This window comes from Tenacibaculum aestuarii (assembly GCF_964510395.1).
GTDB classification, from domain to species: domain Bacteria; phylum Bacteroidota; class Bacteroidia; order Flavobacteriales; family Flavobacteriaceae; genus Polaribacter; species Polaribacter aestuarii.
On record NZ_CAZEFY010000002.1, the window covers coordinates 115,343 to 168,580 of the forward strand.

Here is a 53,238-nt window from a genome sequence, read left to right on the forward strand (position 1 = left end):
AACGATATTACCGTAAAAACATTTTTGTGTTCAAGCAATAATGCAGTAATAAATGCGAATTGAGTAAGAACTAAAAAAATAATTGAAAAAAAGTGAAAATATTTTTGTCTCAAACCTGAGTAACGCTGTTTTTAAATAGAGTTACAAGTTTACGACATATACAGTGATTTCTTCAATTAATTTCCTTGAATTCTAATCCAAAGATCATTTACGAGTTCTTTGGCTTTTTCTCTGTTTCTAGGAACCTCATCTATAAGAACTTTATTATCTTCTTCAGTTATTTTAAAACTAAAAGCAAACTGTTGAAAATTCGGAGCTACACTAAGCAGTCCGAAGCGTAAATCATTTAAATAAAGAGCATTGTTTTTTTCTGAAAAAGTATACCAACCTTTGGTAATTTTTATAAGTCGTTTTACAGAAGCATCATCTTTATAATCACCCAGTAAATGGTGATTTTTAGGATAGGAGTAAAACTCAATAGGTTTTGTGTCAAAAAAAGAATAATAACCAATCAGATAAGCATCATCTGTCTCAACATTCGCAGACCATAAAACAGTGTTAAAAGGTGTAGGTTTGGTTTCTATTTCTTTATAAACTATTCCTTGTTCTTTTAAAGCATGCGCAAATTTAGTATAGGTAATTCCTTTGATAACAATAGTGATTGCCATATAAGAACTACTTACAATAAGTCCCAGGTTGTTATACTTTCTCCTTTTTGCTGCTCCTTTCCGTTGAAACATTGCCATTAACAAAAACACTAAGAAAGGCAGTGTGTATAAAGGATCAATAACAAAAATGTTTTTAAAAGCCAATCGAATATCGAGAGGCCAAAAAAGTTGAGTTCCCCAAGTGGTATGGGCATCTAGAATTGGATGCGTAATAAATCCCCAAAACATCAGTAGTGCCCATTCTTTTGTGGAGGCTTTTTTCTCATACAAGGAAATAAGCCAACCGAAAATCCACCCAAAAACAATAGCAAAAAAAACAGAGTGCGTAAAACCTCTGTGTATTTCTAGAGCAGTAACAGTATCGAAAAGTTTTCCAACATATACATCTAAATCAGGAATTGTACCAGCAATAGCACCGTAAAACATTGCTTTATTGCCAACTTTTTTTCCTAATACAGCCTCTCCAACTGCAGCACCCAAAACAATTTGCGTAAGTGAATCCATAAAGCAAAAATACTTATAAAACTACTAGTATTTAGAGTTAAAATATTTATCGATTCATTTTTGATGTAAGTTTTTAAGAAGCAGTTTAGTTTGTTAATATTTTTTTAAAACAAAAGAATAACAGTTTAAACCTGTTAAATTAATTTTATTAGATTTAGTTCCGTTATTTTGCTATAAACCAGTAGAAAAATTTTATGAAATTCATCAAGTATATTCTTACATTATCTGTTTCTATCATTTTTATTGTAAATGTTCAGGCTCAAAACAAAAAAATAGATAGCCTTAGAACTGGATTAGAAAATAATAAAGCAGAAGATTCTATAAGAGTTAATCTTTTAATACGTCTTTATTATGAGATTCAAGATTTAGAAAAAGAAAAAGCTAGACTATTATTGAATGAAGCCGAAACAATTTCAAAAAAAATAAATTACTCTACAGGTAAAGCAGATGTTATCTACTACAAGGGGCATATAGACGTTAAAAAATCTAATTACAAAGAAAGCATTCTGAAGTTTAAAGAAGCGATTAAATTATACAGATTTTTAAATAATAGGAAAGGAGAATCTTATGCAAACAATGGTATAGGAATGGCTTATTATTATCAAAGTGATTTTTCCAATGCTATAGTGTATTATAAAAAATCCGCAGAGATAGATGAATCACTAAATGACTTAAAAGGTGTTGCCGGAAGTTTAAATAATATAGGTAATATCTATGCTGACCAAGGAAATTATATAGAAGCTATTCGTAATTATACTAGGTCTAAAGAGTTAAAACTAAAAGTCAAAGATACTATGGGTGTTGCAAGAGCATACACTAACATTGGAAGCATATTTGGAGAACAAGGAAATTACCCTAGAGCACTAGAGAATTTTAACACAGCAGTGGGTATTTATGAAAAGTTAGGACTATCTAACTATACAGCAAGATTAATGTTGAATATGGGAATGGTTTATAATAACCTTGGCAATATTGAAAAAGCATTAACATATGTAAATAAAGCTTTAGAAGTGGCTAAAAAGCAAAATAGTCAAGTGACTATTGCTATGTGTTTAAGCCTTAAAGGAACTATTTATAAAACCCAATTAGACTATATAAATGCTTTAGAACAATTTCAAAAGGCTTTAGAAATACGTCAAACAATTAATGATAAAAGAGGAGTTGGTATAAGTTTGAATGATGTAGCAGATGTTCAAATTTTAGTACAACAAGAAGCAAAAGCTTTTAAGAATTTCAAAGAGGCTGGAATTGTGAATAAAGAAGTAGGTTCTCCAATCGGTTTATGTCGTTCCTACTTAGGATTAGCTAGGTGTTTCAACTCTCAGAAGCAATATCAGAAGGCGCTCAATTATGTATTGAAAAGTCAAGAAATAGCTGTTGAAATGAAATTACTAGAACTGCAAAAAGAAACCGCAGAGCTTCTTTCTATAATTTATAAAAATACAGGTGATTATAAAAAATCTCTTACAAACTATCAACAATACAAAATATTAAATGATAGTATTTTTAACAAAGAAAATATTGAAAAAATAACTCAAATAGAGTATGAGTATAAATACAAGCAAGCCTTGGATTCAGCCAGTATTCGAGAATTAAAACTAACAAAAACAGTACTTAATACTTCTCAAAACTTAAAAAAGTCACAACGAAATTTATTGTTCGGTATCGTTGCTTTTTTAATAACAACTTTGGTTTTAGGTATTATCATTTTACTCTTAAAACTGAGGAATCAAAAATCAAAAACACAAAATGTAATCATTGAGCAAAAACTACTACGCTCGCAAATGACTCCGCATTTTATTTTTAATTCACTTTCAGTTTTACAAGGAATGATTTTGGACAAAGAACAGAAAAAATCGGTTTCCTACCTGTCGAAATTTTCAAAATTGCTTCGAATAATTTTAGAAAACTCAAGAGATAGAACTGTATTACTTTCACAAGAATTAATGGCAGTAGAAAACTATTTAGCACTTCAAAACTTAGAAAATGAATTATATGTCTACACAATTTCTGTAGAAGATACTATTGACACATCGTTGTTTAAAATTCCACCAATGCTTATTCAGCCTTTTGTTGAAAATGCTATAGAACACGCTTTTGTAAATCTAACAGGTGACAGACTCATCAACATAGAACTCAGTTATTCAAACCAAGAATTACTTTGTATTATTACCGATAATGGTGTTGGTGTAGATTATTTAATGGAACGTAAAAATCAAGATAAAAAATCGCTATCAACCACTATTACTACTGAACGATTAAAAATACTATCAAAAGATGTTAAAATGAAAGGTTCGGTTACTATTGAGGATAGAAAAAAATATAATAAACAAGGAACTATAGTTACTTTGACAATCCCTTATATAAAAATAGAAAGTATTGAAAATATTAATAATAGAGGATAAAGAATATATTAGAAAAGGTTTACGAAATCTGTTGCAATTACTTGATAATGAAATAACTGTGTTAGGTGAATGTGAATCGGTAAAAGATGCCGTAGTAGTTGCTAATGCTTGTAAACCTGAATTAGTTTTTTTAGATATCAACCTTACCGACGGTACTGGATTTGAGTTTTTAGCACAAACCGAAAACCTCAATTTTAAAGTAATTTTTATTACTGCTTATGAAGAGCATGCCTTACGTGCGTTAAAAATTGGTGCAGTAGACTACTTGTTAAAACCTGTTGATATAGATGAATTACAAACAGCACTACAAAAAGTTGCTCAACTTCCAATATCTCAACAAAAACAACAAGTACAAGTAGCAAAACAGGCTTGGAATAATGAAGATTCAAAGCTAATTTTATCATTACATGATAGTTTTCAAGTAATTGATTTAAACGAATTGTTGTTTTGTGAATCAGATAAGGGATACACTACATTTTATTGCAGCGACAATAAAAAGTACATGGTTTCAAAAACCTTAAAAGAATTTGAAGAACGCCTTTCTATAGCTAATTTTACACGCCCGCACCAATCATTTATGGTTAACTTAAAATTCATTGACAAGTATGATAAATCAGGGGTTATCTACCTAAAGAATGGTAAAAAAATACCTGTCTCTTCCCGAAAAAAAGAACAGTTTCTATGTACTTTTTTAAACTGGACTAAGGGTTAAACCATTGTTTTTTACGGATATTTAGCAAAGCTTCGCACTTATTCATTCAAAAACCCCAGAAATAGATTTTCTATTTCCTACTTCACTTTAGCTATATACTTTTAGTCGTGTAATTATAAAAAAACACGAAAATGAAAGTATTAAAATTCATAGCAATCATAGCAGTATTTATTTCGTTGGTTTCTTGCGGAAATTCGACAAGTAAGCAAGCGGCTAATAAAGAAGGTTTTGCTGCTTTAGAACAAGAGATTAAAAACGAATTTGGTAATGACGCATATTACACAGATGTAACCATTACTTATAATAAATCTATAGGTAATATTTTAGGCGTAACTGTTACCTCAGCTCCTGAATCTTTAAAAATGGGACAATGGAATCATATGCAAGATAACTGGAAGCAAAACTCAGAAATTTCTTTAGAAGTACCTCAGGGAAGTAAAGCAGCAGATTTTATGTTTCAATTAAATAATAACATCAACTTATCTAAACTAGGTGAATTGGTTGAAAAATCGAGCACTCAATTAACTGCTGAAAAAGGTATAGATAACCCTGTTTTAAACATGGCGTATATTAAGTTTCCAAAAAATGGAAACACCACTAAAACTGAATACGTTGTGATGTTAAATCCTGAAAACGGAGGCACAACATTTACCTTCCGATATAAATTAAACGGAGATTTTATCGAGATGGATTATTAAAACACTATAAACTCAAAAAATTAAAATAATATGAAAAATGTAAAATTGACAATGAGCTTACTAGTGATAGCTATATTGTTTTTAGTAAGCTGTTCAAAAGATGAAAATAACCCTACTAAAGTTAGAACAACTTCTACAGAGTTTAAAGCACTTAAAACAGCATCTATAGAAAGTAAAATGCAAGATTTTCAGTTAGATGCAAACCAAACACAAGTACTTACAACAGAAAGAGGCGTACAATTTGTTATCAATGGAAATTGCCTTTCCAACAATGGAAATCCTATTACAGGAACTATCGATATAAAAGTTATTGAACTTTTTAAAAGTGGAGGCATGGTGATCACAAATAAACCTACTATGGGGAGAATGGAAAATGGAGATAAGGCACTCTTAATTTCAGGAGGAGAATTTTTTATCAATGCTACTCAAGGAGGAGTACAATTACAATTGGATTGTCCTATACAGGTTCTTGTGCCTACTAGCCTTACTGGGCAAGTAGATAATGAAATGATTTTATGGAAAGGAATAGGTATAGATGAAGATTGTGATTTACCCATAATCTGTGACAATATAGTTTGGGAAGAAATTGAGAACGAGGAAGTAGAAATTGCTAATGGAGATAATGGAGAAACGTTTTATGTTGCTGATTTTGGTGAATTTGGTTGGACGAATGTCGATAGATTTTTCCAAGACTCAAGACCTAAAACAACATTATTGGTAGATGTGCCCAACGGTTTTAATAACACAAACAGCAGTGTATATATATATTATAACGGAGAGCCAAATGCTTTAGGTGAGTTAGATACTTATATTGAAGAGCAAGGACTTTTCAGTGAACATTATGGTCAAATACCTATCGGTCTTGAGTGTCACATTGTGTTCGTTAGTGAAGATAAAGGGAACTGGCTCTTTGCAATAAAACCTGTAACCATCGCATCTGGTGATATCATAACTATTTCTGATGTCGATTTAAACACGGCAACGGCAAACGAGTTAGAAGCTTTAATAAATGACTTACCATAAAAAAAATAAAAAATAAACAAATGAAAAACGCAATCCAATTTACCAAAACATTATTTCTTACATTATTAATAATAACTTATAGTTGTAGTAAAGATGATGATCCAATCGTTATTAATCTTCAAAATTTAGAGGTTACAATAGATGAAAATCCAACAGTTGGACAAGTTATAGGGACGATTGAAAGCGATAATAATGCTTCCTTAATCTTTAGCATTACTTCACAAACACCAAACGGAGCACTCGAAATAAATGAAAATACAGGAGAGTTAACCGTTGCAGATGCTACCTTATTTGATTTTGAAACAAATCCTACAATTACAGCAACTATTGCTGCGGATAAAGCTCAAAACACAGCTACGGTAACCATTAGTGTAAACAATACAAATGAACTAAGTGTACAAGACTATACTACCACGGTTGATGAAAATCCAGTGAACGGACAATCTCTAGGTACTGTTCAGGCAAGTGGTGACGCAACACTAAGTTTTAGTATTGCTTCTCAAACACCAGCAGGAGCTTTAAGTGTTAATGCTTCTACAGGAGAATTGACCGTTGCAGATGCTACTTTATTCGATTATGAAACTAACCCAACTATTACAGCTAGTATTGCAGTTAGTAATTCAGGAGGAAGCGAAAATGGTACGGTTACAATCAATCTTAATGATGTTGATAATATAGGAGCATTGTTATCTACATCTCTGACGAATTATAATGCTGCAGCCAGTGGAGAATGGGTAATAATTACTGAAACAGAGTATGATAATTTAGCTAGTAATTTAAGTAGTATCACAAGAGCTGGAACAACTGTATCCGAGTACAGTATTCCTTATAGTAGTGCTATAAGTAATTTAAATGGGTCTATTACAGTCTCTAACTCTACAACCAATTTAATACCAATAAACGGTTATCTAATAGCTTTTAAATACAAGGTTTGGAATACTACAAATGCCTCTGGTGTTAAAGTAAAACTATCAAATAGCGCAAATAATAGTGGCTTTTCAGATATAGGAAGTTCGTTGCCTACACATTCGGGGAATTTTGAAGATGTTTTTTTTGTATTAAAAGGTAACAATACTCCAGTTGCTTCCAATAGTTATTTAGGCTTTTTTCAATCCACATCAACTTTGCTTCTTTTTAATCCATCAACTACTAATGGATCATATTATTGGGGATCATCAGATGCATCAACTTTAAATGGTCAAAACAATGGTAAAAAAGTATTTTATCAAGGCTTAAGTACTACTCAAGCACAGTGGTAAATAAATAGTTAAAATTAAAACTTAATGAACAGCCACTCAAAAAATTATTTTAGGTGGCTGTTTATCTAAAAAAATAATCATGATAGACTTTTTTAATCAATACCCACTGGTAAAATGGATCTTAGTAGGATTTGGAATCTTATACTTTTTAGATAAATATGGCATCTTTAGTCCTATAGATAATTTAATAAACCTCATAGGCAGGTATAAATTTAAAAGTCATGCGCATTTAAACGATCCAAAGCTTAAAGAAGTAATCACCTTTTTTAATAAAAAACAGTTTAGTAATGTAGAGCAAACTTTAAAAAGTATGAATTCTAGCCAACGCTCGTTTGCTTTTGAAAGTTTAGGACAATATGGAAACATTAAAATAAGTGACGAATGGATTACTAAAGATACTAATAATGATTTACCCAAAATAATTAAAGGATATCAATTAATTTATAAAGCTTGGCAAATCCGTGGTCGCGGAACTATTGACAGTGTATCAAACGAAAAGTTAGCATCTTTTAAAAAACACCTAAAAAAGGCCGAAGCTATTTTAATTGAAGTTAATAATAAAAATAGCAGTTTTAAAACCAATGCCGTTGCTTGTTTATTAACTATTTACAAAGCTATCGATGCAAATAGAGAATATGTGCATCAACTTTTCGAAAATGTGATAAATGAATTCCCAGATGATGCCGAATTGCATAAAAATTATTTAGCGTTTGTATCTCCCAAATGGGGAGCTAGTGTTGAAGAATATGAAAATTATTTAAATCGTATAAATGAATGGTCACCTTTTATTCAGCAATTAATATTAGCTCAATATTATTTTGATTTGATTTATTTTCATGACTATCAAGATGACGAAGGGAAAATAGAACAATTAATGACCGAGGTTAAAACAGCGTCTATTGAAAACATTAATTTACATCGATATGAACTGTATAAGTTATTATATTGGGCAGCAAGTAATTTAGGGCTAATTGAACATGAAACATATTATAAAGAAAAAGCATTACCTTATTTAGAAGATTAATCTGTTTGGAAAATTGAAAAAACTAAAACAATTTTTTGCTTATATGTTATGGACAATAGTTTCCATACTGTTAGGTATAACGTATATGCGGATTGTTTTAGGGGCTAATAATATACCTAAAGAAGGATTGGGGTATTTAGCTCATATGTTTTACAATTGGAGTTTATTTCATATCGGGTTGGTAATTGGGCTCGTAATTACGCTGTTATTTATTCTTTTGGATGTTTTTTACCTAAAAAAGAAGTTGAAAAATAATGGTAAATCAACAGCAGTTCGGTTTGGATGGCTTTTGATAATAACCATAACAGTTGGAGTAATTCACTATGTTTTAGAAAAAGTAATTGATATTATATAGATGGAAATACTGATCATTATTTTCTTACTCTCTCTCCTTGGCATAGGCATATTCCTACTCTATAAAGTATTAAAATGGGTTGTGGCTAAAAAAGCAAGAGCCATTGCTGTGTCATCAATACTGTTCATTACTATTATTAGTACTATCATGTACCAGTTATTCTTTGTGGAAATGGAATTTATCCAGTCAAAAGTATATCCCAATTTATACTTGGTGAAAAATGAAATTAAAGACCGTGACTCTTTAAACAACATCATTAAAAAATGGGTTATTGAACAAATAGATGACAATTTTATAGCTAATGGGAAAAAATACACAGAGAATACATACGAGGCTCCTTACGCAGCTTTAGCTTTTTATAGCTATTCTAAAAATTCTAGGCTATCTGTATTTCAAGATTACGGTACCGCATATTTTATAGATCATGAAGAAGATTTGGGTGGTTTCTCGGTAGAAGATTTGAGCATGTATCAGCATGAAAAACTAGCCACCTTCAATATCCATCCATACAAAAAAGACAGTACACAATATTATGGTGTATTGGAGTATTATAGAAACGGTAATGTAATGAAAACAGATACCATTGTATTACAACAAAAAAAAATAAAATGAAATATAGCTACTTACTAATAATATTTTTACTTTTCTCATGCTCAAAAAACAATAAAGAAAAAATACCAGCAAAAGGAGCAATAGAAAAACAAAAAATAGAAAAAGCTGTAGAAACAGTAGCAGACGAAATTGAAGCTGTAGCCAAACCATCAGAACATGTTACCACAACCTTCAAAGAAGAACTATTAAAACTGAAATTAAAAACGGTTCCTTTGGTAGATAGTACTTCATTTGATAGTTTTATAGATGAAAACGACTACAAAACAATAAATGCAGAAGCATTTCAGCTGCCTAAAGTCTATAAAAACTGGGATAACTCAAAATCCAATTACCGTGCAATTGATGCATATCGATTAAATTTATCCAGAGATTTTTATACAGTAGTGGTCACAGTATTACAAAACGAAGAGGTAATGGAATCTAAGTTAATTAACTACAATATAGAAGGGAATGTTATTGCATCGAAAATGATAGCTTATGATGAGATAGTAGAAAGTTGGGCTCGAACTAAATCAACAATAGAATCGAATAAAATTACAATTGATTATCAGTATACAGTAAATGAAAATGATGGAGATGGACCTATTTATAGTATTGTTAAAATTGAACCTGACGGAAATTTTAGAGACTTGGGTATTAGAGACATCTATTACGAATTGGTTATAAAAGAACTAAATTTGGATGAATCGAAACTAGTTCCAGCGTTACAAGCTTTTAAAATACTACCTAACAGTCCACATGAAGCTGTTGTGGTTATTCCAGAAATTGTAGAGGGTAGTGAAGAAGAACATTACTTTGCACTTAATGCACATGTAGCCTTTGTTAATATAGAAAATAAACAAGTTTTATATCATTATTTTGAAAGTGCTAAAACCAATGGTTGGATTTCGGATGCGATAATGCTAAAAGAAATAATTATAGACACGGCATCCTATACTATTACAGAAAAGGAGAGAGCTTTTGGTATTAAAACCCATTTTGTTGGTAGCTCACGTGTAAATCCTTACGAAAGCGACCGTCTTTCCTTGTTTATAATAGAGAATAATAGTTTACAGAAAGTCCTACATAATTTTGAAGTACTATACAGCGGAGGTGAATGGGATGGTAGTTGTAAAGGACAATTTTTTGACAAGAAAAAAACACTTATTATTTCTGAAGAAAAAACCAATAAGTATTTTGATATTGTGGTAAAGAATAAAATAACCGAATCTATCGCTTTTATAAATGTGAATGGTGATTGTGATAATAAAAATACCGTCACTACTAAAACATCGGTGTTAAAATTTGATGGAAAAACCTATAAATAAAAATATGAGATTAAGCGAATCATTTAGTGGAGCACTTAGAACCTTTGCCTATTTTATGGCAAGTGGTACTCACGACCAATTAAAAGGTATTGACTACCTAAAGCTTTATGGTGAAGAGCCTAGTGCTATTGAACAAGCCTTTGCCATTTTTGCTAATGTAATTGCATTAGACGAAAACGGAGAAGTACTCAATGCAAAACATGCCGAAAAACGTGCGGTAGATTATATCCGTTCGTATTGTGATCATACTTTTAAAGTAGAACAACCGTACGAAGATTGGGAATTAGAATTACATTAAATCAATAAAGTAGTATAATTTATCTCAAAAAAGAATGAAAAATAAAACCATTCCACTTTTACTAATAATCATTTCACTGGGTTTTTATTTTATTTCCTGCAAAAACAAATCTGAAAAACCTGTAAAAACAGAAATCAATACGATGGTTAAAGCTGTAGAAGATAATAAAGGTGCAATAAAGTCTCTAGTAAAAAAAGAAACAGAAGAAAATACAATTCTAGATAATCTTAAAAGCCATCTAAGACCTAATGAACAATTGAAATTTGGAACAATTTATACCGATACTGTTACTTATGTAGATTTCAACAATTATGACTATGACGAAATACTCTTTTCAGTAAAGAAGAATGATGATACTGTCGTATTAATTAGTGAAGATAGTTGGGAAGGGAAGTATTTTAAGGAACAAAAAATTATTATAAACTGGAAAATAGACAGTATTAGACCTGTTGGTGATCCTGAGTATTTAGATTTTAAAGAATTTTTAGTATCATCAACAAAAGTAAAGACTTCCCAACTTAACGATAAAAATATAAAAGTTCTATGGCGAGAAACACTATATGATGATGAGTTAAAAACAGATATTAATACAATTGTACTTAATAAAAACTATCAAAAAAATATGACAGAACCCGAAAGAGCCGCTTTAGGGTACATTGCAACTTTTGTAGGGAACGAATGTGAATGGGATGGAGGAAGTCCCAATGAAAACAGAAGTAACCTTGATTGTAAGCTACTGTCTTATTTAGATTTAGGTTATCAATGTTCTGATAAGCATTTAGACTTTTTAAATGGTTGGTTTTCAAAAGACAGTGTAGCCTTAAACAAACTTAAACGTTGCCCTACAATACCAAATGGTGCTACAAAACAATCAACATTTGATGAGATTTTACTGAAAACAAACACTCAAGACCAAACAATAACAATCAGTTATAAAGTTAAGGTTATAAATGTTCGAGAGAGTAGTGTAACCAGCTATACAAAAACTGACCAATTTAACTATGATTTGAATAGTATAATGTTGATTCGTTCAGAATAAAAATAAAAGAAAAAACAAAAATCTATTTTCACGATACAGAAAGTAATATTCATAATAAAATTAAAGCTTATAATTGGGTAGGGTAGTAAAGATACAAGTCTATGATTTCTATTAATAAGAAGAGTAGAATGTAGGTTCTATTTTTGCTCAAATTGTGAGCGTTTTTTTACCCAATTATGTTTTTATTGTATTTATTAGAGGTATGTTTCCAAAAAATATTAACGTATACTGCTTATGATTGCGAATATTTTTAAGGTATTCTTGTTTGGTGTATTTATTAAACGGTTTTTCTAATTTCATTTTTTAAAACTACGGGTTTTTGCAAAGTTTAATTTTCTACAGTTTTTCCATTTATGTCATATAATGTTCCATTAAAGAACAATCCATCTTTAAAACTTCCTTCGTATTTATTTCCGTTTACGTAATATAAGTTTCCTTGACCATTTCTTGTACCATCTTTATAGTATCCTTCATACTTGTCTCCATTAGCCCAGTAAAAGGTTCCATAGCCATAATACTTGTCATCTTTAAAATTTCCTTCATATTTACTTCCATTAGTATAATAAAAAGTACCATATCCATTATACTCACTATTTTTAAGGTTTCCTTCGTATAGTTTGCTTCCATCGGGATTATAAAAAGTGGCATAACCATTTACTTTACTATCTTTCCAGTAACCAACAATTTTTCCTCCACTTTTTACATAAAAAGTTCCTTCTCCATTATATTTTTTGTCTTTAATATTTCCTTCGTATAGTTTGCTTCCATCTGGCTTGTATATTGTAGCAAAACCATTTACTTCATCGTCTTTCCAGTAACCAACAATTTTCCCTCCGCTTTTTGTATAAAAAGTTCCTTCGCCATTTTTTTACCATCTTTAATATTTCCTTCGTATATCTTACTTCCATCTGATTTGTATATGGTAGTAAAACCATTTGAATTATCATCTTTCCAGTAGCCAACAATTTTTCTTCCACTTTTTGTATAAAAAGTTCCTTCACCATACCTTTTACCATCTTTCCAATTTCCTTCGTATTTATCTCCATTAGTATAAAAAAAAGTTCCTTCGCCATTTATACAGTTACCAGAAAAACACCCAGTTTCTTGAGCAAATGTTAAAGTAAACGTTGTAATATAGATTGTAAATGTTAAAATTGTTTTTTTCATAATGTTTTAATAAATAAAATAACCAGTAAGCTTTTTCATACTACTCTTCAACTTTAATACACATAGTTTGTCTACAAAAGAGGCATAACTTTTTTGTTTATAATTAAGTTAAACACAATAGTAACCAAACGTTTGAGGTGGGCAACATTGTATTTAGGTTGCGAAGATTTTAAAAGTACAAAATAATAGTTATAAACTGTATAATTAATTTTTTATAGTTGAGTAAAAATTATTTATGTTTTGTGTAAGTAAATTATTTTATAGAAAAGATCATAAATAAGAAGAAGTACTGATTTTAATATGTTTTTTTGAATATTTGTTTTTGTAGTAATTACTTTCCGATACAGAAAGTAATAATCCCAGTAAAATCAATGTATACAGACAATTGAGATGGAGTAAAGGTGGAAGACTTTGTTTTCTTTTGATTGATTTTTGAAGATATTTCTTATTCAAAAATTTGTATCTTAACCCTAAAAAAATAAAATGCTAAACCAGTTTCACTTCGAAGAATTTATAGAGAATAGAGAGATGCACATGGATTATTATACTGTAATGGAACAGTATAATGAAACAGAATTGTTAAATGAGATTTTACATTTTATGGATATAGCTTTTCCTGAATGGAAATCAAATAAAGGAATAGGAACTTGGGCAGGAGAATTCGTACTGTCAATTATTGAAAACAATGAATATTTAGATGATAGAGATGAATATACATTTAAAGAAATGTTGACTAATTTATATATAGAATTAGCTGATAGGTATTCGGATATGCAAGTAGAATATAGTTTTGCTTTTGATGACAGACTTATAAGTCAGTTTAATTTTGATAAAGAATTTGAATTAAAGGAAAATGAACATTTATCTTTTGAAGAGTATTCGGTTTTTTATGATATGCTATTTTTAGAATATAAAAATGAAAAGCTAGAAAAAGTTACTTACAATTTTAAAGATGATTTAATTTATTAATTACTATTTCTTTTTGGTAATTTATAAGTTAACAATTATAATATTAGTTTTCTCTTTTATTACATAATAGATAAATTATTTAATACTGTTGCACAAGCTTCATTTTCTTCACAATCATAGATAAACTCAATGAAACCAAGTGATTGTTGTGTTGTTTTTGTGCAAAGTTTGTGCAAGGTTTTACACAACTAACCAATTTTTAATAAGTTGATTCTATTTTATTGTATGCTTTTGCATATAATAATTCGTTTTTGTTTATTTTTATATGTTATTACATATAATTTAGTATATTTGGATATAATTATATTCAATTACATATAATGAACAGTTTGTCAGAGTTTGTTAAAGAACGCAGAAAAGAAGTCGATTTAACCCAAGAAGAGTTTGCTGAAAGAGCAGGAGTTGCGCTAACAGTTATTCGTAAAATAGAGCAAGGAAAAACAAATTTAAACCTTGAAAAAGTAAATCAAGTTTTAAAAATGTTTGGTCATGTTTTAATGCCAGTAAGTCTAAAAGAAATAAAAGATAATGAGGCAAGCTAAAATTTTTTATGATAGTATTTTTTGTGGAGTTTTAACCGAAACTAACGATGGAGATTTTACATTTCAATATCAAGAAGATTATGTAAAGAATTATCCTAATCAGTTTATAACGTTTACAATGCCAGTAACCAATAAAATATATAAAGAGAATCGATTGTTTCCTTTTTTTGAGGGGTTGATTCCTGAAGGATGGCTGTTAGATATTGCTTCTAAAAACTGGAAGATAAATAAAAATGATAGAATGGGGTTGTTATTGGCTTGCTGCCATAATTGTATAGGAGCTGTAAGTGTTGAACCAATAGAGAATGACAATGAGTAAATGTTTGTATTGTTATAAAGAAGTAAGTGAGGTAGAAGACTTTCATTTAAAATGTAGTAAAGAGTTTTTTGGTAGTGATCACCCCCCAAAAATAACTTATACTTTAGATGAAATGTCTGATTTAGCTAAAGCTGTAGTTGAAAGAAGTGTTTCTGTTCCTGGTGTTCAGCCTAAACTATCAATGTCAATTCTTAACGAAAATAGTGTTGATAAACGATTAACAGTTGTCGGTGCTTTAGGAGGAAACTATATTTTTAAACCACCTTCGTTAGATTATCCTGAAATGCCAGAAAATGAACACGTAACAATGAAAATGGCAACATTATTTAATATAGATGTTGTTCCGCATTCTTTGATACGATTAGCTTCAGGAGAATTATCATATATAACTAAAAGAATTGATAGAGGAGTAAGTGGCGATAAAATCCACATGATTGATATGTTTCAAATTACAGAAGCATTTGATAAGTATAAAGGCTCTATGGAACGTGTTGCTAAGGCAGTAAATAACTATGCAGAAAATACACTTTTAGATAAACTTCGTTTGTTTGAATTAACAATTTTTTCTTACATAACAGGAAATAATGATATGCACTTAAAAAACTTTTCAATGATTAAAATCGCCTATGGTTGGGCGTTATCTCCTGCGTATGATTTATTGAATGTTTCTATTGCAAATCCTGATGATACTGAAGAGCTAGCATTAACGATAGCAGGAAAAAAGAAAAAATTGTCAAAACAGCACTTTATAGATTTTGGGCTTAGTTTAGATCTTAATGAAAAACAAATTAAAGGTGTTTTTAAACGATTTAAAAAGTTATTACCAAAAGCAGTAGTGCTTATTAATAGCTCATTTTTATCTAAAGAAATGCAAGAGAAGTATAACAGTGTATTAAAAACTAAATCAGATATACTCTTAAGTTAAAAAGACAGATTGTATAATAAATGAAATATGTAGTTAAATAACTACAATTTCCCGATGCCTAATTAAATAATCGTCTTTTACTTTTTCAAAGTTTTTGTTTTGATAAGAAGTATTGACAAGTAATGGTTTTTCAGTAAATACAGAGGTTAATAGAGTAAAGGTTACGTTATCTATATCAAAACTACTAGAATCAAATTTATAGGTGCCGATGCATCCAGTAACTAGCTCTTTTAGGTAAATTCCTTTATCAAAAAAACTAATTGGAGTATTTAAATTTTCAACATTATATAAAGGGAAAAGAGTAGTAGAGTTTAGGAGTTCGTTAAACAGAATTTTCGCTATTTTTTTTCTTTCAAACCAAATTTCAATTTTCCAAGGCGAGAGAGGAAGTAGCCCTCCAAATGAATCTACTATAAGATCATCTATCGATTGTACATCCGAATGTAATTTATAAAAAAAGTATGCGTCTAATAAAGCTTCTTTTAGAGGAAGCTTCATTTTAGCAGCAATTAATTTATAGGTTTCTATTGAAGCTTTACTAGATTCTAAATAATGTACAAAACACCCTTCTCCAAATAATTTTAAAGTAATCATCTATTGAATTACATATATTTTTAACTGGATAAATTATAATGAAGTTATGTCGAAGTGTGTCGTAGTAAAAAAAGAAATAAATATTTTAATGTTTGCATAAAATAGGAAAACCGTTTTCGGCTCTCCAAGCATTTTCTATGGCGGTTCTACCAATGTTTTTAAGAATTAAATTTCTAATAACGCTTTTATCTATTTCAGGGATTTTTAGATTGTCAATCATTTCTGTAGTGAAATAACGAACTGTTATAGTGTGATTTTGTAGAATAGGGTAGGCGTTAATTCCTAAAGCACCAGTACCATCATTTTGTAAATAAAAATGATTTCGTAACCTACTTACTATTTTTTTGGCGTGCCCATTATAAAAGTATGTTTTATTGATTAACTCTTCATGGAAAATCTTTTTATTATTACCTGCTGTTTTATAGAATAAAGATCCTTTTTTTCTTTGGTTTTCAGGGTGTAGTTTTGATAAGTACTCAAAATCTAAATCAGTTTTTATCCAATACCAGCCTTCTACATTTTTTAAATTCCTTTCAGCCTCATCTATCAACCAATTTTGAGTGAATATTTCATCGGTGTAAATGTCTTTTTTAATAATAATTTCATTAACGTTATCATATATTGTTTTTGCAATTTTTGAAAGATTCATATTAGTTATAATTGTTAAGGGTTTTGGTTAAAACTTGTTTCATTTCATCTCTTAATGCTGTAGGTTTTAAAACTTCTACTTGGTCAATAAGCATTAAAAGGCGTTGTTTAAGTTCGTAGTTTATTTTTATCCAAAGTCTAATGGTTAACTCTTTATCATTATCAATGAGGATTTCTTGTGAGTGATGTAACGGTAGAGTTTTAATGTATTTACCTTGAAAAGGAGTAAATTTTAACACAACTTCTTGAATGTTTTCTTCAGGATAGATAACTCCAATTATTGAAGAAAATAAACTTTGAGGATGAAGTTCTTGATTTCTAACAAACACTTCAGTTGTTAGTGTTAGGTTAGATATTCTATCAATACCAAATGTTCTAAAGTTAGTGTTGTCTTTTTCTTGTAAACCTATAACGTACCAACGATTGAGGTATTCTTTGAGTAGGTAAGGATAGAGCTTTCTTTCCTTGTAGTTACCTTGATCGAAGTTATAGTGAGTAAACGTAACTACTTTTTGTTCTTTTATTGCTTGAAGTAATATTTTTAGGTTGCTAATTCCTTTTAGAGTACCATCATTATCAAAAGAGATATATTCAAGTGTTTTTTTACTGTCTTTAATACTTTCAGTAATTAATTCAGCAGTATTGGCAATTTCTAAGAAACGTAAAAAAGAATTGAATTGAATACTACTTTCTTTGTCAATAAAATATCCTTTTTTTTCTTGGTCATAAGTTATTTCAATACCAAACTCATCTCTTATTTGTTCTATATTACGTTGCAACGTTCTTGTAGATATTTCAAATCCATGATCAAACAAATAGGTTTCAATTTCTTTAAGAGTAGGGTATAAGCCTCTATTAATTCTTTCAATAATTAACGTATAGCGTTTTATCGTTCCTTGTCTAGACATTTTCTATAGGTTTTCATCTATTAATTTTTTTGATTTTTGAATGATAGAAAATATTTTGTTTGTGTCTGAAATCTTTAATTTTCTATCCATTTCCTGAGTAAGACAATAGGCATTTCTCGATTTTGAGTTTTTGAGTTCTACACCTAAATTTTCCGCGAGATGTGATATTTTTTCTCTAGGTTTCTTTGTTGTTTTATCAAAGCGGAATATTATCTTCACCACATCTCTTCTTATTGAAGCAGTAAAAATTTCTATAATAATTCCTTTATAGGGTATATTTAATTTAGGGAATCGAGGGCTGCTTAAATCTATTTTAGAAATATTTAGATCACTATTTAAAGTTAAAAGGTTATCCCTTAAATTATTTAGTTTTTCATTAATATTTGTTTCTTCATTTAGTTCAATAAAACGGTTAGTATAACTACCATCATTTTTACCTCTTTCTTTCTTTTCTTCTTTTATAGATTTAAAATTGTTATTAATGAATTGGATAAATGCTTTAATGGTATGTTTTGAATACTCATTTAAAGGATCAATTTCATAGTTAGCTTCTTTGATTAATATCTCTTGAAGTAATTTTTTTATAGAATTGTTTTCGTCATCATTATTATTCCAGTGTAAGTGAGTTTTATTTTGAATTTTAATTGTGTTAGTATCAAATTCATTATTGAATTTAATCGTTTCTGGGGTAATATAAATTGAATGTATATTGTCAATATTAAAATCAGGTTTAATTTCAGAAAATTGATCCTTAAAAGCCAAAAATTGATTAGAAAGTTGTCCTTTAGTAGGCTCTCCTTTAATTTTATTTTCTATTAAAAAGACTGATTTGATTTCTTTATTGTTAGAAATGAAGTCAGACATTACAGACATTGATTTACCCTCATTTTTAGTTTCATAGCACACTATACAAATATCAATAGCTTCTGATTTGTTATTGTTGGTTTCTTTAAATTTTTGTTCAAAAAAAACTTGATAATCATATTGATAAGGTTTGAAATCTGTCTCGTCTGAGGTGTTTTTTTCTGATAAAACTTCTTCTAAAAATAAATTTAAAAATTCATATCCAATACCATGGTCAGCGTTTGGATCTAATAAATACCCTAAAAAAGCAGATACATTTGTTTCACTAACTGTTCCATGACCGTTTGCTAAAATTTTAAATATATTCATTATTGATTAAGGTTATTACTTGTTGTATTTTCTTTTAAATGTTTTACTACTAAAGATATATCTTGAAATCGGTGATCTTGTTGTTCTTTGAAAATATTTAGCGGTTTTTGTAAAGATAATAAGTCGTTTGTAAATTCTTTATAATCTAAAACTTCATCATTAGTTCCGATATAGAAATTAATTACAGCTAAGGGTACATTTTTAATCTCAGGTTGTACCTCTTTTAACCCTTCTATAAATTCTTTATTCACTTTAAATTTTTCAGAGGTTTTAAAGTTTTCTAAAGTTTCACCTAGATGTTTTTTTAACGTGATATATGGCTTATACGATGGATTTATTAAATAGTAATCTTTCTGTTTGAAGAATTGCGAAAGTATTAGTCCGTAATATCCACCAAGAGAAGTTCCAATAATCGATAGTATGCTCTCTTCTTTAATTAAGTTTTCAAGCGTTAAAAGATCTTCTTTGACGTTGTTTTTTAACTGCGGACAAAATACTGTGTATCCTTCATTTTGAAGAGTTGTTACTTTTTTGCCCTTACCACTGTTAAATCCATGTATGTATAAAACATTATTTAAAGCCATCTTGAATGTTTTCTTTATTACATAAATAAGTAATTACATCTATCCAGTTTTCATGCTTGCTCTGTCCAAAATGGATGTGCTCACCTTTAAATTTATCAGCACCATTTGCAAGTCTATCATCTATTAAATAGTCTCCTGAATTTAAGTGTTTATTATGTGATAGAATAAGTCGTTTATATCCAACTTCAGGAAAATATTTTTGAATCCATAACAACTTATCACTCCAAGCAGAAGGGTTTTCCCATGGGGCTGTTGAAAGAAAAAAGACGTCAAAATGTAGAGCCAAAAAGTTCACCGATCTAACAGCATCCAATTTTGGATTCATTAATGAAAAAATTCCATGGATTTCATCTTCATTTCCTTGGTATTGTTCTAAAACCCCTTCCTCTATTTTAGGAAAAGCAGAAGGAAAGTCTACAACGACATTATCCATGTCTATAAAAATTATTTTTTTACTCATTCTTAAATGTTTTAGTAAAATATATTATGATGTAACGACAAAGCATGTCGTAGAGAAATGTTAATTTATAACTTCCATAAAATACTCGTAAATCATTACCATAGCCAAGGTGTCAAGTTCACAATATTTTAAAAGTCCTTTTTTAATCTCGTTACGCTCTTTACTGCTCATTTCTTGATACTGTAACTTAGCGTAGGCTACTAAAGCAGCACCACCGTTAGCAATTTCATCAAGTTCTGAAATAGTTTGCTCTAATTGTTCGTCTGTCCAATTATTAAACAGAGGAGGAAGTATTTTGTATGGATTGATTATTTGATTTTCTTCCATTTTTAAGAAGGTAAAATCATCTGGGAAATTTTTACTGGTTAAGTTAATGTCTTTAATAGGTTTACTGTACTTATTTTGTAAAAATGTACTAGAGTTTAAAGCAGCTGGTAAAACGCTTTTAATGGAGTTTGATCCTTTAGTATAAGGGTCGTAGTAATAGTCTTTTACCACTTTCCATAAATCAATCATATCTCTTTCACCAGACCATGTAGATGAACTGTTTCCTGTGTTATGAGATATTGATTTAATAAATTCAAGTAATTCTTCTGTATCAGGTTCATTGCTATTTAAAAGTTGTTTGTAAATAGCATTAACTATAGTGTTTTCATGATTGTGATATCTGAAAATACTTCCGTTATTACTTTCTAGAGATTTTTTTAAGGCTCTTATAAAATCAAAATTAGGAAACTCTCCAGGCGAGGTGTTTAGGTATTCTGAAGAATGTTCTATGCGACCATCTTCATACACTACATGATGTGAAAATTGAAAGGCTGTTTGCTCGTAAGGAGTTCTTCCTTTTGTGAATGGAATTGCCACAGCAGAAGTTTCGAAATCAATAAAGTTTAAAGGGTACACCCAAGAATTTATTTCATCTCTTAACCCTTCAATTTCTATGTATGGAGTAGTGTCATTATTGTTTTCTTTTTCTATTTGAATAAGTTGTCTTTCTGAAGTAGATATTTTTCCTGCTTCTAGCTTTAAACTCAAGTCATTTTCGGTAAGTTGATGCATAAAGAACTTCTCTTCTTCATTCATTAATTTTTTGCTACCTCTAAAATTATTTACTTCATAAGTTTTTGGGCTATCTATTTTAGTTTCAGAAAGGTTTAATTGATGTGTCCAGCACTCATGAAAACCACTTTTTTGTGATGGAGTAGGAGTAGTATGAAATTCACACCCTTTACAATGATGTCCAATGGGAGTGAAAATTTTTATATCCATTTTATAATGATGTAAATAAAAATTTACTAGCTCTTCAAAAGACTTATCTGGATTTAGTGGATTATTTGTATGAATGTGTTCAATCTCTTGATTAATATCTATATAAGCTAGTATAGGCTCACCTAAATCATCAATTGTTAAACTATCAGGTTTAATAATTCCTGTTCTTAAATCTGAGTTTTGAGTAATTCTAAAAAGTTGGTTTAATCCATTAACGGAAGCTACTGCATCTTTATTTGCTAGGTTTAGTTCACATGATATTTTCCAATCAGGATAGCAAAGTTGCATAACATATTTTTGAAATGCTACGTCGTATAAATAAGATGTCCAACCGCCCATCCCTCCACTTTTGTTAAGAAAAGAGTTGTGACTAGTAGCGTTTATAGATTTAGCTTTTACTTCAATTAATCGAATGTTGTTTCCTTGTTTGTGTAAAATATCTACCCTAATAAATAGATCGTTTATTAAAAATGCAGCTTCAAAAATGGTAATATTTTCTTGTAGAAGTAACTCTTGAGTTTTATCTGCTAAACTTTGATAGTTCCAATCTTCACCTAATATAGCAATTCCATCAGGAAAATACATTCTAGCTAGCTCTTCTACTTGAAATCCACCTTGTGCCAAACTTTCTAAGAAAGGATCACTGTCTTGGATGTTTTCATACTCACTTTTTTTTGTGTAATATAATTTTGTAGGACAATCTAAAGCCTGTTTAAATCTAGATTTTGTTAGTAGTCTTTGTTTTTTCATAACAAGTAAAATTTATGAGTACTAATTAAATTATTACTAACGACGATCTATGTCGTAGTTTCTTTATATTTAAATATGGAATTATATAATTCTATTTAAAAGAAAGTTTTTTCATAATGCATTTTTAATAGGTTAATCATTTCTGATTTATGTTCTTCAATTTCTTTAGGTGTCCATTGATTAGATTGAAAGATGTAGAAAGACTTTAATGTATCATAAGTATGTTTTTTCTCTCCAAACATAGATTTTTTAACACTCACAGATTTATTACTATACTCAGAATTTTGTGCAACGCTTAATAAAACTAAGTTACCAAAGCAATGTAGGTGCTTATTTTCAATTTCCGGGTGTTGTATCCTATTTTCAGGATTTTGTGGATAAATATGTTCAACAGAGTTTCTAGAAGTTATTCTATAATTTTTAAAATTTTTCTCTTCTCTATCTTTCCAGTTTTTCCATAGTATATATTCTAATTTTTGAAACCAATAATGTTTAAAGCCTGTTCCTAAATGCATGTTAAAGTATTCAATATCTAATCTTTGTTGTGTAAACTCATTAGTTTTTAAATACTCAAAAGAAAGCTCCTTTTCACTTTTTCCTCCTCTTGTAGAAATTATATTATCCATTTTTTCTAAATATTCTAAATGACTATTATTTGTAGGAGCTACATTGTCAAAATCTTGTAGTAAATAATTTAAATAGGGAGTTAGCCAATATTGTCTCAAATAATCACCAGTAAAATACAACATACTTTGTAGCATAAGATTACTAGAAGGTTCGTATTTAGTTCTAGAATAATATCCATCAGTATTTGAGTTAATATTCATAAGCTCAAGTTGCTCAGTCTTGTTTTCAATATTAGTAACCCATTTTATAATATAAATGTCAAAAACAAAACGAACCTTCCAAAGCAGTTTAAAAAAACGTTTTATTTCTTCTGTATTATTTCTTTTAATCATTTCGTTAAAAATGGCAATACAGTTTTTACTATGAAACTCTTCCGGAAAGTCTGTTTTTCCTTCTTTAAATAAATGAATACGGTAGGTGTGTAGTAGTAACTGACTAAAGTTAATAATTGAACGACAATAAACTTCATTTTCGTTAATTTCTTCAGTTTGGTTACTTTTTATGTCTGTATTAATATTTACAGTTTCATAATCATGTTCTAATAAATCATCAATACTAAATATATCTTTTGGATTTGTTACAATAACATCTTCATTATGTTGAAACAAATTATCATTAAAATCAAAAGGTTTTTTAAAATTAAACGATTTCCAATTCGGAAAAGCTTGTCGAACATTTCTTTCAAAATAGTTATTCATGTTTTCACAACTCTCCCATATTCTGCTAAATTTAATTTTTTCATCTTTTATAAGATTTAATAAACGAGCTTTAATAATGTCGGTTTGTTCTAATTGAATTCCAGCACTGTTAATAGTAGTAAATAGCTTGTTTAAATCTGTATTTGTAGGGGTGGTATTTTTTACCAGTTTTACATTCGTATATATGTAATTACCAAATTCATTTAAATTGTAGTCTTCTGATAATTGTAAAAAATACCCTTTTATTGTTGATAATGCTTCAGCTATATTTTCAAGATAAGGATGTTTTTTTATAAAGTGTTCATTTAAGAATTTACTAGTACTTTCTTTTTTAAGTAAAGCTTTGAGATAATTTTTAATTTCGTCTCGAATTTCAAAAGAAAGTCTCAATTCATCTCCTTTTTTTAAAAAAGTACTAATTTCTGAATTGTTTGAAGTCATTTCAGATAAAACTAAAGCTATCAACCAAAGAGTGGTAAAACGTTGCTGTCCATCAATTAGTTCAGCTTTATCACCAACTTCTTTTGTAAGAAAAGTACTGATGTAGTAAATACTTTCTTTATTTGTAGTGAAAGAAAGTAAAACATCGTCTAAAAGCTTTTTTATTTGTTCCTCGCCCCAAACATAAGGTCTTTGATAGGTAGGAATTATAAAACTATAATTATTTAAAGTACTTAGGCTTACAATTTTTGTAGTGAATTTATTAAGCATAGTTAGTCTTTATTTTAGAGTGAATTCCTTTTAATAAATCTTTGTCAAATTGATTTAAATTAGTGGTGTAATATGATATTGTATTTATGGTATTTTTACCAAAATAGGCTTTAATACAGTTAATATGACGTCCCTTAGCATAATTTTCCTCCATATTGTTAGGGTTCAACTCATACTTGTATTTAGTTAAATGATTAAATAATTGCTGTGGTGTATAAGATTCCACTATATGATTGATAATCATAGTTTCACGAGCATATTTAAAAATACTTTTTTCAACTACATTTCTATTCATTGTTAATCGCATTGAATATATTGCTCTGAATAACCATAAGCTAGCTTCAAATAGTTTGTAAAAACCAAATCGACTAACATAACACATAAGCACTATTTGGTAAAATTCCTTTAAAAACACGGAGCCACAATTTTTATCGATTAAAGCTTCACGAAGCTCATAAAATTCTTGAGAGGCTCTATGGTCATTTTGTTCAAATAAAATTTGATATAAATCAATGTACTCTGTAATATAGTCAAGTGTGTTGTTTCCGTCAGATAAAGGTTGTCTTATTTGTTTATAGTCGCTCTCTTGTAATTGATACTTTTTGTCTCCTTCATTTTTTATTACGCTATAGTGATACGATAGATTTTCATCATCGTTATGTGTAAGAAGCGTAAACTCTTCTATTAAGGATTGTTTTAGTTCTCTTTTATTTCTAAATGAAGGGAAATCTCTCCACAATTTGCTATCCCAATACCTTGCTTTGGTTAGTAATGCCGTTATGCTTTCTACTTTATTACTTGAGATTGCTTCCCATTTGCGAGCCTGAAAGTTTACTATGCGATTATCTTGTATGGCTCTTAAATGATGAGCTTTAATTATATGACTTCCTTTTAGACGAACTCCACCGGTGTTTTGCGTTTCAAAAAATGTATAGGCTAAGTCTTCTGTATTAGTTACGACAAGAGTGATGTTGATTTTAGTAAAATCTAAGTGTATTAAAGATTCTTCATCATTCAGTTGTTTTAGGTACTGATAATTTGCTTTAATATTGCGAATACTTATTCCAGAGGTATAGTTAATACCACTTTTTTTATGTGGAGCAATAATCTTTCTTAAAATTAAAGCGGTGGTAAGGCGTTGCTGACCATCAATAATATTAAGTTTTTGATCATTTTGATGTAAGATAATGCTTCCTAGATAATACATAGGTTTATCATCTTCTTGCTTATTTAGATGTTCTCTCCAGCCTCCTAAAATTTGATTGATTTGTTTTTGTTGCCAAACATAAGGTCTTTGATATTCTGGAATACTTAACTTGCCAGACAAACCTTTTACTTGGTCTGTAAATAAATCTTCGAGTGTGCAGCTATATACTCTTACATCTGCATTAACTATTATGTTTTTTTGTTCTTCTATAGCACTTTCAATTAACACGCTTTCCATCTATACATATTTTTTATTTTTCTATTACGACACTATTTATTAAACTACTTTTATATTCTTGCAGTGTTTTATTTATTATGTGGGTAGTAGTCTAAAAAATAAGAGAGCTTAATCGCTCCCATATATACTATCAAAATTCATAGACTCTTCGTCAAAATCGTCATCGTGCCTGTCAGGAAACATTATATCTAATTCTTTGTCATTGTTAATAGTTTCTTTGTTTCTAATAAAGTTTTCAATTTTTCTTTTAAATAATGTTAATTTTTCAATTTCAATAGAGGCAGGAATATCTTTATCGGGGCTATAATTGTAGTTAGGATGCCTTTCTGCTTGTTCTTCTAAATATTGAAGATCCCCATTTATTTGTTCAATTAAATCATAAAAATCTCTTGGTTCATAATCATTTTCATTTAAAGAGGCTTTTTCTTTTAGATTGTAGAAATCTTTTTTATAAGTATCTGTATAACCTTTCATTCTATTTTGTTTTGAAGTTAAAATAACCTGATAGTACGTCAATTAGTGACGTACTACTGCATATTAGCGTTTAAATTTTAAACAATTCTATTTTTCTTAAAATTCTCTGCTTGTTCAAAAATCTCTTTGTATACTTCATTTCGATCTACTGGTGGATAATCGTTTTCTCCTAGAAGTATGATCAAATCAACCTTTAATTCAGCTTTGATATCATCTCGTTTGCTCCAGTCTGTATATTTTGTTTTGTCATCAACAATTTTTTTTACTTCAGATGCTAAATAAAGCAATCTGTTTTCTGGATAGTCAAAATCATATTTGTGAGCCAGTGTTTTTAAGATGTCATAAAAAGCTTTTTCTTCAAAAGAAATCCCTAATTCATCTCCTGCATTAAATTCTCCTTTTACGTTTAAAATAAGATTTGTTAATTCCTCAGCTATAATTTCAAATTCTTCAGCATTAAAAACATCTTGTTCACTACGTTCATTGTAGCGTTCAACGATAGCTTGCATCTTTTTGGTAAAATCGACACCTTGCATTTTGTTGACTTTTTTCAATTCATCAATAGCCTTGGCTAGTAATTTTTGAAGGATTTGAATTTTTGTATTGGGTAGTTTGATCCGATTAATTCGATCTAAGTAGTCTTCATTAAAAATATCAATTTCTGACTCTTCTTCTTCGCCTAATTTGAAAATCTCTTCAACGCCGTCACTTGCAATAGCATCTTTAATCATTTCACGAACTTTAGTGTTCATTTGCGCTGTATCAGGAGCATTTGGTTTAGTTAGCTTAAATACAATTGAACGAACAGCCATGTAAAAGTGAATCCAATCTCTTTCTTTTTGTTTGAGCTTATCACTTCCCACACAAACATCATAAGCAGCTTTCATACGCTTTGTTAAGCTCATGAATCTCTTTTCTTGTTTTTCCGATTTAAGCACGAATTCAGATGCCAATTTTAAGGTTTCCAATTGCTCAACAGCCGAACCGTTAAAGTATAGACTACTATCAAATTTGTGCATCAACTTTGCTAAAAGATCCAGATGATCTTTAACAACGATTACGGATGCTTCTATGTCTTCAAAATTTTGACTTTCAGCCTTGTTATACATGGCTAAAGCCAAATTCATTTGCTTCTTAATTCCAATATAATCAACAACCAATCCTTTATTTTTACCTTGGAATTTTCGATTTACCCTTGAAATTGTTTGAATTAAGTTGTGTTTTTGAAGTGGTTTATCAATGTAAATGGTATCCAAGAATGGAACATCAAACCCTGTCAACCACATATCTACTACAATGGCAATTTTAAAGTTTGATTTTGCGTTTTTGAATTGCCTGTCTAATTCTTTTCTGTACTCTTTAGTGCCCAATGCATTATAAAGTTCTTCAGGATCATCTTGCCCTCTGGTCATGATCATTTTGATACGTTCCATTGGTTTGATTTCCTTCTTCTCTTTCTCCGTTAATTCAGCGCCTTCTTCAAAAGCTTTTATTTTTGCCCACTCTGGGCGTAAGTTAATTACTGCTTTGTAGAATTCGTAAGCAATTGGGCGACTACTACAAACAAACATTGCCTTTCCTTTTACTGTAGATCCTTCTTCAACTCTCGTTTCGTAATGATTCACGAAATCTTCAGCTACCGCTTGGATTCTATCTGGATCACCAATTATTGTATTCATATTAGCTGAAGCTTTTTTACTTGCTTCAACTTGATATTCTGTAGCTCCTTCGGCTACACATTGATCGTAGTATTCTTCAATTTTTTTAACTTCTGAATTATCTAAAACTACTTTTGCAGCTCTCCCTTCATAAACCAATCTTACAGTAATTTCATCCGTTACTGATTCCGTCATGGTGTAGGAATCAACTATGTCTCCGAAAACATCTAGTGTTGCATCAATTGGAGTTCCTGTAAAACCAACATAGGTAGCATTAGGTAAAGAATCGTGTAAGTACTTGGCAAAACCATAGGTTTTTTGAACGCCTTTTTCTGTGATTTTTAGTTTTTGTTCAAGATTGATTTGGCTTCTGTGGGCTTCATCAGATATACAAATGATGTTTGTTCGTTCTGACAATAGCTGAATATCTTCTGTGAATTTATGAATGGTAGTTAAGAACACACCGCCACTTTTTATTCCTTCCAATTTTTCCCTTAATTCGGCTCGGCTTTCAACGCTTACTATGTTGTTGTCTCCTATGTAGCCTTTTGCATTTGAAAACTGATTAGACAATTGATCATCTAAATCTGTTCTATCCGTAATAATGATGATGGTTGGACTCGCAAAATGAGTACTACGCATTAATTTACGAGCTAGAAACAACATGGTAAAACTCTTACCACATCCTGTAGCTCCAAAATAAGTTCCTCCTTTACCGTTTCCGTGTGGTTTTTGTTGTTTAACAATATTAGCGTATAATTTATTTACCGCATAGTACTGAGGGTAACGACAAACAATTTTTTCGTCTTTCTTTGAAGAATCAGGTAGATAAATGAAGTTATGAATGACATCTAATAAAGTAGCCTGATCAAATAAACCTTCAATCAATGAATACAAACTATCTATGCCGATTGATGGTTGCTGTTGCTTTTTTTGCCTGTCGGGCTCCGACCGCCAAGCATACCAGAATTCATAAGGAGCGAAAAAAGATCCTGCTTTTGTATTCACGCCATCACCAATTACACACAAAGCATTGTATTTGAATAATTCGGGAATATCTCTTTTATAACGTGTGGTTAGTTGAACATAAGCATCATGAATACTTACACTCTCATTAATAGCTGTTTTAAATTCAAAAACCACCAAAGGCAAACCATTGATATAAATAATGGCGTCTGGAATACGTAGGTGGTATTGTTCTATTTCCAGTTGGTTAACAACTTTAAAGATGTTGTTTTCAACCGTATTAAAATCCAGTAAGTGTATATATAGATCTTTTTGACTGCGATCTTCACGTTTTAGCGTAAAACCATCTGAAACCAACTTCATGATGGCTTTATTACTTTCATATAAATCAGAAGAAGAATAGTTTTCTAACTGTCTGATAATTGATTGAATTTCGGATGCCGTAATGTTATCAGATGCGTATCGTGTACTCAAGAATTCTTCAATATCTTCTTTGATGAGCACTTCCATTTTGTCACGTACAATTATTGTACCCAAAACGTGTGGGTAATTTTCTTTACCCAATAGCTCTATAATGGCTTGTTCTAATTGTGCTTCTGTGAATTTCATTTTTCAGGTTGATATTTAATTAAACCATCATACAATTTGTCTTTGTCATAGTCGTGTATAATCCCTACACTAAATCTAGCCCTTGTAATGGCTACATAAAACTTAGCTCTTGTCTCATTTGGTAGATCAATTGAATTTTCAATCCACTCAGTCATTTTCTCAGTTGGATAAATAAGAACTCTATCATGTGATGCACCCTTTGATTCACCAAAGTTTTGACTATCATAAAACGGGTTGATATGTACTTTTTTATTCCACTTTAACTGAACGGGTTCATAAGCATTCAGGTATTGCTTTACATCTTCTGGTTTAACTAGAAACACACCTTGATGCGTATCCGAATTAGTATTACAACAATCGCATGTTACAGTTGCAGGTAAGTCAGAGTATAGTTTAGAAGCATAATTACAAACTTCGGCACAACATCTGTGAGAGTTAACAAGCGTTGTTTTATCAATTCCATTATCGCCAATTGACCGTTTACATTTTTCTAAAAGAAATTGTTCAATATTACCTTCTCTGTATTTTTTATGTCTTGCTTCAAGATGGGTCAAATATGTCACTTGTCTTGGGTCGCCAACCATAGTTATATTTGAACAGTCTTTCATCAGTAGTTTTATTAAATCGAGATCGTATCCCGCTAAATCTTGAACTTCATCAATCATAATGTGGTCATAAATACGTGATATTCGAGATACTACTTTTCCTTCACTAGACGAATTGGTATTCACAACCATTTTTGCAAGCTTATCAGAATAAATATACCCTTTACCGAAATAGAATTTATTTGGATTATCCTCACCAAAATACACTGGACGTTTGAGTTTCTTGTCATAATACTTCATACCAGATTTCTTATTGACCAAGATCATTCCCTTTATATCGTGATCATAAAGAGGTTCCCAAAGAGAGCCTTGAAAAGGTTTTACCCCATGTTGAATAAGAAAAGAGAACCAAGTTTGAATCGTAACATTGTTCGGAACAAACCCACGCACGTCAATAAACTTATTTTTAATTTCCTTTTGATTGTTCTCGGTGTAAGTTGTTATTAATACCTTCTTTGAAGACGCTTCCAATGCTGTATTAACCAAATACGTCGTTTTACCCGACCCAGCAGACGATATAATTAATTTATGGTTACTCATTACACCAATTAATCGCTTTGTTTATATAATCAGGAAAATTTAAATCGACATCTGAATCGAATACTTTTAATGCCCATTCGGTTTTCATAGTTTTCATCTTTTCGGATATCTTCTCTGATGTGTCAAACTCGTTAAAATCAATTCCAATAACTTGGCACAACTTTTCAAGATCATCTTTGTTAGCATCCACAAATTGAGGTTCAAGCGTGTTTAGTTCATTTCTTGAATCAGCAAATATTGTTATTGAATTTATATCTTGAAATTCCGAATACTTATTCTCAACCTTTTTCTTGTAATCATGGTCATTGTCGGTAACTACCGCAACGGGGATATGTAATTGTTCAGCTATGTATAAAAATCTTTTAAATGTTAGCTTTACTGATATCACATCTATTTCTTTCTCGATAGGTAACATGCCATTATTGGACTTCATAAAAGCTTTTTGTACAATTAGTTCATCTGAATCACCTTCTACCAAGACTGCCTTTTTGGATAGTAACATTCTTAAGGTTTGATATCCTGGAAGTTTTTGAAAAAACCTTTGAGTATCCTCTTTTAAATCTTTAATCCCAATCACCCTCTGATTATGTAAAAGAATCAGGTTATTAAGTCCCAACTTATTTGCCACGAAATTATCATGAGTCGTAATGATAACTTGCTTATTTTCAGACTTATTTGTTATTCCTCTTACAAACTGATTCAGTTTGGTATGAGATAAGTGATTCTCAGGTTCTTCTATTAATATTACCCCAGCATTTTGAGTGGTTTTATTCCCGAGGGATAGATTTGTTTTAATAATGCATTGTTCCCCCTTTCCAATATTTTGAAATGGTATATTATCAAGGAAGGTGGTTAGACCAAACTCCCAAGCATCCTTGGTTGCTAAGTTTACACCAATTTTTACTTCTTTTTCTGATATGTCGGCAATTGAAGTTATCTTCTTATTTATTTCTTGAACAGAAGGTTCTTCTTTAAACTGTTCTTTTAAATTCCGATAAGCTTGTGAAATATCTACTTTTTGTTTTTCGTCTAATTCATTGCGTACAATTCTCGATATGTAGATGTCGGAACCATTTTGAAAACGGGTTGCAGTTGAATCTATTATTGCTGACTTAAAGGGTATAGACTGAGAAGTGACGCCATCTCTCGCGAATGAACGCCATGTTACTTTATAGTATTCAATGGGAATACTATTTAACTCTTTTTCAGCTTTTATTAGTTGTTCGTATTGAGCGCTATATTCTTGATCAAACTCGACCTTTAAAGATACTCCTGAGTATTTAGTCCGTTCAAGATTATTATTACCCTCAAACAATGCAGGACCTTCTTCGAGATATACTTCTATTGTAATTGAAGGAGGTGATAGTTTTTTGTCATTTTTTAAACTTTCTAAGTACTCTTCCTCAATTTCATTGTTAAATAAGTATTGAGAAAGTAAATTTCTGAGATGTCTTCCATTCAATAGACCTGTTAAACAAATATGAATTGCTTCAATTATTGTTGATTTCCCAGCTTCGTTATTACCAACAATAATATTAATGTCATTCGACAGGGTGAGTGTAAATCGTCCTTTAAAACATTTATAATTTTCTATTATAACCTTATTTATATGCATCTCTTAATTTTTTAATCGCAACTTCCCTGATATTAATTGAGGTAATAAAACTTCTCTTTGTTTCACCAATGAATCAGTCTCTTTTTGTAATTGAATGAATCTATGGTTCCACTTTTTAGTAATCAATTCATACTTGTCTAAAATTTCTTTTGGCGGATTCAATATTGTAAAATCCTTTATTGCTGTACCAGAAACTTCTTTGAATGTAGATCCGCTTGCAATTGCTTCAATAGCACTAACATTAGCTTTCAAAAGCTGAAATAGGAATTCAGAAGGCACACCAGATTTAGGGACTAAGGATTTAAAACCTTGATTGGTCGAAACCTCGTTTTCTGCTATTGCAACATAACCAATTGGTGCTCTAGAAGAAAACAACACAGTTCCTTTAGGCATTAGCTTTGCACTACTTTTTTTCAACCCTAGTTCAGTAATGTCTTTAGCTCCTTTTGAAATATATCTCCAATCGTAACCTGATAGGTCTTTTGGACTTAACCAAGGTATTCCATTCTCACAGTAGTATTCTTCAACTTTTGTAGATGGTGTGCCACCTCCTACAACATCTGCTAAATCAGATACAGTTGAAACGTCCCACCCCTCAGGAATCCATTTATCCAATTCATCATGATACTCAAATGAAGACGGAAACAACTCCATGAGTTCTTTTGGCAAAGCTTTATACTTGCCAGAGGATATCACTTCTTTTCGTTGTTCTACTTTGTGTTTTAGAACTTCTGGCATTTTGTTTCCTTTGGCTAGAGCATTGTCTAATACAGGATCAAAATTTACAAACCAACTTTTAAATAAAGCCTGAGCCATTTGCTCTAAGGTTTCATTCATCTTGCGGTTGAGTTCTATTTTGTCGTCTAGTGTACCTAAGATATAGGCAATGGCTTTTTGTTGTGATAATTCAGGGAAATTGAAGCGTAGTTTTTTTAGCTCATTTCCCGATATTTCTTTAAAAGTAGAGCCACTAGAGACAGACTCAAGCAATCGTACATTAGATTTTATTAAATAATATACATAATCAGAATCAAAACCATCTTTTAAAACGATACTCTTAAATCCTTGATTGGTGGTTACTTCATTGTCCGCAATTGCGACATATCCTATAGGAGCTCTACTAGTAATAAGTACAGTGTTTTTTGGAAGTAATTTTGCACTCGATTTGGTTAAACCCAGTTCAGTAATATTTCGCTCTCCTTTGGATATTCTCTTATATTTATAGCCAGATAGATCTTTTGGTGTTATCCAACTAATATCTCCCTCCCAATAATCTGGATTTTTGGTTGAAGGTGTACCACCTCCAATAACATCTCCAATCTCTTCAATTGTGAATTCTTTCCAACTATTACTCATATCCCAATAGTTTTAAGTTTTCACGAATAGTTTGATCTAATTCAGCAGCTTCATTCATTTGAGCAAATAAAGTTTGGCTTAATTCGGTCATTTTTTCTTCAAAAGGAATTCCGTCATCTTCTTCGGCTGCAATTCCCACATATCTACCCGGAGTAAGTATATAGTCATTCTTTTTAATTTCTTCCAAGGTTGCAGATTTACAGTAACCTGCTACATCTCGATACAATTCCTCGCTTTGCTCTGAATCACTCGATGTGACAGGTTTGTTACGCCAATTGTGATATGTATTGGTGATTTCAGCAATATCATCATCTGTTAGTTCTTTATGGGTTCTGTCTAACATGGTTCCCATATTTCGGGCATCTATAAAAAGCGTTTCTCCTTCACGATTTCTAAAATTACTGCCTGTGGCGTTGCCACCTTTTTTGTTTTTGGTCATAAACCATAGGCAAACAGGAATTTGCGTTGTATAAAACAATTGTCCTGGTAAAGCAATCATACAATCCACCAAATCATTTTCTATAAATTTCTTACGCAATTCACCCTCTCCAGAAGTATTACTACTCATAGATCCGTTGGCTAAAACAAAACCTGCTGTTCCATTTTCAGAAAGTTTACTAATCATGTTTAATATCCAAGCATAGTTGGCATTTCCAGTAGGAGGGACGTCATATCCTCGCCATCTTGGGTCATCGGTTAATTCATTATCAGCTCTCCAACCTTTTTGGTTAAAGGGTGGGTTTGCCATGATAAAATCGGCTTTTAAATCGGGGTGTTGATCTTTAAAAAACGTATCGGCAGGAACATCACCTAGATTGGCATTGATACCACGAATAGCCAAGTTCATTTTAGCTAGCTTGTAGGTTGTTGCTGTATATTCTTGTCCGTAAATAGATATATCCTTTTTATTTCCGTTATGGCTTTCAATAAACTTGATACTTTGCACAAACATACCACCAGAACCACAAGCAGGGTCATAAATTTTTCCTTTGTAGGGTTCGAGCATTTCGGCAATGAGTTTTACCACACTTTTAGGTGTATAGAATTCTCCACCACCTTTTCCTTCAGAAGCTGCAAACTTTCCGAGGAAATATTCATAAACGCGACCTACAATATCCTCTTCGTTATCGGCTATGGTGTCAATGTTGTTTACCGTATCTAAAAGGGCAGACAGCTTGCTTGCATCCATATTCAAGCGAGAGAAGTAATTATCGGGTAATGCACCTTTTAAAGAAGGGTTGTTTTTTTCAACTGTAAATAAGGCGGTGTCTATTTTTATGGCAATATCATCTTGTTTGGCGTTTTCCATGATGTAGCTCCAACGAGATTCAGGAGCTAAAAAGAATACATTGTTCATGGTGTAAAACTCTACCATGTCAACATACTTTTCTTTTCCTTCAGCAATTAATTCTTGTTTGCGTTTTTCAAATTTATCGCTAGTAAATTTTAAGAAAATTAATCCTAGTACAACATGTTTATATTCAGAACTTTCTACCTTTCCTCTAAGCTTATTGGCAGCATCCCATAAGCTTTCCTCTATTGATTTTTGTTTTGTGTTTTTTTTTGCCATGAAGCAAGTGTAGTATGTATATTAATTTTTAAGAAAACAATTTTTCAGAAGTCCTAAAAATACTAAAACTAGTTAATATATAATTATGGATTTCCTTAATTATATAATTGTAATAGTAAAAGGATACATGGGAAGAAAGAGGGAAATAGTTGTATTCTTAGTATTCAAGAATAAATGTGTTTTTTCTTCCTCTTTCTAATTCTGTTTCGGTAATTTTTGTAATTCTATTACTAGAATCATATTCAATACTGTAATCATATTCGGAAACTCCTATTCTTTTAGCTTTTTTTACAATTCTTTTACTTACCACATTGTTTTTTGAAGGAATTAAATGTAAGGTTACTATTTTCATAGGCTTATCTAAAATAGAATTAACAAAATGTTTGTCTCCATAAAAGCCTTTCATAACAGAATAGTTAATATTAGTAGTGTTATCGTATGTGAACTTCACTAAATATTGTTCTTTCTTGTTTTTTATATTAAAATGGTAGGATACTATGTTTCCATTTTCAAATGTAAACTCATCAATACGATCTCTACTCCTTATTTTTGATTTTTCTTCTGTTATTTTTAAGATATTGTTTTTCATCTCAAAGATTTCTTTGGTGAAATAATCTCCATTGTATCCAGTATGTTTAGTAATTTTAGTAATAAAAAAATCATTATCATTATTCTTTTGATACTCAAACTTAGCTTCTCGTAGTATTTTGTTGTCAACTTTACTTATTATACTAGTTATATAACCTTTCTCGTCATAAGAGAAGCTTTCTGAATACTTACTTTTATCATTTACATTTATATAATACCATGAAGAAAGAGTGCCTTTATTGTTGTACTCAAAAAACGTAGTGCTATAACCAATGTCTATTGATTTTAATTTACCATTTTCAAACCCGTAATTAGTCGTGGAGTGGGGGAGAATTTGTTTGATGTTTTTAAGTTTTACATAGGAATCTTCTTGACAATATATTTTGCCAAAAGCTAAAAAAATAATTATTAAAGGTAATTGTTTAAGCATAGTGTTGTTTTTATGAGGAGTTTAGATAACACCTTATTTATTGCGAAGTTTGTTTGAATTTAATTGTTTATTCACTTAAGAATTTTTTTATAGAAATTATTTTAAACCCTTTTCCAAAGTCAACATAGTCTCCAATTTGTTTACCTAACAAGTTTTGAGCAAATTTTTTTGTTTTATCCAAAGATGTAACCTCTTCATTATTTTTATTTAGAGCTTCAATACCTATTGAATACCATTTCTTGATACTTTCATAGTTCTCTATTTGAACTATACAGTTTTCTATAACAAAATCTATATCAATATCCATTAAAGATTCTAGTTCTTTTTGAGAAAGACTCTTATCTAATTTATTATGATAGAATTCTAGTTTATAAACTCCGTTTATATTAGATACAAACAAACCATGTTCAGTTTTCAGATGACTAATATGACCTTCAACTCCACTAAGTTCTCTTCCGCTTCTTTTTAACCAATTCTTCTTTAGTTGCTCCATTAAGTAATTCATAATCTATAATTCCACAATCTTTAGTGTGTCCTAGCCAACTTTCTCCACTGAATGTTGATTTTTTGTTTTTTAAAACTTCTTTATTTGTTTCTTTTCTATCGAGTTTTTTATCTCTATTAAATGTCATTTATATTTTTTTAATGAATGTAACGGTTTTGGTTATATCAAGCTATTTAGCTTAGGAGTTAATTTCGCAAGTAAACTCTATGTTGAAATACTTAATGGTTTATGTAAATTCTTGATGTCTAATATTTATTATTCTTGTTGGGTAGTTTATTCAATGATGTATTCTGCCAAGCTATCTAAAATGTTTTTGTTTGGGTTTGCAGAATGATACTTTCCTGTATCAAGCCAAGAAGAAGTATTTAGCCAATTAGAGTGGTTTTCTATTTTTTTAACTAACTCGTCGTGCAATATTAAACACCATTTGTCATTTTTAATAGGAAAAGTAATATAGAGGTCTTTTTTCATATATTTTTTTTCTATTGTTAATCTTGCTTTCAATTGTACCAAGAGTGTTTCATTTCCATCTTTATGGTAAGCTATAAAATCTGCACCTTGCCAATCATCTGCAAGTTTTATACAATTAAAACCATAATCAGCTAATAAGCCTGCAATCTTTTGGAAGTTAAATATTTCTTTTTGTTTAGGGTTTAACTTCGAGTAATTTATTTTGTTAAAATTCATAGTTTAACTTTTATATGTTTAATTGTGTAATTCTCTTTTTTTTCTTCTGACTTTAAGATGGATAATAAAAAGTAAAAACCCTTTTATTAACAGTGTTTTTCTTTATTAATTTTCAATATTTTTGGAAATAGGTTCTGAAAAATAAAAAATATGATTATTATTTTTAGAGAATTATTTAATAATTAAAGTATTGACAAAAGGTTGTCTATTTTAATTTGTATGGAGAAAAGCCATTTTTTTGATTACTTGTTATTAAGTATATATAAAAGTTTATTATTCTATACTTTTTATAAATTAGATATTGTTTTTAACACTGTTTTCTATTTCTGATTGGTTTTTAATATCTAAAGATTTACTTAATTTATTTAAAAATTCTCTTTCATTTGAATTAATATTATTATTAGCAAAAGCAACCATAAAAATAAATAAATAATACTCTTCTTTATTTATATCGTTTAGTTCAATTAAATTTATAATTTCAGATTTTTCTAGAGGCTTTTCTATATAGTTGTTTATTAAATCTTTTAATGTGTGTTTTTCTATTTTTGATTCTTCCAATATTTGTTTAGAAGCAAAACCTTCGTCTGAAAATATAAAGAACTCTATTATTTCATTTGTTGTTGTTTTTTCTATTTCGGAAAAGTCGGAATCAGAATTAGCGCAAAGTGAAATACCAGAAACTATAACTTTGATTTTTGAATATATAAACTCGGAATTAATTTTCTTTTTTTTTAAAAAGCCATCATAATTAGAGTTAATTCCTTGTTTTTCAATTAATCCTAGACTAGCAAATACAGCCATTACAGCTCCAACATCGTCTAAAAAGCCTAAAGCAGGGATTGCATCAGGTATAGCGTCAATAGTAGTTATTACATAAATCAATGCCCCTATAGCCATAGCTTTTTCTTTCCAATTCCTTTCTTCGGATTTACAAACATCCCACAATTGAAGAACCATATTCCAAACTTCTTTAAGAGGTCCTTTATTAAAGTTTCCTATTTTATCACCAACTGTTTTTATGTCTTCAATACTTACTTTTTTAGTAATTTTTTTTAATATATGTGAAGTTTTTTCTTCTATTTTTTTGTTGTTTTTGTTTTTTTTGAAAAAAGATAAAGGAAAATAAGATTTATTTAGCTTTATACTTGGCTTCCCTATTTCTTTTATTTTATTCAACATATTTTTATTTCAATTTTTTTTTAAGTTCTATTATTTTATCTCTTTCCATTTTAATTAACTTTCTAAAATGTTTTGCTTTTTCTCTATGCCCTTTGATTAAATAAGGGACTTTTGAACGTTGCGCATTTTTTATACTTATTTCAACGTTTCGTTGATGATTTTCTATTCTTTCTTTGCAACGTTTTATTTCTTCTTTTGGGTTTGAAGAAAATAGAAATGATAATATACCCATTATTATTGTTATTTAGAATGTGTTTTTTGTCTGTGAAATTATTTAATAACACCTAGTTTTAATAGAACTAAGGCAACTAAAAAAAAGAGACCAAGTCCTATGTAAACCATGTTTTTTTGAAAGAACCTTTTCTTTTTAAGATTTTTTATTTCTTTATTAATGAGATTAGCCTCTTCGGTATTATTGTATAGCTTTAGCTTCATTAAACATTGTTCAAGTTTTACTAAGCAAACATCAGAAAGAGAATTTATACCTTTTTCATTTTCATCAGATTTCCAACCATAAACTTTTACTACGGAAAAAAGAAAATAAGAAAAATCCATAATCTCATTTTTGTTGTTAGGTACTTTAGTTGTTATAATTTCTTCTTTTTTATACTCTAAAGATGTTTTATTCTCATTATTATTTAAGTATCTTATTTTTCTAGAAATTAAATTATTTTCTTTTTTCTGTTTTTTTAGCTCTAATTGTAGCTTCTCAACTTTTACATTTGTTCTATATGGTGTTGAGTGTCCATCACCAAAAAAAATGTTACTAACCCATTTTGCAGTATTTTTGCCTAGTTCGCTTTTAAAGGAGTCAGTCCCTTTTCCCATAATTACTTTAATTATATTATTAGAAATTATTTATACTGTAGTAAATAAGTGTTTTACAGGTTGTCTTAGCAGCTACATGTGAGCTGATAAGACCTTTCTGATTTTCAGAAGTAGAGGAGTATGAGCAATTACTTGTAACCATTGTTAGGTGTAGTTTTTATGTTTTTTCCTATTTATTTTTTTCCGCTACTTCCTCCGCTACTTCCTCCACTTAATAAAGCACCTATACCTAACATTAAGGCTCCTCCAAGAAACGTTAGTGTAGTTATCCAAATTTTATTATTACTCTTGTTCATTCTTTCTTGAATTTCAAGTATTTCTTTGTATTTATCAGCAAGTTTCTCTGAACTTTCAATTAACTTTATTGTTACTTCATCAGAATTGTCTTTTTGAGCAATAATTTTAATAATATCTGCTAAAGCATTAATACTAGTTTTAATATTATCATATGCTTTAATATGTTCTTCCTTAATATTGTTTACTGTATTAGTAAAAGCTTTAATTATTTCAACTTGATGTTTTACAAAATCAGGGTAAATTTTCACAAGTGCTTCAATATGCTTTTCTTGAAGTTGGTTGTTTGCTTGTAATTCTGTAATTTTCAAAATGTCATTTTTTGTTAGGTTATTAATGTCATTTATTTTTGCTTTTGAAATGATATCTGTTACTAATGTATTCATTGTTTATTTTTTTATTTTAAGTAAGGTCTAAGGTTATTTAAAAAGTCCCTTTATTTTTTAATTGAAGTTAACTATCTTGTATGTAGGTGGTTATGTGGTTTAACGCTTGACGTTACAAGTACACGCCAAACTGAAAATCCACGAGGATTTTCAGAAGTGGGCGAGACCAAGCAATTACTTATAGCCATTGTTGTGAGTAGTTTGTTTTAGTCCAAGATTTTGATAAATGTGGTCTTTCCAAACCCTATTATTAATCTCTTCTTTAGATTTAAGACGATTATGTTCCGCAATCCAATTGTCAATCGAATATTTAATTAAATGTCTGTTAAATTGAATATTTAAAACTAATTCATCTCTTAATATTGGCGGATATTTTTCATAAACTCTTGTATTACTATCAATAATATTGACTGCAATTATTGGAATTTCCAATCTTAAAGCAACTTCGATTTCCCAACGGACATATTTGTAATGATACCTGGTTTGACTACCAACTAAAACTATAAGCAATTTTGTATCACTAAATCTTTCACGTAATCTTCTTTTAATTGTTTCTTCGTTACTCGTTTCTCGAATATTATTTAAGTCGTGAGCATCGTGAAAATTAAAGTCAATATTGTCTGAAGCTTTCCAACTTTTCATTGCTTTGTAATACTCAATGTCACCATCAGCGTCAAAGCAAACGTATGTTTTATTTCTGTAAGCCATTTTCTTATTCTGTTGAAGTAGTTTGCGGTAGTGATTTTCCAAGGATAATTGTTAGAAAAACAAAACTTATTATTAATTGAGTTATAGTTAGGTTAATTCCAGTTTCGGTAATTGGTTTTACATATTCATAGTCTGCAGTTATTGAATTTGCATAACTAAACCATAAAGATTTAATATTTAATGGTATATCTTGACTCCACTTAAAGTCGGAAACATAAGGCAATCTAAATAGGTATGCAAAAGACAGATTTGAAAAGCCTATAGAAAGTAATAACGTTATAAATCTCCTTCTAGTTCTGTCAATGGAAAAGTTGTCAGGATTCAATGACTCTTCTTTCCAAATATGATAGTAGAAATATGTGTAAATGTTTGAAATGATTAAATACCATACCAAGAATGTCAAAAATGAATTATTAATTGAGTATTTGAGAAGTACAATCACCAAAGTCCATTTTAGAATTATAAAAATATCGACCGCCAGTCTTAAGTATTTAACTCGACTTAAAACATCATTTCTATCGGCAAAGAACTTTACAAATAAAAATTTAAATAATTCGACAATTGATAAGTACTTAAGATTATCAAAGACGAATTTTAAAACACTATAAATTATTCCATTTTGCATTTTATTCAAATTACTCACAACTTGTTGTATACAAACAAAAAGTTTGTTTATCTGGTTTGTATTTCGGGATAAGAGAAGTTTTATCTTGACTTATCCTTTTTAGTTATTCCTTGCTTAGTATATTCTTATAAAAAATAAAATGGACAAGACTACTACTTCATCAATACCTGATTTAATATACGTTTTTAGAGTCTAGCAATTTTTGTATATCAATAAAAGAAGTTAAACATAGCAAGTTAACTGCCATAAATATAAAAATATAATTCTATTTTTATATAAATAAGAAATAAAAAAACTCTTCTTTTGAAAGTAAGAAGAGCTTGGTATTTTTAGAAGTCTAAATTGCTTCCTGAATTTTTAAAAAATTCATGAATCCCTTGTCTTAAAATTTTAGGAACTTTTGAAATAGGTTTTTGTTCGGGGAATTTTTCAAATTCAGAGATTGGAATAAGAGTGAAATATAAATTGTTATTTGCTCTTTCCCATTGTGCGAAAATATATTCAATATCAGGATTGATAACAATTTGTTTTTTAAAGGTTATTGTTCCTGCATATAACGGACTGTCAGGGTGGAACTTTTCTTTATTAATAGTAAGTTTAAGCTTTAATTCGTTGGTTTCAGAATTAAAATAAGCTTTAGATTTAGAATGAACTTTATCAGTAATAATTTGATCTTTTATTTTTAATAGTTTTGGAATATAGTAATGATTCTCTATCTGACCTTTTGGATCTTTTTTTAGAATTAGTAGATTATGATTTTCTAAAGTTTCTAGAGCTCTAATGAATTTTAAGTAATGGCTTTGTCCGAGAATATTTTCATAGTGTTTTTTTAAATTGGGAAAAGGCATTGTTAAACTGTTTTTTAATAATGCTTTTTCAAAATTAGATAGGTTTTTCCAGTTTTTATTTTCAATAGCTTGTTCTAATTTATTAAGTAATTCTTCATGATTCTTGATTCTCTTTTCTTTAGTTTTTATCTCTGAGATGTTTTCACATTCTCTACATCTATATTGATTTCTTTTACTGTTTTTTAGTTTTTGAAGAAGTTGTAGGAAAACAGAATGATTATTAACTTCATAATGAGCGTATGAGTTACAGTTTTTGCAACATGCATAAAATGAGATTTTTGCAAGAGTATATAGTTTAGTTAATTCCGATTGTCTTAAATTATATTTATCTCTAATGAACTTAGGATTATTTACGAGTTCAGATTCGTTAAACTCCCAATAAGTTTGAAGAATTTCTTTTTCTAAGTCAGTACAGTTTTCTGATAAGTGTAATTGAATGTTGGCGATTTGTTTGTGTTGATTTTCCATGATATAAAATGAATAAAAAAAGCGTGGAACTGAATCTTACTAGTAACTAGGTATCGCCAAACACCCGCACACCAAATAAGAACAGCCCACGCAGAACGTGGGCGTCTTAGTTTTGAATTTAGTGTGCTTAAAATTTTGGCGATTTCAGTTACTAAATCAAAAGCTAAACGCTTTATAAATTAATATGTCTTTTTACATCCGTAAATCTTATGCAAGATACTACAGATATTTTAAATGTTAGATTGTTTTGTTATAGTTTTCCATAGCTTTATTGGTTATTTTTAATTTTTAAAGTATTATTTTCTGTTTCAGAATATCAATAAGGTCTTGAGAATAATACTTGTAATTATCAGGTATATTTAACACAGTGATTTTATTTCCATACTTTCCATTTGTATACTTTTTTATAAGGTTAAAATGTTTTGTTTCCATAACAAAAACTTTGTCAGACCAAATCAATAAATCTTCAGTTAGCTCATTAGTACCTTCTTTTCTACAAAGATTAATATTTGTTCCAGCAGATTGAAACTCAATGTTTGGGTACTTTTCAGAAAAATAATCATCAGCAGTTTTAGAACGCTCTTTGTTAGCCGAACATACAAATAGAATTTTCATTTTAGTTTTTCTTTTATAAAGGTAGTGAATAAAGTATCAATACTTACTTTTTATATAGTTCTCTAAGGCTTTGTTGATGATGTTTTTAATGCTCTTATCTTTGTTTAAAGCGTGTTGTTTAATCTTTTTAAGCAGGTTTTTATCTAGGTAAAAAGAAAACTGAACTTCTTCATTTTCTTTAGTAGGAATAGGAACTACCTTTTGAATTGTTTTCGCTTGATTATTAGCCTTAGCTTTATTGATTAGATCGTTAAAATTTTGTTTTTCCATAATGCTAGAATTGTAGTTTTATATAAATGTAGATGTATAGAATTATATGAGTTTTGTTAGTATTTCTTTTGTTAGATTGTCTAATTGCTTTTGAGCATTTTTATCATCCTGAACACCACCAACCAAAACTGAACGAGTAAAAGCAACTAAGTCAGATATGTGAGTTTTGGCAATAAGAATATTGTATTCTTCTAATCCAATCAAAATGTCTAAAGTCAAAGTAGTGTTAGCTTTTATCATGTTGAAAACAATTAACGTTTTATCAGCTTTATTTTCATTTTCAATGAGTTCTATGGTGCTTTTAATAGCTAACAGATCTAACACACCAGCTTTTGTAGGGATGATGATTAAATCAACTAATTGAATAAGCTCAGGTAATTGATTGGATAGGTAAGGGGGAGTGTCGATAAAAACGAAATCATACTCCAGGTTTTGAATTTCATTAATCTTTCCTTTGTAGGGAATAATGTCAAAACCAGAAGCTAATTCTTTAACTTGAGATAAACTACCTTGTAAATCTAAATCAAGAATAGCTACTGAGGCGTTTTCAGATATGTTTTGAGCTAGGTTAAAAGTAAGTGTCGATTTACCTACGCCACCCTTTTGATGTGTGATGAGTATTTTTTTGCTCATGGATGTTTTCTTTTGTGGTTAAAGTTTCTTTTAATTTGATATGCTCTTTTAGCTTTTTAATTTCTTTAGGAGAGCCATTTTTAAGTATGTATTGGTTTTGAAATTTTTCGAGTTCTTTTCTTTTATAATTAAAGAATGCGTCGAAAGTTGCTTCGTTTGTGTTAATCCATTGCATTCTATCAAAGCCAACACGATATTTGTTTCCTCCAATAGATCTGTCTGTTTTTCTTTCTTTTGTAGTAGGAGTAAGTTTTAACCGTTGATTTTTACATTTTCTACTGACAATAATGTGTACATGAGTGTTAATACCAGGTTTCAGGTCGCCTGCTTTGTAGTCCCCTTTTATAACTTCTTCGTCAGTTCCTTTAAACTTTCGGAAGTGTTCAACTTTTCCAAAATAAACTAAGTCATCACCAGAAATTAGTCCTTTTTCCTGTCTGTTAAAATTTACAGCATAGTTGGTCATTACTTTTCGAGCATATTCTATGATGATACGGTTATACTCTTTGTATTGAGTTGTATTTAATTGCCATATATCTTTTATTCCTTCATCTTTAGAAATTATACTAAGAATATGTTTTAGTTCTTCTTGACTAAAGTTAATAGTTGGAGCAAAATATTTAGCATCATTTTTGCTTAGCTTTTTTATGTTAGTGTCTATGGAATTAATAGCTTCATTGGTGCTAATATTTTGTTCATTGTGTGAAAAAAAGAATTGTTTTCTAGCTTCAATATTCCTTTTAGCTTCAGGAGAGTTTTGAGCTAGTAACAATTTATCTAAATCTTGATTTTCTTTTTCTAAATACAAAGCAAGGTCTGAACAACTACCTGTGTTAGTAGCTCCTAATGTGCTATGAGGTTTACTAATTGGCATTGTTAAAAATTGAGTTTAATTTACCTTTAAGACCAGATTTATTTTTTTGATCTATCAATTCACATATAGTATAAAAAGCTTCTTGCTGTTTTTCTATTTTGTTCTCAATGTTTTCTATTTTTTGGAATACACTTTTAAGCTCTTGATTGATTTTTTGTGTTCTTTCTTTGTCAAAATGATTCACTTTTATAATACTTTCTTGAATCCATTTTGATAAGCTTTCATACTGTTTTTTTTGCTCAGCAGAATATTCGAAAATTTCATTTCTTAGAGGTTTTAGAATGTCTCTTTCTTGTACTTTTAGGAAAGAAACAATTCGTTTGTCTAAGACCTTAATCATTGTAGCAGGATTATCATTTGTAGTTTCGAATGGGTTAATACCTGTCTTTTTAAAATATAGAATCATAGATTCGGTAAAGTCTCCATATTTAGCACCGAATACATTAGAAATCTTTACTAATTCTTTGTGGTAGAATTCATCAATAATGATACTTTTTTTCTTCATTTTATAATTTTTAGGGTTGGTTTTCAGTTGGTTAAGGGTTTGTTTATGATTGGGTTATAAAATTTTATAAATGGTTTGTAGTTGTAATGTTCACATTTACAGAAGTTAAGCCTCGCAGAGCAAGTTGAATAATAGGGGTTCTGCCCCTGTTCAACTTGCTAACTTCGCTAACTTCGTAACACTTAAAACCTTCTATCTCCTCCATTTAGTTCTATGAAATTGAACATTTCAAAAAAACGGCTATAAATTCTATCTCCATATTTAATTTCAATATCTTCAACTGTAAGATTTGATGTGATAAATGTTTTTATCCCGTTATTTTTAAAATCATTATAGCGCATTTCAAAAATTCTTATCATTAATTGTTCCTTTATCCCCCAACTGTTTGCTAATTTTTCTGCTCCTAAATCATCAAAATGAACTCTCCCTTTTGTGTATTTTTCTACCACATATTCACCTTCTGTATTGTAATTAGTAATAACATTATGAACAGATATGTTCTTGAACCATAAATACGGAAGCTTATATTTCTTACTGATAATCTGAATAACATCAAAAATTGATGATTTTCCTGTCCCACAGGTTCCATAAACAAACAGCCCTTTTCTAAGTTCTCCGCCATATTCATTTTCAAACCTTGGATTATTTGAAAAGTAAAGAGATATTAAGTGAAGAAAATCTTTGTTAAAACTATCTACTTGGAACTCTCTTCCTTGTTTTTTAAAATAATTTTTACTTTCTCGCCAAATCAAAGTTTTCAGAACTTCGGTTGGTATACTAGAAATAGGGAGTTGTTCTTTTACCTGAGAGATATTTTTGAAATAAGAATTATTCACCTCTATTTCTTTTTTTTCTCGCGCAACTCTTTTTTTTCTTTCATTTTCAGATTCCATTCTAAAATGCTGTTTTAATCTTTGACCTATTCTCATAACCTTATCTTTTTCGAGGATTTAATTTCTTAACTTTCTTTAAATTATTAGATTTAATATTTAAAATTTTATTATTTTCTTTAAGGATTTCTTGTATAGGTCTATTAAAGTTTACTTGTATGGGCTTTTCAAAAATTGTGATATACCTATTCAAAATTTCTTTACTACCCTTATTTCTGTATACATGCCTTTCTATATATCCATATTCTTCAAGCTGTTTTAACCAAAAGTTTATGGACTGTTTAGATACTTGATATAAATTTTCAAAATATCTATTGTTAGCATAGCAAAAACCAAGTTTGTTGGTTAATGAGGTTATTTCGGCATATAGAATTTTAGCGTTGGGGGTTAGTCTTTTGTCATACCTAACAGGTGCAGGAATAATTGAATAATATGCAGGCTCTTTAGTGTGCATATTATTGCCTTTTTTTGTTTTTTAAGACGTAGGAAAGAGCTTGCTTTTCAATATCATTTTTAGACTTACTTTCATTCTGAAGTAACCAGTTATCTAATTTTTCCTTGTTAAAGAAAATTTTACCACCATTTGGTTTACTAAAAGGAATTTGCTTAGTTGAAGTTTTTTTGTATAAATAGCTAGGTTTTAACCCTGTATATTCACAAGCTTCTTCAAATGTTAATACTTTTTTATTTACTAGTAATAGTCTTTCTATTTTGTCTAATTTTTGACTGATTTTTAAGATGTCCATTATTTTTGTTTTTAAAATTTATAATGAACAAAAGCTGCTTTTGTTTCCGTTGATTTAGAATTCTGAAGTAAAAGTATAAAGAAGGAAAAAGGTAAAGGTTAAGATTGTTTACATCTTAACCTTTTTTATTAAATCTGTTATTACATCTGAACTCTTAGGTAAAGAATGAGATTTAGAAACAGAAGTATATATTGATTTTGACTTAATAAAACCATTCTTGTTTCTTATATTTCTGGCCTTTTCTAGTGAAGTAATTTTAATATCTATGGATAAAAACTCATTTATAGTTTTGAATAAAAGATTTGTTTGAATATTATCCATATTCAAATAGATTAATGAATAATGAGTGTGCCAGTCGCCTTTTAATACTTTACAAAAATCTTCGTTAGAAGTTTTTTCGATGTCGATGAATTCGTGTTTTTCAAGTTGTGAGTATAACTTTTCCAAAATGGAATTTGAAACCTTAATATTATAGTTGTTGATGTTTTCAGTTTTACCACCAAAAGTAGCCTCTAATTTTTTTCTTTTGAATAAATTGTATTCAAGAGCTTTTATTAAAAATTCTATAACAGAAACCCTGTTAAATTCAGCAATAGGATTTTCATTAGTCCCATATATAGCGTCATTGAAGTATTCTAATTTAGTTTCAGTTTTTAACTTAAATCTTAATGTTTTTATTAACTGATCTAATTCTACTTGATATTTAGCATTGTATTGATCTTCAAAACAGAAAGTTTGCATACATCTAAATTCTAATTTACTTACACTAGGGTATGGTAAGGCACTATCGTGTCCAAAATAAAAAAAAACATCCAGATGTTTGATAGTTAAACTAATCTTATCTAATGTGGTTTTTTTAGAAAAGATAGGATAAATTATATTGTTTAAAATATGTAAAAACTGTACTTCCGAAGTTTCTGAAATTCTAAATTTAATATCTTCAATATAATCCCATTTGTTATCTCTTTCTAACAGATTTATAATATATCTAGTGTTAAAATCTGATGACGTATATTTTTCCATGCTGTTTTATAGTTCAATATTTAATTTAGGAATTAAAAGAGCAGCCTCTTTCATTTTTTTATCAATGATTTTAGCATAGATTTCAGTAGTTCTAATTTCTTTATGCCCTAAACGTTTAGAAACAGTATAAATATCAGCTCCATTTTCCAATAATAACACAGCATTAGAGTGTCGTGCAGAATGAAATGTAATGTGTTTTGTGATACCTGCACTCATGCACCATTTAATTAAGTTTATATTCATTTGAGCGCTATAATGAAGATTAACAAAAACTCTGTCGTCAGGTCTTCTTCTTTCTCCTAAAAAGTCTCTAGCTTGAGGCGATATATACAAATATTCAGCTCCTTTAGTTTTCTTTTGAGAAAAAACAATTCGGTGAATTGGTTTATCGTCATCATCAGTGCCTTCATCTCTTACTTCACTCCATTTCATTTTATTAATATCGGACCATCGAATACCTGTAAGACATGAGAATAAAAAAGCTTTTTTTAAAATGGTTTGTTTAATGGGTGTCTTTGAAAGTGCTTGGACTTCATCTATAGTTAAATATTCCCTATGTGTTTCGCCCATAGGAATAGCTCGAACTTTTTCAACAAAGTTTTCTTTTAAAAACCCTTCGTCAAATGCACTGCGTAAACAAGCTTTAAATTTATTGTAGTAAGTGTGTTTTGTGTTTTGAGCTAATGGTTGACCGGCTTTTGTTTTTGCTTCAGTATGTAAATACTTTTGAAAGTTTTTAATGAAATCTATATCAATATCATTAAAAGTAGTAGAGGAGGGGCAAAAAGCTTCTATATGCTTCTGAGCAGCTTCCCAGTTGTCGTAATTTGTTTCCGACTGATAACGCTCTTCCTTTTTTTGGTTGTAGTACTCAAGAAAATTAGTTTTTTCTTTAGAACCATGTTGAATTTTGTATTTGCCCTGGTAGTATTCAGCTTGTCGAATAGATAAAATCTTTTCAGCTAATTCAAGAGTTTTCTTATTCTTTTCTTTCTCTGGTTTTGTTTTTGGAGAAATGATTAAATACTCTTTTAAATATTCAAATTCTCTATCATGTTTCGTCTTTCCGTCTTTGTCTATGATGGTGCCTTTGTAATATTCTATAAATAGACTATATTTCCCTGTTTTTAACTTTTTCTTTTTTAATGATATTTTCATAAGAGGTGGAGTTAACTACACCTCTTGTTTGTTTTTATGTTAAGAGGTGGAATTTAGACTCCATAAATGTATTAAAAAAGTAAAACAAAAGAAAATAAAATTAAACGGAAATTACTGTAACTTATTTGTTTTTCAGGGTTTTGTTTCTTTTGGTTTCCTTTGTTTTCCTTTGTTACTTCCCGATACAGAAATTTCCAAAAATATGACCTAAGATATCTTTATCTACATCATATTCACCAGTAATATTTCCTAAATGACGTAAACACTCACGAATATCAATAGCAAATAAGTCTGAAGAGATATCTAAATCAATTCCATTTTTAACGGAGTTGATGCTTTCCAAAGCTAAAGTCAACGCTTCAAAATGACGGGAGTTAGTAACAATCGTTTCGTTATTACTCAAGGCTCCAGTATTAACTAAAGATATAAGCTCTTGTTTTAACTCATCAATACCGATATTTTGTTTAGCAGAAAGTAGAATTAGGTTTTCAATCTCTGACTGTAAAATAGAAGAATCATGACAAGACAACGTATCTATTTTATTAGCAATAACCAATAAACGTTTGTTAGGAAAACGCTGTTGTATAGTTTCAATTTCTTCTAAAAATAAGTCTTTAGAGTGTATGTACTTATTGGAGTCAATTAAGAATATTATTAGTTGCGCATTTTCAGCTTTTTCATATGCTTTTTTAATACCGATGTTTTCAACTATATCTTCAGTTTCTCTAATACCCGCAGTATCAATAAAACGGAAAACAACACCATCAATAATTAGTTCATCTTCAATCGCATCACGAGTAGTACCTGCAATATCAGAAACAATCGCTCTTTCCTCATTTAAAAGTGCGTTTAGTAAAGTTGATTTACCAACGTTTGGTTCTCCAATAATTGTAACAGGAATTCCATTTTTCATGGCGTTTCCAAAAGCAAAAGAATCAATCAATCGTTTTAAAACCGATGAAATTTTAGCGACTAATTCTTTGAATTTAGTTCTATCAGCAAACTCTACATCTTCACCAGAAAAATCAAGTTCTAATTCAATTAAAGCAGCAAAATCTAATAATTGAGCACGTAATTCTTTTAATTCATTGGTAATTCCACCTCGCATTTGCTGAATTGCCATTTGATGCGAAGCAGCGGAGTTAGAAGCAATCACGTCAGCCACAGCTTCCGCTTGCGATAAATCCATTTTACCGTTTAAAAAGGCACGCATTGTAAACTCACCATTGTCAGCCATTCTACAACCATTTTGCAAGAAAAGTTGAATAATTTCCTGCTGAATAAAACTTGAACCGTGACAAGAAATTTCTACAACATCCTCACCTGTATAAGAGTGTGGGTTTTTAAAAATAGATACTAAAACTTGATCAATAACAGTTTCATTATTTACTATATGACCTAAATGTAGTGTATGAGATTTTTGATGTAATAGCGACTTGTTTTTTCTAATAGAAGTAAAAAAAGAATCGACAATACTTATCGAATTTTCTCCTGAAAGTCTAATAACAGCAATGGCACCAACACCTGCAGGTGTAGCTAAAGCAATAATTGTATCGTTTTGTATCATGTTACAAAATTACCTAATTATAAAAGAAGTTTATTAAAATATTTTAGTTCTGTTTTTTCCTTTACTCCTAAAGGGAAAACCCCCCTTTTTTTAATTTGAGTTTTTTGAATCTAAAAATTAACAGTACTTTTACTTTAAAGTTTTTAGAACTTAAAAAACGTTAATCCCTCAAAATAATACAATTCCCAATCAGTATTATTTTATTTTCCTCAATTAAAATTTATTGAACATCCTTGTGTATTAAGTATTGCCAAAAAGCAGTGCTTGGACGTGCGTAACCCTTAATTACCCCATCCCCATTTACCCCATCCCCGTATGGTTTTAGGTAAAAACTAAAACTTTTATAAGTATGTGTTTTCTAGAAAATCTAGAGAAATATTAAAAAAAGTTAATTTAAAAGTAAAGGTATGGGAATGAAAACTACTCATTTTAAAAAATTAATTTTTGCCTTATTGTTGTTTAGTGCGAATTATGTTTTTTCGCAAACAACAGTATCTATGCAAAGTCCCTGTAGTATTTCTGGTTGTGGAGCCCAGGATGTTGAAGTAGGGAGTGTTTATATAGGAGATATAAATGGAAATCCAATTAGTACTTGTACAGTAGGACAACCTCTTTCTGATGTTTATTTGTATTTAGATATTTCTAAAGCAGCCAGTAAAATAGATTTGTATATGCAATTCTATTTAATGAATGGTACAGATAAAATTGATAAAGATGGAAATGTCTACATAGGAACCGATAAAATTAGTATCGGTATACCAGGATCAATTAGTCCAGGAGTATATCAAATGTTTGAGTTAATGAATTACACATGTGGTGAAGAATTAACTTTAACAGATGTATACATTTCTTGGCAAACACCAGGTAGTGCTGGAGGCCCTGGGTGTGCAGTTCAAACTTCAAAATGTTCTGGAGAAAATTTACCACCAATTGACGTGCAAACACCAATAGCACCAAACTTTACGTTTGAGTATGATTGTGGCGCTAATGGTAGTGGTTTTCAAGGATTAACATTTACAAATACTTCTACAGGAGGAGACGGAGTTTTAACCTATCAATGGAGTTTTGGAGCAAATTCGTCTCCATCAGTGGCAGGATCAGAAGGTCCTCATCATGTTGATTATACTAGTTCAGGTGTAAAGTCAGTAACATTAACAGTTACAGATGAAGACGGTGATACAAACTCAATCACAAAAGATATTAATATTGATAGTACTCCCACAGCAGCAATTATGGGAACAAATGTGTCTTGTAATGGAGGGAGTGATGGTGAAGCTAATTTAACAGTTACAGGAGGTAAAGCTCCTTATACTTATTTGTGGAATACAGGAGCAGCGACAGAAGATTTGAATAGTTTAACTATAGGAAATTATAGTGTTACGGTAACAGATGCTAATGGATGTATAGCATTGGCCAATGTAACTATAACAGAACCTTCAGTGTTATCGCTTTCTCTTTTAGGAAGTGATTTAAGTTGTGGAGGAAGTGATGGAGCAATTGACTTAACTGTATCAGGAGGAACAGGTCCTTATACGTATTTGTGGAATACAGGAGCGACTACAGAAGACCTAAGCGGCTTAACAGAAGGTATCTATACTGTTACAGTGACAGACGCAAATGGTTGTCAGGATGTAGATTCTATTACTTTAGTATCAAATGATAACGAAGATCCTATTATTAGTGTTCCGGAAACTTTAGGGTTAGAAGGTTGTGATGAAAATGATATAACAAATTTAAATGCTCGTTATCCTTTCAGTTTAGTACAATCATCAGATATAAAAGGCAGTTTTTTTTCAGCAGGATATACAGCTTCAGATGATGGAACAATAGCTAGCATTAGTTATATAGATGAAATTACTTCAGATGATGGATGTATAACCACAGTAACAAGAACTTTTACAGTTACCGACACATGTGGAAAAACAGGAACAGATACAATGGTAATCACTGTTGAAGATACTATAGCTCCAGATTTTACTGTACCAGGAGATATTTCAATTTTTTCTGATGCAAGTTGTAATTATGATGCGAGTGTTGGTGTAACGGGAGATGTAACAGACGAATCAGACAATTGTAATACAGGTTTAAATGCTGATTTTACAGATGAAGTGTTAGCAGGAAGTTGTGATGGAGAAAAAGTAGTTAAACGTACTTGGAAATTAGTAGATAGTTGTGGTAATACAACAGAAAAAATACAAACCATTACAGTTGTAGACAATATTGTACCGGTACTATCATCAGAGCCAGCTAATATTAGTGTAGACTGTGAATCAATACCAGCAGTACCAACGATTACGGCAAGCGATAACTGTGATACAGTAGTAGA

At 29.9% G+C, this 53,238-nt stretch carries 57 protein-coding genes (1 of these 57 running past the window's edge); 16 read left to right on the forward strand and 41 right to left on the reverse strand.

The features are described from left to right. Both ACKTSU_RS05840 and ACKTSU_RS05845 read right to left on the reverse strand, forming a co-directional pair. Positions 1-113 carry the start of a hypothetical protein gene (locus ACKTSU_RS05840; protein ID WP_408035435.1) on the reverse strand. Its footprint begins 439 nt before the window's first position, so 113 of the gene's 552 nt are visible here — the first part of the coding sequence; the start codon lies at positions 111-113; its stop codon lies beyond the left edge, outside the window. A 63-nt stretch (positions 114-176) separates the two neighbouring features. Beyond that, the gene (locus tag ACKTSU_RS05845; RefSeq protein ID WP_408035436.1) at positions 177-1,172 is read right to left on the reverse strand and encodes a metal-dependent hydrolase; all 996 of its coding nucleotides are present in this window, start codon (positions 1,170-1,172) and stop codon (positions 177-179) included. A gap of 194 nt (positions 1,173-1,366) precedes the next feature. Here ACKTSU_RS05845 and ACKTSU_RS05850 point away from each other — a divergent pair, with 194 nt between their 5' ends. The 11 genes from ACKTSU_RS05850 (at position 1,367) to ACKTSU_RS05900 (ending at position 11,904) form a co-directional block, all read left to right on the forward strand. Next, positions 1,367-3,577, forward strand: coding sequence for a tetratricopeptide repeat protein (locus ACKTSU_RS05850; RefSeq protein ID WP_408035437.1), 2,211 nt, complete (start codon positions 1,367-1,369; stop codon positions 3,575-3,577). Continuing rightward, positions 3,552-4,289, forward strand: coding sequence for a LytR/AlgR family response regulator transcription factor (locus tag ACKTSU_RS05855; protein ID WP_408035438.1), 738 nt, complete (start codon positions 3,552-3,554; stop codon positions 4,287-4,289). The genes ACKTSU_RS05850 and ACKTSU_RS05855 overlap by 26 nt, the downstream gene beginning before the upstream one ends. Positions 4,290-4,420: 131 nt before the next feature. Continuing rightward, the gene (locus ACKTSU_RS05860; protein ID WP_408035439.1) at positions 4,421-4,987 is read left to right on the forward strand and encodes a hypothetical protein; all 567 of its coding nucleotides are present in this window, start codon (positions 4,421-4,423) and stop codon (positions 4,985-4,987) included. 30 nt (positions 4,988-5,017) lie between these two features. Then, entirely contained in the window at positions 5,018-6,010 is a 993-nt protein-coding gene (locus ACKTSU_RS05865; RefSeq protein WP_408035440.1) for a hypothetical protein, read from the forward strand. Between the two features lie 20 nt (positions 6,011-6,030). Next, positions 6,031-7,269, forward strand: coding sequence for a cadherin repeat domain-containing protein (locus tag ACKTSU_RS05870; RefSeq protein ID WP_408035441.1), 1,239 nt, complete (start codon positions 6,031-6,033; stop codon positions 7,267-7,269). A gap of 79 nt (positions 7,270-7,348) precedes the next feature. Continuing rightward, positions 7,349-8,293 (forward strand): hypothetical protein, encoded by a 945-nt coding sequence (locus ACKTSU_RS05875; protein WP_408035442.1) that lies wholly within the window; start codon positions 7,349-7,351, stop codon positions 8,291-8,293. Between the two features lie 13 nt (positions 8,294-8,306). Continuing rightward, the gene (locus tag ACKTSU_RS05880; protein ID WP_408035443.1) at positions 8,307-8,648 is read left to right on the forward strand and encodes a hypothetical protein; all 342 of its coding nucleotides are present in this window, start codon (positions 8,307-8,309) and stop codon (positions 8,646-8,648) included. Continuing rightward, on the forward strand, positions 8,649-9,260 hold the full coding sequence (locus ACKTSU_RS05885; RefSeq protein WP_408035444.1) for a hypothetical protein: 612 nt from the start codon (positions 8,649-8,651) through the stop codon (positions 9,258-9,260). After that, entirely contained in the window at positions 9,257-10,567 is a 1,311-nt protein-coding gene (locus ACKTSU_RS05890; RefSeq protein WP_408035445.1) for a PA3715 family protein, read from the forward strand. Before ACKTSU_RS05885 ends, ACKTSU_RS05890 begins: the two co-directional genes overlap by 4 nt. Before the next feature lie 4 nt (positions 10,568-10,571). Beyond that, positions 10,572-10,865 carry a DUF7677 family protein gene (locus ACKTSU_RS05895; protein WP_408035446.1) on the forward strand — a complete coding sequence of 98 codons (294 nt, stop codon included), beginning with the start codon at positions 10,572-10,574 and terminating at the stop codon, positions 10,863-10,865. A gap of 34 nt (positions 10,866-10,899) precedes the next feature. Next, complete coding sequence (locus ACKTSU_RS05900) at positions 10,900-11,904, forward strand: hypothetical protein (protein ID WP_408035447.1); 1,005 nt, start codon at positions 10,900-10,902, stop codon at positions 11,902-11,904. A 328-nt stretch (positions 11,905-12,232) separates the two neighbouring features. Here the strand turns inward: ACKTSU_RS05900 and ACKTSU_RS05905 are convergent, their stop codons facing one another. Together ACKTSU_RS05905 and ACKTSU_RS05910 are read right to left on the reverse strand one after the other, a co-directional pair. Then, positions 12,233-12,730, reverse strand: coding sequence for an MORN repeat-containing protein (locus ACKTSU_RS05905; protein WP_408035489.1), 498 nt, complete (start codon positions 12,728-12,730; stop codon positions 12,233-12,235). Next, a complete protein-coding gene (locus ACKTSU_RS05910; RefSeq protein WP_408035448.1) occupies positions 12,700-13,071 on the reverse strand; it encodes an MORN repeat-containing protein in 372 nt (123 codons plus the stop codon). The genes ACKTSU_RS05905 and ACKTSU_RS05910 overlap by 31 nt, the downstream gene beginning before the upstream one ends. Positions 13,072-13,554: 483 nt before the next feature. Here ACKTSU_RS05910 and ACKTSU_RS05915 point away from each other — a divergent pair, with 483 nt between their 5' ends. The 4 genes from ACKTSU_RS05915 to ACKTSU_RS05930 all read left to right on the forward strand — a co-directional run bounded on the left by ACKTSU_RS05915 (position 13,555) and on the right by ACKTSU_RS05930 (position 15,826). Next, on the forward strand, positions 13,555-14,040 hold the full coding sequence (locus ACKTSU_RS05915; RefSeq protein ID WP_408035449.1) for a hypothetical protein: 486 nt from the start codon (positions 13,555-13,557) through the stop codon (positions 14,038-14,040). Positions 14,041-14,360: 320 nt separating this feature from the next. After that, entirely contained in the window at positions 14,361-14,582 is a 222-nt protein-coding gene (locus tag ACKTSU_RS05920) for a type II toxin-antitoxin system Y4mF family antitoxin (RefSeq protein ID WP_173360303.1), read from the forward strand. Beyond that, entirely contained in the window at positions 14,569-14,901 is a 333-nt protein-coding gene (locus ACKTSU_RS05925) for a HipA N-terminal domain-containing protein (RefSeq protein ID WP_408035450.1), read from the forward strand. The genes ACKTSU_RS05920 and ACKTSU_RS05925 overlap by 14 nt, the downstream gene beginning before the upstream one ends. Next, positions 14,888-15,826: a HipA domain-containing protein gene (locus ACKTSU_RS05930; protein WP_408035451.1), complete on the forward strand. Its 939-nt coding sequence runs from the start codon at positions 14,888-14,890 to the stop codon at positions 15,824-15,826. Before ACKTSU_RS05925 ends, ACKTSU_RS05930 begins: the two co-directional genes overlap by 14 nt. A gap of 33 nt (positions 15,827-15,859) precedes the next feature. On the opposite strand, the gene ACKTSU_RS05935 is transcribed toward ACKTSU_RS05930, so the two are convergent. The 37 genes from ACKTSU_RS05935 to mnmE all read right to left on the reverse strand — a co-directional run bounded on the left by ACKTSU_RS05935 (position 15,860) and on the right by mnmE (position 50,912). Then, the gene (locus ACKTSU_RS05935) at positions 15,860-16,420 is read right to left on the reverse strand and encodes a hypothetical protein (protein ID WP_408035452.1); all 561 of its coding nucleotides are present in this window, start codon (positions 16,418-16,420) and stop codon (positions 15,860-15,862) included. A gap of 85 nt (positions 16,421-16,505) precedes the next feature. Then, a complete protein-coding gene (locus ACKTSU_RS05940; RefSeq protein ID WP_408035453.1) occupies positions 16,506-17,069 on the reverse strand; it encodes a hypothetical protein in 564 nt (187 codons plus the stop codon). 1 nt (position 17,070) lies between these two features. After that, positions 17,071-17,976, reverse strand: a complete 906-nt coding sequence (locus ACKTSU_RS05945; RefSeq protein WP_408035454.1) for a helix-turn-helix transcriptional regulator — start codon at positions 17,974-17,976, stop codon at positions 17,071-17,073. A 3-nt stretch (positions 17,977-17,979) separates the two neighbouring features. Then, complete coding sequence (locus tag ACKTSU_RS05950) at positions 17,980-19,149, reverse strand: PD-(D/E)XK nuclease family protein (protein WP_408035455.1); 1,170 nt, start codon at positions 19,147-19,149, stop codon at positions 17,980-17,982. Then, positions 19,149-19,733 carry a YqiA/YcfP family alpha/beta fold hydrolase gene (locus ACKTSU_RS05955; RefSeq protein ID WP_408035456.1) on the reverse strand — a complete coding sequence of 195 codons (585 nt, stop codon included), beginning with the start codon at positions 19,731-19,733 and terminating at the stop codon, positions 19,149-19,151. The genes ACKTSU_RS05950 and ACKTSU_RS05955 overlap by 1 nt, the downstream gene beginning before the upstream one ends. Beyond that, the gene (locus tag ACKTSU_RS05960; protein ID WP_408035457.1) at positions 19,720-20,193 is read right to left on the reverse strand and encodes a 5' nucleotidase, NT5C type; all 474 of its coding nucleotides are present in this window, start codon (positions 20,191-20,193) and stop codon (positions 19,720-19,722) included. The genes ACKTSU_RS05955 and ACKTSU_RS05960 overlap by 14 nt, the downstream gene beginning before the upstream one ends. Before the next feature lie 60 nt (positions 20,194-20,253). Further along, positions 20,254-22,212, reverse strand: a complete 1,959-nt coding sequence (locus tag ACKTSU_RS05965; RefSeq protein WP_408035458.1) for a DUF2779 domain-containing protein — start codon at positions 22,210-22,212, stop codon at positions 20,254-20,256. 95 nt (positions 22,213-22,307) lie between these two features. Continuing rightward, positions 22,308-24,248, reverse strand: coding sequence for a DUF262 domain-containing protein (locus ACKTSU_RS05970; protein ID WP_408035459.1), 1,941 nt, complete (start codon positions 24,246-24,248; stop codon positions 22,308-22,310). Continuing rightward, entirely contained in the window at positions 24,241-25,692 is a 1,452-nt protein-coding gene (locus ACKTSU_RS05975; RefSeq protein WP_408035460.1) for a DUF262 domain-containing protein, read from the reverse strand. The genes ACKTSU_RS05970 and ACKTSU_RS05975 overlap by 8 nt, the downstream gene beginning before the upstream one ends. A 108-nt stretch (positions 25,693-25,800) precedes the next feature. Further along, positions 25,801-26,166 carry a hypothetical protein gene (locus tag ACKTSU_RS05980; RefSeq protein WP_408035461.1) on the reverse strand — a complete coding sequence of 122 codons (366 nt, stop codon included), beginning with the start codon at positions 26,164-26,166 and terminating at the stop codon, positions 25,801-25,803. A gap of 77 nt (positions 26,167-26,243) precedes the next feature. Continuing rightward, positions 26,244-29,399: a type I restriction endonuclease subunit R gene (locus ACKTSU_RS05985; RefSeq protein WP_408035462.1), complete on the reverse strand. Its 3,156-nt coding sequence runs from the start codon at positions 29,397-29,399 to the stop codon at positions 26,244-26,246. Beyond that, a complete protein-coding gene (locus ACKTSU_RS05990) occupies positions 29,396-30,544 on the reverse strand; it encodes a UvrD-helicase domain-containing protein (RefSeq protein ID WP_408035463.1) in 1,149 nt (382 codons plus the stop codon). Before ACKTSU_RS05990 ends, ACKTSU_RS05985 begins: the two co-directional genes overlap by 4 nt. Continuing rightward, a complete protein-coding gene (locus tag ACKTSU_RS05995) occupies positions 30,537-32,159 on the reverse strand; it encodes an ATP-dependent nuclease (protein ID WP_408035464.1) in 1,623 nt (540 codons plus the stop codon). The genes ACKTSU_RS05990 and ACKTSU_RS05995 overlap by 8 nt, the downstream gene beginning before the upstream one ends. Positions 32,160-32,162: 3 nt before the next feature. Further along, positions 32,163-33,515, reverse strand: coding sequence for a restriction endonuclease subunit S (locus ACKTSU_RS06000; RefSeq protein WP_408035465.1), 1,353 nt, complete (start codon positions 33,513-33,515; stop codon positions 32,163-32,165). Further along, positions 33,508-35,085 carry a class I SAM-dependent DNA methyltransferase gene (locus ACKTSU_RS06005; RefSeq protein WP_408035466.1) on the reverse strand — a complete coding sequence of 526 codons (1,578 nt, stop codon included), beginning with the start codon at positions 35,083-35,085 and terminating at the stop codon, positions 33,508-33,510. The genes ACKTSU_RS06000 and ACKTSU_RS06005 overlap by 8 nt, the downstream gene beginning before the upstream one ends. A 157-nt stretch (positions 35,086-35,242) precedes the next feature. After that, a complete protein-coding gene (locus ACKTSU_RS06010; RefSeq protein ID WP_408035467.1) occupies positions 35,243-36,103 on the reverse strand; it encodes a hypothetical protein in 861 nt (286 codons plus the stop codon). A 67-nt stretch (positions 36,104-36,170) separates the two neighbouring features. Continuing rightward, positions 36,171-36,596, reverse strand: coding sequence for a hypothetical protein (locus ACKTSU_RS06015; RefSeq protein ID WP_408035468.1), 426 nt, complete (start codon positions 36,594-36,596; stop codon positions 36,171-36,173). After that, positions 36,547-36,735, reverse strand: coding sequence for a hypothetical protein (locus ACKTSU_RS06020; RefSeq protein WP_408035469.1), 189 nt, complete (start codon positions 36,733-36,735; stop codon positions 36,547-36,549). Before ACKTSU_RS06020 ends, ACKTSU_RS06015 begins: the two co-directional genes overlap by 50 nt. A gap of 146 nt (positions 36,736-36,881) precedes the next feature. Further along, the gene (locus ACKTSU_RS06025; protein ID WP_408035470.1) at positions 36,882-37,295 is read right to left on the reverse strand and encodes a hypothetical protein; all 414 of its coding nucleotides are present in this window, start codon (positions 37,293-37,295) and stop codon (positions 36,882-36,884) included. 294 nt (positions 37,296-37,589) lie between these two features. Then, positions 37,590-38,471, reverse strand: coding sequence for a DUF1232 domain-containing protein (locus tag ACKTSU_RS06030; RefSeq protein WP_408035471.1), 882 nt, complete (start codon positions 38,469-38,471; stop codon positions 37,590-37,592). Between the two features lie 7 nt (positions 38,472-38,478). Further along, positions 38,479-38,706: a hypothetical protein gene (locus ACKTSU_RS06035; RefSeq protein WP_408035472.1), complete on the reverse strand. Its 228-nt coding sequence runs from the start codon at positions 38,704-38,706 to the stop codon at positions 38,479-38,481. 38 nt (positions 38,707-38,744) lie between these two features. Then, entirely contained in the window at positions 38,745-39,302 is a 558-nt protein-coding gene (locus ACKTSU_RS06040; protein ID WP_408035473.1) for a hypothetical protein, read from the reverse strand. 173 nt (positions 39,303-39,475) lie between these two features. Further along, on the reverse strand, positions 39,476-39,982 hold the full coding sequence (locus tag ACKTSU_RS06045) for a hypothetical protein (RefSeq protein WP_408035474.1): 507 nt from the start codon (positions 39,980-39,982) through the stop codon (positions 39,476-39,478). A gap of 174 nt (positions 39,983-40,156) precedes the next feature. Next, the gene (locus ACKTSU_RS06050; RefSeq protein ID WP_408035475.1) at positions 40,157-40,690 is read right to left on the reverse strand and encodes a TIR domain-containing protein; all 534 of its coding nucleotides are present in this window, start codon (positions 40,688-40,690) and stop codon (positions 40,157-40,159) included. Between the two features lie 4 nt (positions 40,691-40,694). Continuing rightward, complete coding sequence (locus ACKTSU_RS06055) at positions 40,695-41,093, reverse strand: hypothetical protein (protein ID WP_408035476.1); 399 nt, start codon at positions 41,091-41,093, stop codon at positions 40,695-40,697. A gap of 551 nt (positions 41,094-41,644) precedes the next feature. Continuing rightward, the gene (locus tag ACKTSU_RS06060; RefSeq protein ID WP_408035477.1) at positions 41,645-42,631 is read right to left on the reverse strand and encodes a hypothetical protein; all 987 of its coding nucleotides are present in this window, start codon (positions 42,629-42,631) and stop codon (positions 41,645-41,647) included. Positions 42,632-42,919: 288 nt separating this feature from the next. Then, positions 42,920-43,246, reverse strand: a complete 327-nt coding sequence (locus ACKTSU_RS06065) for a low molecular weight phosphatase family protein (protein ID WP_408035478.1) — start codon at positions 43,244-43,246, stop codon at positions 42,920-42,922. A 36-nt stretch (positions 43,247-43,282) separates the two neighbouring features. Beyond that, the gene (locus ACKTSU_RS06070; RefSeq protein ID WP_408035479.1) at positions 43,283-43,516 is read right to left on the reverse strand and encodes a hypothetical protein; all 234 of its coding nucleotides are present in this window, start codon (positions 43,514-43,516) and stop codon (positions 43,283-43,285) included. Between the two features lie 42 nt (positions 43,517-43,558). Then, positions 43,559-44,149: an AAA family ATPase gene (locus ACKTSU_RS06075; RefSeq protein WP_408035480.1), complete on the reverse strand. Its 591-nt coding sequence runs from the start codon at positions 44,147-44,149 to the stop codon at positions 43,559-43,561. Continuing rightward, complete coding sequence (locus ACKTSU_RS06080) at positions 44,103-45,023, reverse strand: DUF5712 family protein (protein ID WP_408035481.1); 921 nt, start codon at positions 45,021-45,023, stop codon at positions 44,103-44,105. The genes ACKTSU_RS06075 and ACKTSU_RS06080 overlap by 47 nt, the downstream gene beginning before the upstream one ends. Continuing rightward, the gene (locus ACKTSU_RS06085) at positions 45,013-45,528 is read right to left on the reverse strand and encodes a BfmA/BtgA family mobilization protein (protein ID WP_408035482.1); all 516 of its coding nucleotides are present in this window, start codon (positions 45,526-45,528) and stop codon (positions 45,013-45,015) included. Before ACKTSU_RS06085 ends, ACKTSU_RS06080 begins: the two co-directional genes overlap by 11 nt. Positions 45,529-45,710: 182 nt before the next feature. Continuing rightward, positions 45,711-46,457: a P-loop NTPase family protein gene (locus ACKTSU_RS06090; protein ID WP_408035483.1), complete on the reverse strand. Its 747-nt coding sequence runs from the start codon at positions 46,455-46,457 to the stop codon at positions 45,711-45,713. Between the two features lie 4 nt (positions 46,458-46,461). After that, a complete protein-coding gene (locus tag ACKTSU_RS06095; RefSeq protein ID WP_299002181.1) occupies positions 46,462-46,872 on the reverse strand; it encodes a helix-turn-helix domain-containing protein in 411 nt (136 codons plus the stop codon). A 1-nt stretch (position 46,873) separates the two neighbouring features. Continuing rightward, the gene (locus ACKTSU_RS06100) at positions 46,874-47,164 is read right to left on the reverse strand and encodes a helix-turn-helix domain-containing protein (RefSeq protein WP_299002180.1); all 291 of its coding nucleotides are present in this window, start codon (positions 47,162-47,164) and stop codon (positions 46,874-46,876) included. 108 nt (positions 47,165-47,272) lie between these two features. Continuing rightward, positions 47,273-48,187 (reverse strand): hypothetical protein, encoded by a 915-nt coding sequence (locus tag ACKTSU_RS06105; RefSeq protein WP_408035484.1) that lies wholly within the window; start codon positions 48,185-48,187, stop codon positions 47,273-47,275. A 6-nt stretch (positions 48,188-48,193) separates the two neighbouring features. Further along, on the reverse strand, positions 48,194-49,345 hold the full coding sequence (locus ACKTSU_RS06110) for a tyrosine-type recombinase/integrase (protein WP_408035485.1): 1,152 nt from the start codon (positions 49,343-49,345) through the stop codon (positions 48,194-48,196). 172 nt (positions 49,346-49,517) lie between these two features. Further along, positions 49,518-50,912, reverse strand: a complete 1,395-nt coding sequence (gene mnmE, locus ACKTSU_RS06115; RefSeq protein WP_408035486.1) for a tRNA uridine-5-carboxymethylaminomethyl(34) synthesis GTPase MnmE — start codon at positions 50,910-50,912, stop codon at positions 49,518-49,520. Between the two features lie 497 nt (positions 50,913-51,409). On the opposite strand from mnmE, the gene ACKTSU_RS06120 reads away from it, so the two are divergent. Beyond that, on the forward strand, positions 51,410-53,238 hold a 1,829-nt coding region (locus ACKTSU_RS06120; RefSeq protein ID WP_408035487.1), incomplete at its 3' end, for a PKD domain-containing protein.

Excerpts from the sequence above, each read along its gene's own strand:
- ACKTSU_RS06090 (WP_408035483.1), bottom strand. The coding sequence starts at position 46,457 with ATGAGAATAGGTCAAAGATTAAAACAGCATTTTAGAATGGAATCTGAA.
- ACKTSU_RS05860 (WP_408035439.1), top strand. The coding sequence starts at position 4,421 with ATGAAAGTATTAAAATTCATAGCAATCATAGCAGTATTTATTTCGTTG.
- ACKTSU_RS05970 (WP_408035459.1), bottom strand. The coding sequence starts at position 24,248 with ATGCTTAATAAATTCACTACAAAAATTGTAAGCCTAAGTACTTTAAAT.
- ACKTSU_RS05890 (WP_408035445.1), top strand. The coding sequence starts at position 9,257 with ATGAAATATAGCTACTTACTAATAATATTTTTACTTTTCTCATGCTCA.
- ACKTSU_RS05980 (WP_408035461.1), bottom strand. The coding sequence starts at position 26,166 with ATGAAAGGTTATACAGATACTTATAAAAAAGATTTCTACAATCTAAAA.
- ACKTSU_RS05875 (WP_408035442.1), top strand. The coding sequence starts at position 7,349 with ATGATAGACTTTTTTAATCAATACCCACTGGTAAAATGGATCTTAGTA.
- ACKTSU_RS05985 (WP_408035462.1), bottom strand. The coding sequence starts at position 29,399 with ATGAAATTCACAGAAGCACAATTAGAACAAGCCATTATAGAGCTATTG.
- ACKTSU_RS06005 (WP_408035466.1), bottom strand. The coding sequence starts at position 35,085 with ATGGCAAAAAAAAACACAAAACAAAAATCAATAGAGGAAAGCTTATGG.
- ACKTSU_RS06060 (WP_408035477.1), bottom strand. The coding sequence starts at position 42,631 with ATGGAAAATCAACACAAACAAATCGCCAACATTCAATTACACTTATCA.
- ACKTSU_RS06050 (WP_408035475.1), bottom strand. The coding sequence starts at position 40,690 with ATGGCTTACAGAAATAAAACATACGTTTGCTTTGACGCTGATGGTGAC.
- ACKTSU_RS06110 (WP_408035485.1), bottom strand. The coding sequence starts at position 49,345 with ATGAAAATATCATTAAAAAAGAAAAAGTTAAAAACAGGGAAATATAGT.
- ACKTSU_RS05930 (WP_408035451.1), top strand. The coding sequence starts at position 14,888 with ATGACAATGAGTAAATGTTTGTATTGTTATAAAGAAGTAAGTGAGGTA.
- ACKTSU_RS05945 (WP_408035454.1), bottom strand. The coding sequence starts at position 17,976 with ATGTCTAGACAAGGAACGATAAAACGCTATACGTTAATTATTGAAAGA.
- ACKTSU_RS06015 (WP_408035468.1), bottom strand. The coding sequence starts at position 36,596 with ATGGAGCAACTAAAGAAGAATTGGTTAAAAAGAAGCGGAAGAGAACTT.
- ACKTSU_RS05920 (WP_173360303.1), top strand. The coding sequence starts at position 14,361 with ATGAACAGTTTGTCAGAGTTTGTTAAAGAACGCAGAAAAGAAGTCGAT.
- ACKTSU_RS05850 (WP_408035437.1), top strand. The coding sequence starts at position 1,367 with ATGAAATTCATCAAGTATATTCTTACATTATCTGTTTCTATCATTTTT.
- ACKTSU_RS05915 (WP_408035449.1), top strand. The coding sequence starts at position 13,555 with ATGCTAAACCAGTTTCACTTCGAAGAATTTATAGAGAATAGAGAGATG.
- ACKTSU_RS05900 (WP_408035447.1), top strand. The coding sequence starts at position 10,900 with ATGAAAAATAAAACCATTCCACTTTTACTAATAATCATTTCACTGGGT.
- ACKTSU_RS06025 (WP_408035470.1), bottom strand. The coding sequence starts at position 37,295 with ATGAATTTTAACAAAATAAATTACTCGAAGTTAAACCCTAAACAAAAA.
- ACKTSU_RS06020 (WP_408035469.1), bottom strand. The coding sequence starts at position 36,735 with ATGACATTTAATAGAGATAAAAAACTCGATAGAAAAGAAACAAATAAA.
- ACKTSU_RS05955 (WP_408035456.1), bottom strand. The coding sequence starts at position 19,733 with ATGGCTTTAAATAATGTTTTATACATACATGGATTTAACAGTGGTAAG.
- mnmE (WP_408035486.1), bottom strand. The coding sequence starts at position 50,912 with ATGATACAAAACGATACAATTATTGCTTTAGCTACACCTGCAGGTGTT.
- ACKTSU_RS06100 (WP_299002180.1), bottom strand. The coding sequence starts at position 47,164 with ATGGACATCTTAAAAATCAGTCAAAAATTAGACAAAATAGAAAGACTA.
- ACKTSU_RS06065 (WP_408035478.1), bottom strand. The coding sequence starts at position 43,246 with ATGAAAATTCTATTTGTATGTTCGGCTAACAAAGAGCGTTCTAAAACT.
- ACKTSU_RS05995 (WP_408035464.1), bottom strand. The coding sequence starts at position 32,159 with ATGCATATAAATAAGGTTATAATAGAAAATTATAAATGTTTTAAAGGA.
- ACKTSU_RS06035 (WP_408035472.1), bottom strand. The coding sequence starts at position 38,706 with ATGGGTATATTATCATTTCTATTTTCTTCAAACCCAAAAGAAGAAATA.
- ACKTSU_RS06085 (WP_408035482.1), bottom strand. The coding sequence starts at position 45,528 with ATGAAGAAAAAAAGTATCATTATTGATGAATTCTACCACAAAGAATTA.
- ACKTSU_RS05910 (WP_408035448.1), bottom strand. The coding sequence starts at position 13,071 with ATGAAAAAAACAATTTTAACATTTACAATCTATATTACAACGTTTACT.
- ACKTSU_RS05960 (WP_408035457.1), bottom strand. The coding sequence starts at position 20,193 with ATGAGTAAAAAAATAATTTTTATAGACATGGATAATGTCGTTGTAGAC.
- ACKTSU_RS05885 (WP_408035444.1), top strand. The coding sequence starts at position 8,649 with ATGGAAATACTGATCATTATTTTCTTACTCTCTCTCCTTGGCATAGGC.
- ACKTSU_RS06080 (WP_408035481.1), bottom strand. The coding sequence starts at position 45,023 with ATGCCAATTAGTAAACCTCATAGCACATTAGGAGCTACTAACACAGGT.
- ACKTSU_RS06000 (WP_408035465.1), bottom strand. The coding sequence starts at position 33,515 with ATGAGTAATAGTTGGAAAGAATTCACAATTGAAGAGATTGGAGATGTT.
- ACKTSU_RS05940 (WP_408035453.1), bottom strand. The coding sequence starts at position 17,069 with ATGAATCTTTCAAAAATTGCAAAAACAATATATGATAACGTTAATGAA.
- ACKTSU_RS05895 (WP_408035446.1), top strand. The coding sequence starts at position 10,572 with ATGAGATTAAGCGAATCATTTAGTGGAGCACTTAGAACCTTTGCCTAT.
- ACKTSU_RS05950 (WP_408035455.1), bottom strand. The coding sequence starts at position 19,149 with ATGAATATATTTAAAATTTTAGCAAACGGTCATGGAACAGTTAGTGAA.
- ACKTSU_RS05935 (WP_408035452.1), bottom strand. The coding sequence starts at position 16,420 with ATGATTACTTTAAAATTATTTGGAGAAGGGTGTTTTGTACATTATTTA.
- ACKTSU_RS05975 (WP_408035460.1), bottom strand. The coding sequence starts at position 25,692 with ATGGAAAGCGTGTTAATTGAAAGTGCTATAGAAGAACAAAAAAACATA.
- ACKTSU_RS05845 (WP_408035436.1), bottom strand. The coding sequence starts at position 1,172 with ATGGATTCACTTACGCAAATTGTTTTGGGTGCTGCAGTTGGAGAGGCT.
- ACKTSU_RS06095 (WP_299002181.1), bottom strand. The coding sequence starts at position 46,872 with ATGCACACTAAAGAGCCTGCATATTATTCAATTATTCCTGCACCTGTT.
- ACKTSU_RS06040 (WP_408035473.1), bottom strand. The coding sequence starts at position 39,302 with ATGGGAAAAGGGACTGACTCCTTTAAAAGCGAACTAGGCAAAAATACT.
- ACKTSU_RS05965 (WP_408035458.1), bottom strand. The coding sequence starts at position 22,212 with ATGAAAAAACAAAGACTACTAACAAAATCTAGATTTAAACAGGCTTTA.
- ACKTSU_RS06075 (WP_408035480.1), bottom strand. The coding sequence starts at position 44,149 with ATGAGCAAAAAAATACTCATCACACATCAAAAGGGTGGCGTAGGTAAA.
- ACKTSU_RS06010 (WP_408035467.1), bottom strand. The coding sequence starts at position 36,103 with ATGCTTAAACAATTACCTTTAATAATTATTTTTTTAGCTTTTGGCAAA.
- ACKTSU_RS05865 (WP_408035440.1), top strand. The coding sequence starts at position 5,018 with ATGAAAAATGTAAAATTGACAATGAGCTTACTAGTGATAGCTATATTG.
- ACKTSU_RS06070 (WP_408035479.1), bottom strand. The coding sequence starts at position 43,516 with ATGGAAAAACAAAATTTTAACGATCTAATCAATAAAGCTAAGGCTAAT.
- ACKTSU_RS05870 (WP_408035441.1), top strand. The coding sequence starts at position 6,031 with ATGAAAAACGCAATCCAATTTACCAAAACATTATTTCTTACATTATTA.
- ACKTSU_RS06045 (WP_408035474.1), bottom strand. The coding sequence starts at position 39,982 with ATGAATACATTAGTAACAGATATCATTTCAAAAGCAAAAATAAATGAC.
- ACKTSU_RS05990 (WP_408035463.1), bottom strand. The coding sequence starts at position 30,544 with ATGAGTAACCATAAATTAATTATATCGTCTGCTGGGTCGGGTAAAACG.
- ACKTSU_RS06105 (WP_408035484.1), bottom strand. The coding sequence starts at position 48,187 with ATGGAAAAATATACGTCATCAGATTTTAACACTAGATATATTATAAAT.
- ACKTSU_RS05925 (WP_408035450.1), top strand. The coding sequence starts at position 14,569 with ATGAGGCAAGCTAAAATTTTTTATGATAGTATTTTTTGTGGAGTTTTA.